A 54,847-nucleotide genomic window follows, 5' to 3' on the forward strand; every position below is an offset into this window, starting at 1 on the left:
CTCCCTTGATCACCATCCGCTGTCGAAGAACGCCAAGGACATGGGCAGTGCCGCACAGTTCACCGCGCTAACCCTGATTACCGCAGTCTGGGCGACCATCCTGCTGGGCTAAGTGCTCAGGCGATCGACGGCAGCACGATTTCGTCGCTCCGGCTGACTCCAGCAGTCAGCGCACGACACTGGTCGAGGAACTCGCGCATGGCGGCTGTCTGGAATTTCTGCCTGTGCCAGATGAAGTAGAACTGGCGACGCAGGTCGATTCCCGGCGTCTCCACCGGGACCAGGCTGCCGCGGCGAAAGGCGTCGCGCAGGGCCAGCCGCGAAATGCAGCTGATGCCCAGGCCTGACTCCACTGCACGCTTGATCGCCTCGGTGTGCTCAAGCTCCAGGCGGATGTTCAGCGGGGTAGGGTGGTGGCGCATGGCCTGGTCGAACGTCAGGCGGGTGCCCGAACCCTTTTCCCGGAGAATCCACGCCTCGCGGCTCAACTCTTCCAGACTTGCCTGGCCTTTGGCGGCCAGGGGGTGCTGGGGCGCACAGAACACCACCAGTTCATCCTCTACCCAAGGCAGGACTTCGATGTTCGGGTGCTGGCAATCGCCTTCGATTAGACCCAGGTCAAGTTCGTAGAGGGCGATCTGCTGGACGATATTCGCCGTGTTCTGCACATGCAAGCTGACCTGGCATTCCGGATGGCGTTGCATGAACGAGCCGATCAGCAGGGTCGCGAGGTAGTTGCCCACGGTGAGCGTGGCACCGACATCGAGGGAGCCAAAGCCGGTTTTGCCGTTGAGCAGATCCTCGATTTCACGCGCCTGGTCCAGCAGCGCCACGGCTTGAGGTAGCAATTGGCGGCCCAGGGCGTTGAGGCTGAGGCGCTTGCCGGCGCGGTCGAACAGTTGGCACCCGGATTGTCGCTCAAGTTCGGTCAGCGAGGTGCTGGTGGCCGATTGCGATAGAGACAGCTGTTCGGCAGCACGGGAAACGCTTTCCTGCTGGGCAACGGCGACAAATACCTGGAGCTGACGGAGGGTAAATCGCATATCTATATAACCGATAACCTATATCTTGATAATTCAGTTAACAGATATTGTGGCGGTCATTACAATGTCGCGCAATTGCGCCCCCTGACCTGAGTGGCGTTGGCGACTTCCAAATCTTCGGAGCCCCGTAAATGAGCAACATGAACTCCGAGCGCATTCTCAGCGTTCATCACTGGAACGACACGCTGTTCAGCTTCAAGTGTACTCGCGACCCGGGTCTGCGCTTCGAAAACGGCCAGTTCGTCATGATCGGCCTGCAGCAGCCCGGCGGCCGCCCGCTGATGCGCGCCTACTCCATCGCCAGCCCGAACTGGGAAGAGCACCTCGAGTTCTTCAGCATCAAGGTGCCGGACGGTCCGCTGACCTCCCAGCTGCAGCACCTGAAGGAAGGCGACGAGATCATCATCAGTAAGAAGCCCACCGGCACCCTGGTCCTTGATGACCTGAACCCCGGCAAGCACCTCTACCTGCTGAGCACCGGCACTGGTCTGGCACCGTTCATGAGCGTGATTCAGGACCCGGAAACCTATGAACGATTCGAAAAGATCATTCTGGTCCACGGCGTTCGCTACGTGAACGAAGTCGCTTACCGCGAGTTCATCACCGAGCACCTGCCGCAGAACGAGTTCTTCGGTGAAGCGGTCAAGGACAAGCTGATTTACTACCCCACCGTGACCCGCGAGCCGTTCGAGAACCAGGGCCGCCTGACCGACCTGATGCGTAGCGGTAAGCTGTTCGAAGACATCGGTCTTCCGCCAATCAATCCGCAGGACGACCGCGCGATGATCTGTGGTAGCCCGAGCATGCTCGACGAGACCAGCGAAGTGCTCGACAGCTTCGGCCTGAAGATCTCCCCGCGTATGCGTGAGCCGGGTGACTACCTGATCGAGCGCGCGTTCGTCGAGAAGTAATCGCCAGCTGCTTAGAAACAAAGCCCGCCTGAAATGGCGGGCTTTGTCGTTTTCGGGGGGGGGCGTCAGACCGGGGAGCTGAAGCGTTGCCCGGAGATTGCCGGGTGGTAGATCGGCTGGATCTTGTTTCCGGCCGGGTCCAGCACGTGGAAGCTGTGGGCGCCGTCGCCATGGGCGAAAGGGCGGTCAAGCATGGTCACACCCCGGGCCTTGAGGTACTGGTACCAGGCGTCCAGCTCTTCGAGGCTGTCGACTACGAATCCGTAGTGATCCACCGCCTGCACACCGCTACTGGGCGCAAAGGCGCGGCCAAGGGACAGGTTGTCATTACCGCAGGTGAGGTATACCAGGTCTTCGTTGGCACGGTTGAGGACCTCCATGCCCAGCACGTCCACGTAGAAGCGTTCGCACTCCTCCAGGTTGGGCACGACGATGGCGATATGGCGAAGGCCGTTGAGACGGCCTGGACGGCTGGACATTTTCGTAGTTCCGTTTTTGTATACAATTTGCGTGAAATATAAGACAAAACGGAGTTCAACGTGTACTGCCTTCTTCTCAAGACCCGCTTGCGCCCCGGTACCCTGGACGCCTTCATGGATGCCATGCGCGTCAACGCCGCCGCTTCAGTGCGTGACGAACCGGGTTGCCTGGTATTCGATGTGCTGCAGGATCGCAGCGATCCCGATCTCATCTGGCTGTATGAGGTCTACACCGACGAAGCTGCGTTCGAGGCCCATATGCAGACCCCGCACTTCCTCGCCAGCCGGCCTCAGGTGGAACCACTGATCCTCGAACAGGACGCCATCGAGGCCGACAGCCTGGCGCTCAACGCCTCCCGCTAGCGGTAGCTCTGTCCACCGTCGTCGTCAGCGCGCGCACGAATGGAGGGTCGATGAAGCGTGACCCGCCCTTGGGAAGCGCGTGGCGGTTCAGCCCCGCGCAATCTCCAGCACGCGAATCCGCCCCGGTTCGGGATAGTGCCAGCGCACATCCACGTCCCACAGGCGAGCGCCGTAGCGGCGTTCGGGTTCGGGCTTCTGGTAGGCCGGGCGCGGGTCCTGGGCCAGGCACTGTTCTACCAGCTCAGCCAGAGGTTCGCCCAGGCGCTGACCATGCTCGCAAGCCTGGAGCAGGGCCGCGGGCTCCCATTCCACCGGAATCAGCTCGGGCGCCGCGTCGGCGATGGCATTCAGCGCATTGTCCTGGCGGTCGGCGTAGGGCACGTAGGGTTTGATATCGATGACCGGGGTGCCGTCCAGCAGGTCGATGCCGGACAACCAGAGACGACCGGCTTCCACGTTCTCCAGCTTCACCACCGACTGGCCAATGCCGTTGGGACGGTGGGTGGAGCGGCTGGCGAACACGCCAATGGACTGGTTGCCGCCCAGGCGCGGCGGACGCACCTTCAGCCGTGGCTTATCTTCAAGGGCCTGGTGGAAGAGGAACAGCAGCCAGACATGGCTGACGTGTTCCAGCCCCGCCACGGCATCGCCGGTGTCGAAGGGCGGTACCAGCTCCAGCACGCCACGGGCGGCGGGCGCCAGGTGCGGCTGACGGGGGATGGCGAACTTCTCCTTGAAGCAAGAGCGCACGTAGCCGACGGGCGAAACGCTGTGCTGCATATCAGTAGGGCACGCGGCAGCCGGCGTCACGGAACGGCCCGCCAAGGCGCAGCCAGCCTTCGCCGGGAGTGGTCTGGGCACAGGTCAATGCACCGTCCAGCTTGCTTTGCCAGATGAAGAACGGAGCCGGCGCGGCATGGCCTGGGGCGGCGAGGGCGAACAGGAGCGTAAGAAGAGCGAGACGCATGGGCAAAGTCCGGTGGATAGCGCGGCTACCCTAGCGCCGGCCCATGCGCCGCGCAAGCGATGCGTTACAGGTGGAAACCACCGTCGATGGGGATGATGTTACCGGTCATGTAGGCACCCGCCGTGCTCGCCAGGCTGATGGCCAGCGCCGCCATTTCCTCGCCCCGACCCCAGCGTTTCATCGGGATCAGCGCGGTGTCGCGTGCCATGGCGTCGGGATCGTTGGCGATGAAGCGGGTCATTTTGCTGGGGAAGCGCCCGGGAGCGATCACATTGACGTTGATGTGTTCGGCCACCAGTTCCCGCGCCAGCATCCGCGAGAGTTGATGCAGCGCGGCCTTGCTCGGACCATAGGCGTAGGCGTCCTCGCCGTGGGAGGTGATGCCGGCCACTGATCCGATGTTGATCACCCGCGCTGGGCTGGCTTCGTTACCGGCTTTGCGCAGCAACGGCAGCAATTGCTGGATGCAGCTGAACACCGAGGTCACGTTGAGCTGCATGACTTTCTCCCAGCCCTTCACCGGGTAGCTCTCCAGGGGCGCGCCCCAAGTGGTGCCGGCGTTATTCACTAGGATGTCCAGTTGTTCGATGCGTTGTTCAAGCGCTGCGGCAAGGGCTTTTGCACCGTCCTCACTGGAGAGGTCGGCGACGAGCCCGTGGCATTCGCCAAAAGCGGAAAGCTCGGAGGCGGTCTCGTGGCAGGCCTCGGCATCGCGGGCGCAGATGAAAACGCGCGCGCCGGCTTCGAGGAAGCCCTGGGCGATCATCCGCCCAATTCCACGGGTACCACCAGTGACCAGGGCGGTACGGCCCTGGAGGCTGAAATAGGAATGCATAAGGATGCCTCGACGATGAACCGGAACAGGCCCATACCCTAACCCCGGCGACTCCGGGGCGGGGGCATTATCGAGACGCGGAATACAGCGGCATTTCAGGCCGGTGCAGCCTGGGCGGCGGCCAGCTCGGCGTCCTTGGCCAGGGCGCGCTGGTAGGCGGGGCGTTCGACGAAGCGGGCGATGTAGTCCTTGATCGCCGGCACCTCCGGGATCAACCCGAACTGGGTGGTCCAGTTCAGCGCGCTGCCCCAGAGCACGTCGGCAGCGGTGAACTGCTCACCTAGCAGCCAGGGCCCGTCTTTCATCTGGCTGATCAGGGTCTTCATCACGCTGTCGAAATCGCCGTAGGGCGAGCGTGCCTCTGGAATTGGCTCACGCTTCTGTACCCGGTCCACTACTGCCGGCTCGAAGCAGGACCCGTAGAACACCATCCAGCGCAGGTAGGGCCCGCGCAGCGGGTCGCCCAGGGGTGGGGCAAGCTTGGCTTCCGGGTAGAGGTCGGCGAGGTAGAGGTAGACCGAGACTTGCTCCGTGACCACCGCATCGCCGTGGGTGAGGGTAGGTACCTTGCCCATGGGGTTGATAGCGAGGAATTCCGGCTTGCGCTGCTCCCCGGTCTTCATGTTCATCACGTGGAGCGTGAAGTCGGCGCCGAGCTCTTCGAGCAGGGTCAGGGCACCGGTGGAGCGTGTGTAGGGGCAGTGGTAGAGGGTTACCTGGCGGTTCTGGCTGGTCATTGTTGTGGTTCCGCGTGGTCCGTGGATGAAGCGAGTCTAGACCTTGCCCCTAGAGCCTGCCGTCTCGGCGTAAACGGCGCAGTACCCAGCGGCGGTAGGCGAGCGACAGAAGCGGTTTGATGATGGGCAGGCCGAGCAAGCAGGCGAGCGGTGCCAACCTCGGCACGCGGGTGAGCAGGAGAATGTAGGCGTCGAGTTCGCGGTGGATGCGGCCGGTTTCATCCTGGACGTGTAGTTCGGTCAGGGCGAGGTAGGGGTCGATGCCGAGCGCGCGTAGTTCTGTGTCGCGACCGGTGATGTCGACCCACTCCACGCCTTCGGCGGCACGGGGCAAGGATTCGTACCAGCGACGGTCTGCAATGCAGCGGGGACAGGCGCCGTCGTAGAAGACCTTGAGCATGGGCGAGCTCCGGTGATGGGTATCGCTGCGCTCCCGCCGAACGCCGCTCGCTACATCCTACGGCTCGACTCGCTTCTTGTGTTCAGCCCATTGCGTTGGGGCGTCAATCACGGAATCACGCCTGACGCGAAATCAAGGTCAAAAGAAAAGCCCCGCGTCAGCGGGGCTCATTCAGCACAACCTCAAATCAGACCAACTCGGCCCACATGTCGTACTCGTCGGCATCGACGATGCGCACGCGCACCTTGTCGCCCGGCTTCACGCTGGTGGACTCGATGAATACGCTGCCGTCGATTTCCGGAGCGTCCGCCCAGGAACGGGCTACGGCGCCTTCGTCGTCGACTTCGTCGATCAGCACGTCCATTTCGCGGCCGATCTTCAGCTGCAGGCGGGCGGTGGAAATGGCTTGCTGATGCGCCATGAAACGCTCCCAGCGGTCCTGCTTGACGTCGTCTGGGACCGGCTCCAGGCCCAGGTCGTTGGCCGGGGCACCGTCCACCGGGGAGTACTGGAAGCAGCCGACGCGGTCCAGTTGGGCTTCGGTTAGCCAGTCCAGCAGGTACTGGAAGTCTTCCTCGGTTTCGCCGGGGAAGCCGACGATGAAGGTGGAGCGGATGGTCAGGTCCGGGCAGATCTCGCGCCATTTCTTGATGCGCGCCAGGGTCTTGTCCTCGAAAGCCGGGCGCTTCATGGACTTGAGCACTTTCGGGCTGGCGTGCTGGAAGGGGATGTCCAAGTAAGGCAGCAGCTTGCCTTCGGCCATGAGCGGGATCACGTCGTCCACATTGGGGTACGGATAGACGTAATGCAGGCGCACCCACACGCCCATGGCGGAGAGGGCCTCGCAGAGTTCCAGCATGCGGGTCTTGACCGGCTGGCCGTTCCAGAAGTCGAGCTTGTACTTGAGGTCGACACCGTAGGCGCTGGTGTCCTGGGAGATCACCAGCAGCTCCTTGACGCCGGCCTTGACCAGGCGTTCGGCTTCGGAGAGCACATCACCCACCGGGCGGCTGACCAGTTTGCCGCGCATGGACGGGATGATGCAGAAGCTGCAGCTGTGGTTGCAGCCTTCGGAAATCTTCAGGTAGGCGTAGTGACGGGGGGTCAGCTTGATACCTTGCGGCGGCACCAGGTCGACGAAGGGGTCGTGGTCGGCCTTCGGCGGCACCACTTCGTGCACCGCGCTGACCACTTGCTCATACTGCTGTGGGCCGGTGACGGCCAGCACGCTCGGATGCACGTCACGGATGGAGTCTTCGGATACGCCCATGCAGCCGGTGACGATCACCTTGCCGTTTTCGGCGATGGCTTCACCGATGGCATCCAGGGACTCGGCCTTGGCGCTGTCGATGAACCCGCAGGTGTTCACCACCACTACGTCGGCATCCTGGTAGGTCGGTACGATCTCGTAGCCTTCCATGCGCAGCTGGGTGAGGATGCGCTCGGAGTCGACGGTGGCCTTTGGGCAGCCCAGGCTGACGAATCCGACTTTGGGAGTAGCGGTGGACATGTGCGGCTAACCTCAATGGGCGCTCGGGAGAGCGCCTCTGATCAAAAAGTGCGCAATTCTAGCGGCAGGCGTCGGTCATTTCTACCCTCACGTGCCGTCATTTCGCAGCTAGCCTTTGGGAATCCGGCGTCGGCGGGGCGGGACGCCCATGTTCGCCGGATGAGCTGCCCCAACGATGCGTTTCAACTGTCATCAGCAGGAAGGTTTAGATGAGCGATGGCATCACGCAACCCGCCGAGCAGCAAGCCGGACATACGGCTTCAGGGTTCGGTTTGCTGGTGGCCGCCGCCGGTGTGGTCTACGGCGATATCGGCACCAGCCCGTTGTACACCCTCAAGGAAGTCTTCTCCGCCCAGTACGGCGTCCAGATCAATCACGATGGGGTTCTGGGCATTCTATCGCTGATCTTCTGGTCGCTGATTTGGGTGGTGTCGATCAAGTACGTGCTGTTCATCTTGCGCGCGGACAACGACGGGGAAGGCGGCGCCATGGCCCTGACGGCCCTGGCCCAGCGCGCCGCCAGGTCGTACCCCCGATTGAATGCAGCCGTGTTGCTGCTCGGCTTGTGCGGGACCGCGCTGTTCTATGGCGACAGCATGATTACTCCGGCGATTTCGGTGCTTTCGGCCATCGAGGGGCTGGAAATCGCGTTCGACGGCCTGAAGCAGTGGGTCGTGCCCTTGTCGCTGATCGTGCTGGTGGGCCTGTTCCTGATCCAGAAGCACGGCACCGCGCGGATCGGTACCCTCTTCGGGCCGATCATGGTGCTTTGGTTCAGTGTGCTCGGTGCCCTGGGGATCTATGGCATCGTCCAGCAGCCGGAAGTGCTTAAAGCGCTCAATCCCTGGTGGTGCGTACATTTTTTTGTTGTCCATCCGGGCATCGGCGTTGCCATCCTCGGGGCCGTGGTGCTGGCCCTGACCGGTGCCGAAGCGCTCTATGCCGACATGGGCCACTTTGGCCGCAAACCCATTGCTCGCGCCTGGTTCTTCCTGGTGTTGCCGGGGCTGGTGCTGAACTACTTCGGTCAGGGGGCGATGATCCTTGCCGACCCTGCCGCAGCCCGTAACCCTTTCTATCTGTTGGCACCGGGCTGGGCGCTGCTGCCCATGGTCGGGCTGGCCACCCTGGCCACCGTGATCGCCTCCCAGGCAGTGATTTCCGGGGCCTTCTCACTGACGCATCAGGCCATGCAACTCGGTTACATACCGCGCATGTTCGTCCAGCACACCTCGCAGCAGGAGCAGGGGCAAATCTACATCGGTGCGGTGAACTGGGCGCTCATGGTGGGCGTGGTATTGCTGGTGCTGGGCTTCGAGTCGTCGGGGGCGCTGGCCTCGGCCTACGGCGTGGCGGTGACCGGCACCATGCTGATCACCACCCTGCTGGTGTCGGTGGTGATGCTGCTGCTGTGGAGAACGTCCTGGTGGCTGGCCGTGCCCGTACTGCTGGGCTTCCTCTTCGTCGACAGCCTGTTCTTCGCTGCCAACGTGCCGAAGATCTTCCAGGGAGGGGCGTTCCCGGTGGTCGCCGGCGTCGCGCTGTTCATCCTGATGACTACCTGGAAGCGTGGCAAGCAGATCGTGGTCGAGCGCCTGGACGAAACCGCGCTGCCGTTGCCGTTGTTCATCAGCAGCATCCGTACGCAGCCTCCGCATCGGGTGCAGGGCACTGCCGTGTTCCTTACTGCGCGGACAGACGCGGTGCCCCATGCCTTGCTGCACAATCTGTTGCATAACCAGGTACTGCACGAGCAGGTCGTGCTGCTCACCGTGGTGAGCGAGGACACGCCTCGGGTGGCGGCAGACCGGCGTTTCGAGGTAGACGCCTATGGCGATGGCTTCTTCCGGGTAATCCTGCACTTCGGCTTTATCGAAGAACCGGACGTGCCAGCGGCGCTGAGGCTTTGTCACCTCAACGAGCTGGATTTCAGCCCGATGAGCACCACCTGGTTCCTCAGTCGGGAAACGGTGATCCCCACCAAACGCATCGGCATGGCGCGCTGGCGCGAGGCCTTGTTCGCGTTCTTGCTGAAGAACGCCAACAGTAACTTGAGGTACTTCAATCTGCCGCTGAACCGGGTGATCGAGTTGGGGACGCAGGTGGAGATTTGAAGGCGGGGAATGGAGAGTCGGGTGCGCCACGCGGCGCACCCTGAGGAATGTGGCGATCAGCCCTTACGCGGCAGCATCCGCACCAGGGTATTGTCCTGGCTCACATAGTGGTGGAACAGCGCCGCCACCGCGTGCAGGCCGATCAGCCAGTAGCCGGCAGTGCCCGCCAGTTCGTGGAGTTCCTTGATCTGCCCGGCCAGCTCCTTGTTCGGGCCGATCAGTGCCGGCAGTTCAAGGCCGAAGAACGGAGTGGGCTTGCCCGCTGCGCTGAGGATCAGCCAACCGGCCAGGGGCGCGCCGATCATCAGGGCGTAGAGTGCCAGGTGCATCAGTTTCGCGAGGGCGTTCTGCCAGCTCGTCGGCGCGGGTTGTATGGCTGGCGCGGGGGAAATCATCCGCCCGATCAGGCGCAGCCAGACCAGGAAGAACACCGCCATGCCGAGCATGAAGTGCCACTGCTTCAGTAGTTCGCGGGTTTCGCTGCCTTTGGGAAAGTTGCCCTTCAGTTCAATGCAGGCATAGACGGCTGCGATCAGTACCAGCATCAGCCAGTGCAGGGCGATCGATAGGTTCCCGTAGCGGGAAGGTGCGTTCTTGAGACTCATCACGGTACCTCTTTCTCGATATTCAAAACGGAGCGGAGGATAGCCCCTTTGTCTTAAGCGAATCTGAATCTGGGTCAATCCTTGGCCAGTGGTTTCTGCCGCTTCTCGACGGCAGCCAGCAGTTTCTCCGCCAATGCCGGGTAGTTCTCGTCGTAATGGTGGCCTCCGGGCAGCTCGAGGTTTTCCCCGATGGCGCCCGGTTGTGTGCAGCCACTTTCGATGGCTTCTTCCTTGCCAAACACGCAGAGCACCTTGGAGGCTGGCAGTCTGGCCAGTTCCGGCCCGGTGGCGGCTTCCTGGCCAGCTTTGCCGAGCCAACCCTGCACTTCGATCTCGAAACTGCCGCTGCGCGCCAGGGCCAGCAGCAAGATGGCGTCCACCTGGTCCTGGTCGGCCTTGGGCAGGCGGTTGTAGAAGGCCGGCAGCACGTCAGCGCCGAAGGAGTAGCCGGCCAGCACGAAGCGCTTGGCTCCCCACTTTTCACGGTATTGCTTCATCAGCCGGCTGAGATCGGCGGCGCCCTGCAAGGGACTCTTGTGCTGCCAGAAGTAGCGCAGGGAGTCGAAGCCCACCACCGGGTAGTTGCGCTTGGCCATCTCATCGGCCACCGCACGGTCCAGGTCACGCCAGCCGCCATCGCCGGAATAGAACAGGGTGACGGTTTCGGCAGGCTTGGCGGCCGGTACTTCCACCACAGGTAATGGCTCGCCCTGGCCCTGCAACAGGCTCTGCACGCGTTGCAGGAGCAACTCAACCAGGCTGGTGTCGTAGTCGCTGATCAGGGTTTCGGCGTTGGCCTGGTTGCGGGCGAAGGCGGCGCTGGGGGAGTCCGGGTTGTCGTTCCAGGCGGCCAGCCAGTGGCCGTGGGCGGCCTTCTGCGGCAGGCCGGCGGGGCAGTCGGGGGTCGCCAGGCTGAAGTCGATGGACAGGGCCTGGGCCGTGTCGTCGAACTGTCCGGCCAGCCAGCGCCAGGCGAAGGTGGCTCCCGGGCCGATGCCGGCCACCAGGGTGGGCTCGCCGCCAAGGATTTCGCGGGATTGCTGCAAGCGCTGCTGCTGCGCCGCGCAATCCTTGGTCGGCAGGTCAAGTTGTAGAAGTCGCGCGTTGTTGCTGCGGGCCAGGCTCAGCAAATCGGCATCCGCCAGACGCTGGTTGTCGCTGGTCACCAACAGCACGCGGTGCTGCACGGCCCCCGAGGGATTGGCCAGGATCATGGCACTGCCGTCAGGCAGGTTCAGATGGTCCAACCTGGCCTGGGGGGCAGGGCGGCTCCAGACCAGCAGGGCCGCGCCCACCAGGGCGAGGATCAGGATCAGCAGCAGGCGTCGCCAGTTGCGTTTGAGCATGCGTACCTCAGCGTTTGACCAGGCCGGTGAAGCCGCCGGCGATCAGGGCAGCGGTATCGGCCAGCGCCACCAGCGGGTCGAGGCCTGCGGGCACGGCCATGTAGCGCGGCTCCCAGTCGGGCTGGAACTTCTCCTTGAAGCGGCGCAGGCCCTGGAAGTTATAGAACTGCTCGCCACGCCGGAATACCAGGGCGCCAAGGCGTTGGGTCAGGGGGGCTCCACGGCGCGGCTGCAGTCCGGCCAGGGGCACCATGCCCAGGCTGAAGCGGGCATGGCCGCGCTCCTTGTAGTGCAGCAGCAGGCTGAGCATGAGGAACTCCATGGTGAGCTTCGGGGCGTGCGGATGAACACGCATCAGGTCAATGCTGGACAGGGTATTTCCCTCGGTTTCCAGCAGATTGGCAAAAGCCACCGGCTTGCCCTCGAACTCGATGGTGGCGATGCGAAAGTGGTTCAGGTAGTCGGGGTCGAAGCGACCGAGGGAAAAGCCTTTCTCCCGTGCCTGTTTGCCTTGCATCCAGGCTTGGGAGATGGCCCTCAACTGATCCAGGGGCGCAGTCCCGGCATCGTAGATCTGCAGGCCGAGGCCGTCGCGCTGGCCACGGCTGAGGGTGTAGCGCAGGTCCTTCATGGCCTTGTTCTTGGCGTCGAGGTCGAATCGGGGAAGGTCGACCCGGGCTTCCTCGCCCAGCTTCAGCGCGGACAGACCGATATCCATGTAGTAGGGCAGGTTCTCCGCGCGCACCTGGTAGAACACCGGCCGCGCATGATGGTGGTCGCAGAGGTCGCGGAACTGCCAGATCAGCTCGGCGCGTCGGCAGGACGGACCAATGGGATCGAACAGCGCCACCAGGCTGCGGCCGCGGCGGGCGTACATGAGGAAGGCGTCCCCCTCCGGATGGAAGAGCAGCGCTTTGTCCCCCGTCAGCACTAGGCCGCCATCGGGTTGGTCGGAGTTGCGGATGACCTCGACGGCGTGCAGCAGCTCCTCTTTTGTGGGTTCGTGAATGGTCGGTGGCATCGGGCGCAACAGCCAGGCCAGGGCGATGCCCGCTAGCAGCAGGCCGCTGGCCAGGGAGGCTCGCAGGGCGCGAGGGGCGTCGCCGTCCACCTCGAACTGCCACCAGAGCTCATGGCTGTAGGGTACGTTTTGGAAAGCGAAGAACATCAACCAGAGGGCGGCGAGCAATACGCAGGCACTGGCGGCGAGGTTAAGCGGCGAGAAGGGCACTTCCAGCAGGCGGCTGGGGCGGTAGAAAGCGGCGCGAAAGATGGCCAGCAGCACGGCCGTCATGGTCAGGAGACTGGCTTCCTCCCAATCGAACCCCTTGAGAAGTGACAGCCCGGCGCCAGCCAGCAGGAGCACTACCGTCAGCGCCCAGGCTGCCGACAGGCGATGGCGCAAGCCGTGGGCCAGCAGCAGGCAGAGCACGCCGATGAGGCTTGCTGCCAGGTGTGAGGCGTCGATCAGGCGATGGGGAATCAGGAAGCTCAGGTGTTCCAGGCGGGTGTCGGCCGCCGGGGTAACTCCAGAAAACAGCAGCACCACGCCGGACAGGAACACCAACAGCGACAGCACCGGCGCGGCCAGGCCGGAGGCGGCGCGCAGGGCCTGGCGGCCAGCGGGGAACAGACGCTGTGCCTCGCTGGCCAGCAGCAACAGGCAGGCCAGTACCAGCGGCAGACCGACATAGATCAGGCGGTAGAGCACCAAGGCGGCCGCCAGTGGCGCTGCGCCCAACTGGCCGGCAAAGGCGGCCAGCAGCACGGCCTCGAACACGCCGACGCCGCCCGGTACGTGGCTGAGCACTCCGGCTGCCAGGGCGAGCATGTAGACCAGCAGGAAGGCGCCGAGCGGCGGCGCTTCCGGTAGCAGGACATAGAGCACGCAGGCGGCGGCGCAGACATCCACCACCGTGATCAGCAGCTGCACCGCCGACAAGCGCAGGCCGGGTAGGCGCACGCTGCGATTGCCCAGGCGGAGATCGATGCAGCCAGGCACGGGGGGGGCCGGCGCGCGCTGGCGGGAAATCCAGAAGATCAGCCCGGCACCGGCCAGCAGCACAGCCAGGGCCAGGCTGATCACCAGGCTTTCCGGCAGGCCCAGGGCCAGGGAAGCCGCGGCCGGGGCGCTCAGCGCGGCCAGGGCAGCCAGCGGCGGGAGGGCTGAGCCCAGCGCGAGGCTGGCGAACAGGGTAATGCGGGCGATATCGCCGGCACCCAGTTTGTCGCGGCCGTAGAGACGGAAACGTACCGAGCCGCCCGTGAGCATCGACAGGCCGACCGCGTTACCAATGCCCGAGGCGCAGAAGCTGCCGAGGGCCATGCGCTGCAACGGCAGGTGCACGCCAGCGAAGCGGCAGCCGGACCACTCGTAACCGACATAGGCCATGAAGCTGACGGAAGTGGCCGCCAGCGCCAACAGCAGGCTGGTGCCGGGAACGTCGTGGACGGCGGCGCGCAGGGCATTGGGGTCCAGTTCTCGCAGCAGGTGCCAGCAGGCCAGTAAGCCGAGCACGAAGACCAGCAGGGTGAAGGCGATGACGATCCACTGTCTGTAGGCTGTGAGGCTATCGAGCCAGCGCAGCGGGGCTGGTTCTTCGTTGAGTTGACCGTTGGCCGGGCGTTCCACTGGCGGGGTGTTGGCGCGCATTGAGCACCTCTAGGCAATGTGCGCCATTGAGTGTGGGCGCCGACAGCAAGTTCCAAGTGTCTGGCAGAGCTTTTTCTTCGCCGGCATGGCTGCAGTGAAGTGCGAGAAATAGCCGGGTGTATCGCAAAGTCTAGGAGAGTGCGGGGGGGGGGATGCAAGGGTGGGGGCGTGGCGTGCGGAAGCAGCGGGCGGCAATTTGTCGCGGCCAGGGGCCCGCGCCGGTCAGTGCCAGACCGAGCGGGTCTCCCAATCGCGGAACTGATCGGCGGGTATCGGCTGACTGATCTTGTAGCCCTGGGCAATGTCGCAGCCGTACTGGCCGAGCTGGTTGAGGGTCAATTGGTCTTCCACTCCCTCGGCCACCACGGTCAGGTCGAGGTTGTGGGCCAGTTCGATGATAGAGCGAACAATCTTCGCCGAGCCGTCGTTGCTGGTCATGCGGCTGACGAAGGACTGGTCGATCTTCAGCGAGTCCACCGGCAGCTTCTGCAGGTAGGCGAGGGACGAGTAGCCGGTGCCGAAGTCATCAATGGTCAGGTGCGCATCCAGCTCCTTGAGTGCGGACAGGGTCTGCAGCGACGCCACCGGGTCTTCCATCAGTGCGCTTTCGGTCAGTTCGAACTCGATCCAGTGAGGCTTGGCGCCCCAGGTGGCGAAGGAACCCTGGATACGCTCCAGAAGCCGGGGGTCACGCAGGTCGTGGGCCGACAGGTTGACTGAGATCGGTCGTTCATCGCCCTCTTCATGCCAGGCATAGCGTTGGCCCAGGGCGGTATCCAGCACCCAGAGCGTCAGCGGAGTGATCAGCCCGGTGTTTTCCGCCAGGCGCACGAACTCGTCCGGCGGCAGCATGCCGTGCTGCGGGTGGCGCCAGCGCACCAGGGCTTCGGTGCCGCAAACGCGGTTGCTGGCGATTTCGACTTTGGGTTGGTAGTAGAGCAGCAGTTCGTTGCGATCGATGGCGCGGCGCAGGTCGCCCATCAGCGTCAGGTGCTGGGCACATTCCTGATCGAGTCCGCCCTGGAACACTGCGAAGCCGGCGTTGGAGCGCTTGGCCTGTTCCATGGCGCTGCCAGAACGGCGGATCAACGCCTCCGGCGCCGTGCCATGGCCGGGGTAGAGCGCAATGCCGATGCTGGCCCGTGCTTCCAGATAGAGGCCAGACAGTTCCACCGGGTCGTACAGCGCCGTGAGTATCTGCTTGGCCAGTTGCGACGCCTGCTCGGCGCCGCTATTGGGCATGAGTACGGCGAACTCGCACTCACCCATTCGCGCCACGATGCGTTCTGCACCCACTACCTGTTTGAGACGGGAGGCGATCTCGATCTGCAGGCGATCGCCTTCGCGGTAGCCGAGGGTTTCGTTGATTTCCTGGTTGCGCGCGATCTCCAGCTGCAGCAGGCCAAAGGGGCGACGTTCCTGGCGAGCGTTGACGATGGCGGTATCCAGCAACTCGCGCAGGCGCACGCGATTGGGCAGACCGGTCAGGGTGTCTTCATAGGCCATCCTGCGGATCGTCGCTTCGGCTTCCATGGCGCGGGCGCGGGTACGCAGGGTGGTGATGCCAAAGCCCAGGTCATTGGCCATGGCCAGCAGCAATTCCACTTCCGTCTCATCGAAGGCGTCGGCGTGGGCCGCCATGATCACCAGCATGCCGATGAGGCATTCTTCGACCCGCAGGGGCAATGCCAGCGCCGCGGCGAAACCGTACTCGCGAGCTTCCTGGTGCAGCGCGGCGGCAGGGTCGTTGAGCAGGTCACGCATCACCAGCGGGTCGCCGGCCTGCAGGGCGGTTTCCAACTGGCTGTGAAAACCGTCGTCATGGCCGCCCGCACCCCAGCCCTGGCAGATGCCATTGGCAGCGTTGCAGGCCATCACTTTATAAGGGCGTGCCGGATCGTCCTGACGGTAGTCGACCCAGGCCTGGCGATAGCCGCACTCGTCTACCAGCACCCGGCATATCTCCGCCAGCAGCGGTGTTTCATCGTTGGCGTGGATCACCGCATGGTTGACCGCCACGCGGGTGGCCAGGGCACGATTGAGGGCGTCCACCTGGAGCTCGGCCTGTCGACGCTTGGCTTTGCCGCGCAAGGCCTGGAGTCCGAAAGCGAGGTCGTCGGCGGCCTCGCTGAGCAGTTCCAGTTCCCGCTCGCCGAAGGCATCCGGCTCCTTGGCGCAGATCGCCAGAGCACCGAAAACCTGGCCGTCCACCCGCAGGGGCAGAGACAGGACCGAGGCAATGCCGTGGGTGATGGCGCTTTCCCGCCATGGGCTGAGCCTGGGGTCGGTGAGGATATTGCGCGTGATGGTCGGGGCGCCGGTGCGGATGGCCGTGCCGGTGGTGCCGTGTCCGCGCTCACGGTCGGCCCAGGTGATGTTGAGGGAATCCACATAGGCCCTATCGAGTCCGACGTGGGCCAGGGGTGTGACCGACTGCGCTTCATCATGCTCAGCGCGGCCGACCCAGGCCATGCGGTAGCCGCCTTCCTCTACTACGACCCGGCAGATTTCCTGGAACAGGAAGCACGGCTCTTCGGCGCGCAACAGAGCGCGGTTGCAGCCGCTCAAGGTGCGCAGTGCGCGGTTCAGGTATTCAACTTCCTCGCTGGAAGCGCAATAGGCAGGCATGACCAACCTCCACCGAGTGGATGGGTGCGCTTCAAGTATAGAGGTCGAGGTCTTGCCGGACGGGAGACTGACGAGCAGCCTGGACAGACGGAGCAGGGGGAGGGGAAAAGAAAAAGGCCACTCCGAAGAGTGGCCTTTCTTGAAACTGGTTGCGGGAGCTGGATTTGAACCAACGACCTTCGGGTTATGAGCCCGACGAGCTACCAGACTGCTCCATCCCGCGCCGGCAATTCTACAGTTCTGGAGAGGACTGTCAAACGATTTCTTTCATTTAAATCAAATACTTAATTCAACCCAAACGAAAAAGGCCACTCCGAAGAGTGGCCTTTCTTGAAACTGGTTGCGGGAGCTGGATTTGAACCAACGACCTTCGGGTTATGAGCCCGACGAGCTACCAGACTGCTCCATCCCGCGGTCGCCATTCTACATTTCTGCAGGGGGCTGTCAAACGGTTTCGCAGAAAAATTCTTTTTCCCTCAAATATTTAGCAATCCGGGAGGCTTTTCGGGCGGCTCACACCAGTGCGCTAGAGCACCTGGGGAGCGGGCTGGCTGCGGTATCATCGCCCGCTACCGGAATCGCGCCCGCGCCACTGACCCTCATGCCGCAACGAAAGATCATCCACATTGACTGCGACTGCTTCTATGCCGCCATCGAGATGCGCGATGACCCCGCGTTGGCGGGAAAACCCCTGGCAGTTGGCGGCTCTCCGGACAAGCGCGGGGTTGTGGCGACCTGCAATTACGACGCGCGCGCCTACGGGGTGCGCTCTGCGATGCCGATGCGTACGGCGGTCAAGCTGTGTCCGGACCTGACCATCGTCCGGCCGCGGATGGACGTCTATAAAGGTGTCTCGCGACAGATCCACCAGATTTTCCGTGACTACACGGAGATCATCGAGCCGCTGTCTCTGGACGAGGCCTACCTGGACGTCTCCGACAGCCCGCATTTCAACGGCAGCGCCACGCGCATCGCCCAGGAAATTCGCCGACGGGTGGCGGCGGAGCTGCACATCACGGTGTCGGCCGGCGTCGCGCCGAACAAGTTCATCGCCAAGATCGCCAGTGACTGGCGCAAGCCTGACGGCCTCTACGTGGTGAAGCCGGATCAGGTGGATGAGTTCGTTGCGGCGCTGCCGGTGAACATGTTGCACGGGGTAGGCAAGGTGACCGCGGAGAAGCTGGCGCGCCTTGGCGTGCGCACCTGCGCAGACCTGCGGGATTGGAACAAGCTGGCGCTGGCGCGGGAGTTTGGAAGCTTCGGCGAGCGGCTCTACAGCCTGGCGCGGGGTCAGGATGATCGTATCGTGCAGGTCGATAACCGGCGGCAGTCCATCAGTGTGGAGAACACCTACGACAAGGATCTACCCAACCTGGACGCCTGCCTGGAGCGGCTGCCGGCCTTGCTGGACGAGTTGCGTGGACGCATGGCGCGACTGGACAGCACCTACAAGCCGGACAAACCCTTCGTGAAGCTGAAGTTCCATGACTTCACCCAGACGACTCTGGAGCAGGCTGGTGCCAGGCGTGACCTGGACAGCTATCGGCAGTTGCTCAGTGCGGCGTTTGCCCGGGGTGACAAGCCGGTGCGTTTGATCGGCGTGGGCGTGAGGTTGCAGGACCTGCGCGGTGCGCACGAGCAGCTGAACCTGTTCTGATGCGCGACCTGCTGTTCTGTAGGGGCGAATTCATTCGCCAAGCAGGCCGAAGGTCTGCCCTTCGACGCTGCGAGGGGCAGCGTTGCTGCCCTTGGCGAATGAATTCACCCCGACATGGAAAGGACGGAGCGGCAGAAGGCGATCAGCCTTCTACCGGCCACAGCCGGATCGGCTTGCCTTCGGCTGGCCACAGGCGCAGTTGATCGATGGAGGAAATGTCCCAGCGCTGTACCTTGCCCAGGGCGTCGAGGAAGCGCTGTTCTTGCTCCATCAGCGCGGGGGCGCACATCTTGCGGGTGCTGCCGGCGGCGCCGAAGGTCAGTTTGCCGCCTTCCAGGGTATAAGACGCGAACCAGTGGTTACAGCCGGCATTGCCGTAGGCGCGGTTGTCTTCGCCCAGGGTGATGGTCAGGTGGCTACGGTCGATCAGCGGACGTTCGCCGATCCATTCCACCTGGTATGTCGTGCCGGTCTTCAGCTGCGGGCGATCGGTCGCGCAACCGGCGAGGGTAGCGGCCAGTGCGGCCAGCAGCAGGGCTTTCTTGGTCATTTAGCGTCCTCCTGATGACAGTTCGGGCAGTAGTGCTTGCCGGCGTGGCTGCGCCAGCCCAGCTCGGCAATGCGCGCTTCGGCGGCCGGTGCCTGGGCCTGTTTGCCAAGGCCGCCGTCGACGGCGAACTCGAAGTCCAGGCGTGCGCCGCAGGCGTCGCAGTCCACATGCCAGTTGTGAATCGAAAGTTCCTTGAAGACCGGGCCCTTGGCTACCGCCAGCCATTGGCCGGGCGGGTTGATCAGGTGGCGGACCTTGTCCACGGACAGGCGCATGCTGAGGTCACGGCTGCCCTTGAGGGTCACCAGCAGGGTGTCGCCGGCCTGGATCGAACCGCCAGTACCTGTGACCTGGTAGAGGCCCGGTGAGAGGGCGCGGCATTCGTTCAGGGTGTGGGCGGGGTTGAGCAGGTTGTATCGGAAATCGTGTTCGGCCATAGGTCCTCCGGAAGCGCCGCGCATCCTAACACGGCCTAGGCGTCCACCTGATTGCACGGTCGCCCGGCGGCCCATGCAGTGATGTTGTCCAGGGTGGTGCGGGCGATGGCGGACAGGGCTTCGCGGGTGAGGAAGGCCTGGTGGGCGGTGACAATCACGTTGGGGAACGTGAGCAGCCGCGCGAGCACGTCATCCTGCAGAGGCAGGTCGGATCGGTCTTCGAAGAACAGGTTGGCTTCTTCTTCATAGACATCCAGGCCGAGGTAGCCGAGCTGGCCGGACTTCAGCGCGTCGATCAGCGCCGGGGTATCGACCAGGGCACCGCGCCCGGTGTTGATCAGCATGGCGCCGCGTTTCATCTGCTCCAGACTCTGGGCGTTCACCAGGTGGCGGGTGGCGTCGTTGAGCGGGCAGTGCAGGCTGATGATGTCGCTGTTGGCGAGCAGTTCCTGTAGGTCGACGTAGATGGCCCCAAGGGCCTCGACGCTGGAATTGTGCTGCGGGTCGAAGGCCAGCAAGCCGCAGCCGAAGCCGGCCATGATGCGGGCAAAGGTGGCCCCTATCTGGCCGGTACCAATGACGCCGACGGTCTTGCCCACCAGGTCGAAGCCGGTCAGTCCGTGAAGGGTGAAGTCGCCTTCGCGGGTACGGTTGTAGGCGCGGTGCAGGCGTCGATTGAGGGCCAGGAGCAGCGCCACTGCATGCTCGGCGACGGCGTGGGGAGAGTAGGCAGGTACCCGCACTACCGTCAGGCCGAGGCGTTTGGCGGCCACCAGGTCCACGTGGTTGTAGCCGGCCGAACGCAGCGCGATGAGACGTGTACCGCCGTTGGCCAGGCGTTCCAGCACTGGAGCGGAGAGGTCGTCGTTGATGAAGGCGCAGACCGCGTCGAACCCGTTGGCCAGGGTTGTGGTGTCGAGCGTCAGCCGCGCCTGCTGGAAGTGCAGTTCGAAATGGGGGCAGGCGCCGAGGAAGCTTTCGCGGTCATAGGCCTGGCTGCTGAACAGAATGGTGCGCATGGGGTCTCCTTGATTGTTCAGCAGCATAGCTGGCGGGTGGCCATTGCACGTGTCCCGGGTCAAGCCTCCAGTCGTGCAACCTCGGCCAGGCGGGCGATGGCCGCATCCAGTTCTTCAAGGGCCTGCGGGGCAGCCGGGTCGTTGTGCTTGAGCAGCGTTTCGCTGCGCTGGCAGGCGGCGCGCAGTTGCGGCACGCCGCAGTAACGGGTTGCTCCGTGCAGGCGGTGGACCCGCTCCAGAAGGCTGGTACGGTCGCCACTGCGGGCGGCCAGTTGGATGGCTTCGCGATCGGCGTCGAGGGAAGCCAGCAGCATGGACAGCATGTCTGCTGCCAGATCGGCCTTGCCGGCCGCCAGGCGCAGCCCTTCCTCCGGATCCAGTACCTCCAGGCCGTTGTCGTAATGGCTTTCCCTGCCCTGGCGTTGCGTCGGCTGACTGCCGAGGCTGAGGCCACTCCACTTGAGCACCACCTGGGCCAATTGGCGTTCGCCAATGGGTTTGGTCAAGTAGTCATCCATGCCGCCCTGGAGCAGGGCACGCTTTTCATTGGTCAGGGCATGAGCGGTCAGGGCGACGATGGGCACCGGATCGATGCGTTGCTCGCTCTCCCAGCGGCGAATCGCTTCGGTGGCTTGGGTGCCGTCCATGCCGGGCATCTGCACGTCCATCAGTACCAGGTCGAAGCGCTCGCGCTGCACCGCTTCCACGGCGGCGAAACCGCTGTCGACAGCTCGGACCTCAGCACCCATGTCGGTCAGCAGGGTCTGCACCAGCAGGAGGTTGGCCGGGTTGTCGTCAACGCAAAGCAGCCTTGGCGCGCGGCTGTTGTTCGGCTGCGGCCGGTCGATGCGCGGGGGACGCGGGCTGACCAGACCGCTCAGGGCCTGTTGCAGCTTGAGGGTGCATGCCGGTTTGGCCTGCAACTGGCTATGGGCTTCGGGCAGGGCTCGGTGATAAAGCGCCTGCTCGGTGGTGGGGCAGAGCACCAGACTCTTGCAGCCGAGCTGCTCCAGTTCCCAGGCCCGTTGGCTGAGCTGCTCTGGCGAGAGCGTCTGGACATCCGCGCCGATCACGGCGAGGCCGATGGGGCGGTTGCTCAGGCGGCGCGCGGCGACATCGTCGACCAGGGTGTCGATGCTGGGGTAGTCCAGCACCTCCAGGCCGCAATCTTCCAACTGGTGGTGCAGCGATTGGCGGGTCAGCTCCTGGGGTTCGAGCACCGCCACACGGCGACCGTCGAGACTGTGCAGGGTGGCGTCGTCGATCTCGTCCGTGGATTTGGGCAGGCTGAGGGTGATCCAGAACTCCGAACCCACGCCCGGCGTACTGCTGACACCGATCTCACCGCCCATCTGCTCGATCAGCCGCTTGGAGATCACCAGGCCAAGGCCGGTACCGCCGGCCTGGCGGGACAGGGAGTTGTCGGCCTGAGTGAAGGCCTGGAACAGGGCGCGCAAGTCCGAGTCGGTGAGGCCGATACCGGTGTCCTGCACGCTGATGCGAAGTTGCGCCAGTTCGTCGTCGCTGTCGTCCTCGAGCATGGCGCGCACAGCGATGGTGCCTTCGCGGGTGAATTTGATGGCGTTGCTGACCAGGTTGGTCAGCACCTGCTTGAGGCGCATCGGGTCACCCATCAGCTGCAGCGGGGTGTCGCGGTAGACCAGGCTGACCAGCTCCAGGCGCTTCTCGTGAGCGGCCGGGGCGAGGATGGTCAGGGTGTCCTGGACCAGATCGCGGAGATTGAACGGGATGTTCTCCAGGACCAGCTTGCCGGCCTCGATCTTCGAGAAATCGAGCACCTCGTTGATGATGTCCAGCAGGCTGTCGGCGGATTTTTCGATGGTGTTCAGGTAGTCCTGCTGACGCGAGGTGAGGTCGCTTTTCTTCAGCAGGTTGGTGAATCCGAGGATGCCATTGAGAGGGGTGCGGATTTCGTGGCTCATGTTGGCGAGGAACTCGGACTTGATGCGGCTTGCCTCCAGGGCCTCCTTGCGCGCCAGGTCCAGTTCGATGTTCTGGATCTCGATGGTCTCGAGGTTCTGGCGAACGTCCTCGGTGGCCTGGTCGATGTTGTGCTGCAACTCTTCCTGTGCGGTCTGCAAGGCTTCGGCCATGCGGTTGATGCCTGAGGCCAGCTCATCCAGCTCATGGCTGCCCAGGGGCGGCAGGCGGGTTTCCAGGCGGCCTTCCTTCAGCAGTGCGACGCCCTGTTTGATGCGCCGCAGCGGGTCGTTGATGGCTCGGCTCATACGCAAGGCCAGCAGGGCGGTGACGCCCAGGCCGGTGGTGATCAGCAGGAGGCTGGCGAGCAGGCTGCGATAGCCACGCAGCAATGTGCCCTGGTGGGACATCTCCAGTTCCACCCAGCCCAGCAGGTTGTCGCTGGGCAGCGGTGCGTTGTCGCCGGACAGCACCCGGTGACGCTCGAACACGGGCTGCAGGAAGCGCGTGGCATCGGTGTTGCTCTTCAGGGCGAGGTTGTCGCCCTCGCCGTCAGGACTCTCGTTGAGCATGCGCGGCCCGGCGTGGGCGAGGCGCTTGTGGTCGACGCCGATGAAGCTCACCGAGCGCACATCGGCCTGGTCCAGTGCGTGGTCGGCAATCCGCTCCAGCAGCATGGCATCGCCTCGGATCAGGGCGGGCGCGGCGAGTGGCGCCAGGTGCTCGGCGATCATCTGGCCGCGTTGAAGTAGCTGGGCTTGCATGTCGGCCTGCTGCACCCAGGTGAAATAGCCGCCCAGTACCAGCGCCAGCAGGCTGGTTGGCAGCAGCGTCAGCATGAGCACACGGCCCTTGATGCCCAGATCCTTGTACACGCCACTCCTCCCAATGCGCTTTCCGCGCAGTGTAGCGACTCATCGGGTGGGAATCCTCCGTCAGTTTTGTCAGAATTCGCATACGCTAATATTTCGCATTTGCAGGTTATTTTCATGCAGGTCACACCCCGTGCCCCCGCTCGCATCCTTGCCATCGAGGACGACTCCCTGCTGGCAGCCCATTTGCACGACCACCTGCGTGGTCGTGGCTTCGATGTCACGCTCCGCCACGACGGCAAGGAGGGCCTGGGGCTGGCCCGCGAGGAGGACTTCGACCTGATCCTCATGGACATCCTGCTGCCAGGCTGCAACGGCCTGGATGCGCTCGCCCACTTGCGCCGCGAACGCAAGGTACCGGTGATCCTGATGTCCGCCCTGGGCGCCGAACAGGATCGCATCGCCGGTTTCAGCCAGGGCGCGGACGACTATCTGCCCAAGCCCTTCAGCATGGGCGAGATGGAGGTGCGCATTGAAGCCGTGCTGCGCCGCGTTGCCTACGAGCGGGCGGAAGCGACGGTGGAACCCAACCAGGACCCGCAACTGGATTTCGTCGATAACCGCAATGACGTTCGCCTGGGTGAGCAGTGGGCGGGACTGACCCCCACCGAGTACCGGCTGCTCGATCTGCTTTCGCGCAATGCAGAGGAGGTGTTGAGCAAACCCTTCCTCTACCAGCAGGTGCTGCACCGCGCCTTCTCCCAGCATGACCGCGTGCTGGACATGCACGTCAGCCATATTCGCCGCAAGCTGCAGGCCGTCGGGTACAGCGCCGGGCGGTTGGAAACGGTCTGGGGCAAGGGTTATCTGTTGACGCGTCAGCCATCATGAAGCTGCCGGGGCGCCACTCGCTGTTCTGGAAGCTGGCGGTTCTGCTGGTGGCTTTCTGCCTGTTGGTGCTTTGGCTCAGTCGGTCCTGGAGTGCTTATGTGGAGCTACGCAGCTACCGCCTGACGCAAGCGGCCCGCGAGCAGCTCACGGCCTATGCCCATGAGGCGGAAACGGCCTGGATGCGTGGAGGTGCCGGGGGGGTCGATGCCTGGGTCGCGGACATGGCGACCCGCGAGTCGAGTTGGGTAGCGGTGATCGGCAGCGACCTGCAGTCCCTTGGCAGTCGCCCCTTGAGCGTCGAGGAGCGTACCCACCTGACCTTCATGCGGCGGATCGACTGGCCCATGAGCAAGCGTGCGGTCGGATTGCCGACCGTGAGCTTGCCTTTTCCGGGCAATCCGCACGCCGGCCAGTTAGTGATTCAGCTGCCCGAGCGCTTCCTGCCCAGTGGTTTCGGCATGGCCTGGCAACTGGTAATCCATGGCCTGGTGCCTGGTGCGCTGGCCTTGCTGCTCTGCGTGCTGCTCTACCGCGTGCTGATTTCACCCCTGACTCATCTGCGCGAGCAGGCCAACGCCCTGCGCGGAGACCGCCTGGGCACGCGTGTCGCCCGGGCAGTCAGTGCCCGGCAGGACGAGCTGGGCGAGTTGGGACGCGCCTTCGACCATATGGCCGGACGCCTGGAAAACACGGTCGCCTTCCAGCGCCAGTTGCTACGTGACCTGTCCCATGAACTGCGTACCCCCCTCAGTCGCCTGCGTGTCGCCAGCGAAGGCGCCGACGACATCGAAGCACTTCGCCAGCGCCTGGAGCGCGAGGTGCGCAGCATGGAGAGCCTGGTCAACGACACCCTCGAATTGGTCTGGCTGGACACGGATCGTCCCGAGTTGCCGCTGGAGGAGGTGGAGGTGGCCTCCCTCTGGGAGGTGCTGCGGGAAAACGCATCTTTCGAAGCGGGTTGGGATGTAGCTCGCATGCCTTGCGAACTGGGGCCGGAGTGCCGTGTGCGCGGTCATCTCAACGGCCTGGCCCAGGCCTTGGAGAACATTCTGCGCAACGCCATCCGTCACTCGCCGGAGTCTGGCCATGTGCGCCTGGGAGGCCGTCAGGACGGGGGACGCTGGCATCTCTGGGTCGATGATGAAGGCCCCGGAGTCGCTGACAGTCAGCTGGAAACCATCTTCATGCCCTTCACCCGACTGGCGGCTGAAAGGCCAGGCGGCGATGGCTTCGGACTGGGGCTGTCCATCGCCCGAAGCATGGTGCGCCTTCAGGGCGGCGAACTCTGGGCGGAAAACACAGGCACCGGTCTGCGCATGAACCTGCGGCTGCAAACGTATACTTTGTAAATTAGATTTACTCTCAAATAGGAATAAATAGCATTTGCGCCAATTCCCGAGCCGACAGCGGGGCAGGCCGGTTAGTTCCGGCCAGGCAGGGCGCATTCGCCATCTGATCCTTTAGCTCGACGTGTCGCCATGTACAGGGCGCCGTTTCCTTCGGCCCGGGTTCACCCGCGTCAAGGAGATGGAGCATGCAACCGCGTTTCAAACTCAGCCACCTGACCCTGGCCCTGCTGGCGATGTCCGCGCCTGGCCTCGGCTTCTCCGCCACTCTGGAACTCGAGGGTGACGAAGTGCCGGTGGAGTCCACTGACCTGCCGGTTCCCGGTACCCGCCAGGCCATGGAGCTGGAAGAAACCCGCGTGATAGGCACTGCCGAAGAGGAGCTGAAGCAGGCACCGGGTGTGTCCATCATCACCGCCGAGGACATCGAGAAGCGTCCGCCGGTGAACGACCTGTCCGAGATCATCCGTCGCGAGCCGGGCGTCAACCTCACGGGAAACAGCACCAGCGGCAGCCGTGGTAACAATCGCCAGATCGACCTGCGCGGAATGGGGCCGGAGAACACCCTGATCCTCATCGACGGTAAACCCTCCACCTCGCGCAACGCAGTGCGTTACGGCTGGAACGGTGACCGCGACACACGCGGCGAAACCAACTGGGTACCGGCCGAGCAGGTCGAACGCATCGAGATTCTCCGCGGCCCGGCGGCAGCCCGTTATGGCTCGGGCGCCATGGGGGGCGTGATCAACATCATCACCAAACGTCCGACGGACAAGCTTGGCGGCTCGGTCACCGCCTTCACCTCGCTGCCCGAGGACGACGCCGAAGGCATGAGCAAACGCACTAACTTCAGCCTCAACGGTCCGCTTACCGATGCCCTGTCCTTCCGTGTGTACGGTGGCGTGAGCAAGACCGACGCCGACGATGCCGACATCAATGCCGCTCACCAGGCAAGCGATGATTCGGTCGTCGCCGGACGTGAGGGGGTTCGCAACAAGGACGTCAACGGCCTGCTCAGTTGGCAGCTGACGCCGGAGCAGACCCTTGACCTGGAAGCCAGCTACAGCCGCCAGGGCAACATCTATACCGGCGACACCATGAACAACAACGCCGGCGGCAACCCGGACTTCATCAGCAGCCTGATCGGCAAGGAAACCAACGTCCTGCAGCGCACCAGCTATGCGCTGACCCATTCCGGTGACTTCGATTGGGGCACTTCGACGGCGTCCCTCAGCTATGACTACACCCGCAACTGGCGCCTCAACGAGGGCCTGGCCGGCGGACCTGAGGGCGCGCCCAGCGAAGGCGCTGGCGATTTCACCTCGCGCCTGCGCAACACCCGCGCCAACGCCGAAGTGAACCTGCCACTGAGCTTCGGTCTGGAGCAGGTGCTGACGCTGGGCACCGAGTACCTCTACGAGACCCTCAATGACCCGGGCTCCATGCGCGCGCAGAGCTTCGACCCCGGCACCAGCGGCGTGCCGAGCCTGGCAGGCTTCGACCGCAACAGCACCAAGACCTCGGCCTACAGCTACGCCTTTTATGCCGAGGACAATATCGAGCTGGGGGCGGACACCATCGTCACGCCGGGCCTGCGCTACGACAATCACCAGGACTTCGGCCCCAACTGGAGCCCCAGCCTGAACGCGTCGCACCAACTGACCGACGAGCTGACCCTCAAAGGCGGTATCGCCCGCGCCTACAAGACGCCGAACCTCTACCAGTCCAATCCCAACTATCTGCTCTACAGCCGCGGCAACGGCTGCAACGCCAACGAAACCAACAGCGGCGGCTGCTACCTGGTTGGTAACCCGGACCTGGAACCGGAAATCAGCGTGAACAAGGAAATCGGCCTGGCGCTGGACAAAGGGGCCTGGCGGACCAGCGCGACCTACTTCCGCAACGATTACAAGAACAAGATCGTCGGCAGCAACGATTTCGCCTTCCTCCTGGCCAACGGTCGTCGTGTGCAGCAATGGGAGAACGCCGGCAAGGCGGTGGTCGAGGGGGTCGAGGGCAACCTCTTCGTCGCCCTGGCACCGAATCTCGACTGGAACACCAACGTCACTTACATGATCGAGTCGGAGAACCGCGATACCGGCGAGCCGCTGAGCATTATCCCGGAGTACACCATCAACACGTCGCTGGACTGGCGCGCGACCGAGCAGCTCTCCTTCCAGGTCAATGCCACCCATTACGGCAAGCAGGAAGCACCATCGCTCAACCCGCGCACCGACCAGCCCTACGACAGCAGTGCGCAGAAAGATGTAGACCCTTACTCCCTGGTGGGCATCAGCACCGGCTACGAGTTCAACAAGAACTTCAGCGTGCGCCTGGGGGTGAACAACCTGTTCGACAAGCGCATTTATCGTGAGGGCAACGCTGGCGACGCGGGCGCCAACACCTACAACGAGCCGGGGCGCGCTTACTTCGCCTCCTTCACCACCTCCTTCTGAGGGTTGGCAAGTCGATGATCGCCAGGTTGTTCACCTGGGTTGCGCCAGCCTGGCTGGCGGTGCTGTCACGCAGCGCCGCCGCCTTGTTTGGTGGCTACCTGTTCAGTTACGCCTTCACCGCCGCCCTGGCCCGGCTGTCGCCACTGGACGGTGCGGACGCCGTGATAGTCGCCACGCTGCCGTCCTTTGCCGTCTTCACCTTCGCGATCCTCTGGGCCTTCGCCGCGCGCAGTGCGTGGAAGGCCTGGTTGCTCGCCGCCTGGGCGTTGCCGCTGGCGGCTGTGGGCTTCTGGCCGCAACTGTTGGAGAGGGTGGCATGAGGCGGCTGCTGCTCGTCTTCTTGTGCTGCTGGCCCTGGCTTTCTGCAGTACAAGCCAGGCCCGACCTGGACAGGGCAGATGCGCCGGGTGTCGCTGAGCAGGGCTCTGCGTACTACCGGTTCCAGTCGCTGGTGATGACGTCCGCCGACGGCTTGCGCGGCTACGAGGTGCGAATAGGCATTCCTCGGCGATTGCCGTCGGCGGCCGGCTACCCGGTGATCTACTTGCTCGATGGCAACGCCGCAATCGAGGCACTACGCGAGGAGTGGCTGGCCGAACTGGACCGAGCCGATCCGCCCGTACTGGTTGCCATTGGCCATGCCGGGAACCGTCGCTTCGACGTAGCGATGCGGACCTACGACTACACGCCACCGATGGACGTCGAGCCGATCTGGGATGACCTCGAACAGACCCGCCGCGCTGGCGGGGCAGAGCAGTTCCTCGGGCTGATCGAGACCAGGCTCAAGCCGCAGGTGGCGGACCTGGCGCCCATCGATCCCGGACGTCAGTCCCTTTGGGGGCACTCCTACGGCGGACTGTTCGTGCTCTACAGCCTGTTCAGCCGGCCCGATGCCTTTCAATCCTACGCAGCGGCAAGTCCATCGCTCTGGTGGCGGGACGGCTACCTGCTGCAACTGGAGAAACGCTTCGGTGGGCTCGCCGCCGGTCAGCGAGCGCGCTTGCTGATGACCAAGGGTGATGCTGAACAGCCCTCGCGAATACCGGCCAATGCTGCCGAGCGGGAGCGGCTGCGCCAGCGTGCGTCCGTCCCAGCCGAAGCGGCGCGTCACATGGCGCGACGCCTCGGTCAATGGCCCGGCCTGGCCACTCGCTACATCGAATTCCCGGGGCTCGGGCATGGCCCTGCCCTGGCCGCCTCATTGCTGCCCACGTTGCGAATGGCCGCTGGGGTTTCCCTTGAGCATTTGGAGGTTCAGCCGTGAAGAACACCTTCACCCAATCCATGGCCTGGCTGCACACCTGGGGCGGCCTGCTGTTCGGCTGGTTGCTGTTCGTCATTTTCCTTACCGGAACCCTCGCAGTGTTCGATCAGGAGATCGACAACTGGATGCGTCCTGAAGTGCCGGTGCGAGCGGTCTCCCAGGCTGAGGCGGCCGAACGCGCGCTGACCTGGCTTGGCGAGCACAAGGCTGACGAGCGGATCTGGAGCATCAGCCTGCCCAGCGAACGGGCACCGGACCTGGTGGTTTCTACCGGTGGCCGTCGCCACGGCGGCGGCCAGCATCTCGATCCAGCCACGGGCGAGCCTCTTGCTGTGCGTGAAACCGCTGGCGGTCTGTTTTTCTTCCGTTTCCACTTCACCCTCGACCTGCCGCGAAACATTGGCATCTGGGTGGTCGGGCTGGCGGCAATGGCGATGCTCGCGGCTCTGGTTTCCGGCATCGTGATCCACAAGAAGATCTTCAAGGAGTTCTTCACTTTCAGGCCCGGCAAGGGCCAGCGTTCCTGGCTGGATGGCCACAACGCCAGCGCAGTGCTGTTGCTGCCGTTCCACCTGATGATCAGCTACACCGGCTTGGTCATCTTCTTTCTCATCTACATGCCCGCGGCGGTGGATGCCCTGTTCGAGGGTGACTTCCGTGCCTACGCCGAGGCCCAGCACGGCCATCGTCACGAGCCGAGTCCGCGTGGGCCGGTAGCGGCCGCGCAGCTGACCGACCTGGGCCCGGTGCTGGCCGAGGCGGAGCGGAGGATGGGACCCGTGGGCGGTGTGGTGATCCAGAACCCTGGACGTGCCGATGCGCGTATCGAGGTTCGGCGTGTGCTGGGCAACCGCATCGCACTGACCAAAGGGCAGAACATGGTCTTCGATGGGGTGACCGGCGACTTGCTGGAAGGGCCGCCAGAAATGCGGGCCGCCCAGCTCACCCAGCGGGTGATGGCCGGTCTGCATTTCGCTCAGTTCGGCGGTTATCCCATGCGCTGGCTCTACTTCTTCTGTGGCCTGGTGAGCAGCGCGATGATCGCAACCGGTCTGTTCCTCTTCACCGTCAAGCGCCGTCGTCGGCCCGATGCAGAGGGCGCCGTAACCGCCGCTCTTTATCGGGCTGCCGAGCCGCTGAATGTGGCGGTGGTGGCTGGCCTGACCCTGGCCTGTGTGGGCCTGCTCTGGGCCAACCGTCTGTTGCCGGTGGAGTTGACGCAGCGGGGTACCTGGGAAGTGCGGGTGTTCTTAGCCCTCTGGGTCCTCAGCCTGGGGCATGCCTGGCTGCGCCCGTACCTCGCGGTCTGGCGCGAACAATTGGGGCTGGCGGCGTTGCTTTGCCTGGCCTTGCCGCTGGCCAGTTTCCTGGGCCTGGAAGCGCCCTGGACCGAGCGAAGCCGGCTGTTGCTGGAACTCACTGCCATGGCGTGTGGCCTGCTGCTGGCCTGGGCGGCGTACAGGGTTCGTCCCGCTGTCGAACGGTCGGCTGCGCGTCGCCCATCCCGCACGCTGACGGAGGTGAACTGAAATGATTGCAGGATTTCTCTCAGGCCTGTGGCTGGCCTATGGCGGGATGCTGGCGCTGTGCATGGGGCTGGAGCGTCATTTCAAACAGGTCTGGCAGGGCTTGCCAACGCCTCTGCTGCGCCGGGGTCTGCGAGCGGTCGGTTGGTTTGGCCTGGGGCTGAGTCTGGTCGCCAGCGTTGGCGCCTGGGGCTGGGCCATGGGACCGGTGGGCGGGTTCGGCCTGATTTCCCTGGCGGGTTTTGCGCTGGTCCTGTTGCTGCCCTACCGGCCGCGCTTCGCGGTTTGGCTGCCCCTGGGGGTGGCGCCGATAGTGGCGTTGGTCTGGCTGATGGGGCTGTGAAGCCCTGGAGAACACAGCGCATTGCACGCTGTACGTGGACTAATCTGCCAGGCCAAAACCTGCCGGAAACCGCGCCGTACGGCGAAGTCGGGTTCAGGCGTGTGTATAGAGCGCCAGTGCCTGGCGATCGCTTTCGTCGCCAAGTTCGGCGGCGCGCTGGTGGTAGGCAAGGGCGAGCGCGCGCAGCTCTGCCTGCGGCGCTTGGGCGAGGCTGGCGCGACTGACCCGGAGGAAGTTCAGGTTCCCGCCCGCCAGGGCCTTGCGCAGCCAGTGCAAGGCTTCGTCCAGTTGTCCGTCATCCGCCAGTACCGCGGCGTGACTGAACTGACCGCGGAAGTCACCGCCTTCGGCTGAGCGGCGATACCATTCCCGAGCTCGCTCCATCGACGGCTCGACGCTGATGCCTTCTTCGTAATAACGGCCTGTCAGGTTCATGGACTTGGCATGACCCATCTCGGCAGCCCGCAGATAAAGGGCGAATGCCTGGCTCTGGTTCTTTTCCACCCCGCGTCCGGATGCCAGCAGGCCCGCATAGTTGTACATCGCCCAATCCAGTCCGGACTCCAGGGCACGGCAGTACTCACGGGCGGCCCCGGACAGGTCGACTGCACCGCCCCAGCCCTGCTCCAGACAGCGGCCCAGCATGTTGCGGGCCATGACGTCGCCGCCCTCGGCAGCAATACCGAACCAGGTTCGCGCCAGCGTGGCGTCCTGTTCGATGCCTTGGCCGTCGAGGAGAATCTGGCCCAGTAGCGTCTGCGCCTCGGTCACACCCTCGCGCGCTGCAGCCAGAATGGTTCGTGCGGCTTGGCGCGGATCGGCAGCGAGGCGTTCGGGCAGTTCATCGGCCCCCAGGGTTTCGGTGCGACTCAGGGTAGAGCTCATCTAGACCTCGGCCCAGCGGCGCAACAGGTTGTGGTAGTTGCCTGTGAGCTGGAGCAGGGCTGGGTGGTCAGGCACGTCGCGGGCGAGGCTCTGGATCGCCTGGTCCATCTCGAACAGCAGGGCACGCTGGCTGTCCTCGCGGACCATGCTCTGCACCCAGAAGAAGGAGGCCAGTCGTTCGCCACGGGTGACCGGCTCTACTTTATGCAAGCTACTGGCGGGGTAGATCACCAGGTCGCCAGCGGCCAATTTGACGCGATGACTGCCATAGGTGTCCTGGATCACCAGGTCGCCGCCGTCGTAGGACTCCGGTTCGCTGAAGAACAACGTGGCGGATACATCGGTGCGCACCTGTTCGGGACTGCCCTTGATGGCACGTACGGCATTGTCGATGTGGTAGCCGAAGGTGCCGCCGCCGCGGTAGCGGTTGAACAGCGGGGGGTACACCTTGTTCGGCAGTGCTGCGGACATGAACTGGGGATTGTTCCACAGGCGCTGCAGCATGGCGGTGCTGATCTCGCGCGCCAGTGGGTCGCCTTCGGGAAGTTGCTCGTTGTGCTTGGCCTTCGCCGACTGGTAGCCCGCGGTTGTCTTGCCGTCGGCCCATTCGGCCTGTTCGAGGGCCTCGCGGATACGCGCTGCTTCGTCGGTCGTGAAGATACCGGGAATGTGCAGAAGCATGGCGGGTCACCGGGGATAAATGGAGAGGAGGCGAATAGTATTTATTTTCATTAAGACTGTAAAACCGCAGCTCCGGCGGTGATTTCCGAATTCAGGCCGGGTGCGCAAGCTGGGTCTGCATGACGTGTTGCAAGTAGCTGCATTGCCCGTAGGCTCTCGGCCCGCTGGGAAATCTCTCGCAACAGCTAACGCAGAGATAGCGGGTGAGAAAGCCAAGGGAGCGCCGGCAAGTCCCGTGTCGACAGCTGCCAGCTGCCGACCGGGCTTTCTGCCAGCGATGCCTTCCGGAGCAATGACGCATTCGGCGACACTTCAGGGAAACGCTGGTTTCGGTACATATATATAGCTGCACGCCATAAGCCGAAACGCTTGCGCCATATGGCGTTGCGCGGTTTGCCGCTATCATATGCACCCCCTGCGTCTGGATTGCGAAGCTCGCCATGACCCTGCAGTACCCCACAATCGCCGATTGCATCGGCCACACCCCGCTGGTGCGTTTGCAGCGGCTGGCCGGCGACACTAGTAATACCCTCCTGGTCAAGCTCGAAGGCAATAACCCCGCCGGCTCGGTCAAGGATCGCCCGGCCCTGTCGATGATCACCCGCGCCGAACTGCGCGGTGACATCAAGCCCGGGGACACGCTGATCGAGGCCACGTCCGGCAACACCGGCATTGCCCTGGCGATGGCTGCGGCCATCAAGGGTTACAAGATGATGCTGATCATGCCGGACAACATGAGCGCCGAACGCAAGGCTGCCATGACCGCCTACGGTGCCGAGCTGATTCTGGTGAGTCGCGAAGAAGGCATGGAAGGCGCTCGTGACCTGGCCGAAAGCCTGCAGCGGGGTGGCCGTGGCAAGGTGCTGGACCAGTTCGCCAACGGTGACAATCCGGAAGCCCATTACGTGGGGACTGGCCCGGAAATCTGGCAGCAGACCCAAGGCACCATCACCCATTTCATCAGCTCCATGGGCACCACCGGCACCATCATGGGCGTGTCGCGCTACCTCAAGGAGCAGAACCCGAACATCCAGATCGTCGGCCTGCAGCCGCAGGAAGGTTCGGCCATCCCCGGCATCCGCCGCTGGCCCCAGGAATACTTGCCGAAGATCTACCAGGCCGACCGTGTCGATCGCGTGGTCGACATGGCCCAGAGCGAAGCCGAAGACACCATGCGCCGCCTGGCTCGTGAAGAGGGGATTTTCTGCGGCGTTTCCTCCGGCGGTGCGGTGGCCGCCATGCTGCGCCTGTCCCGTGAAGTGGAAAATGCCGTGATGGTGGCGATCATCTGTGACCGTGGTGATCGTTATCTCTCCACCGGCATCTACGAAGACCCCAATGTCCCGGCGTAACACCGGTCTGCGCTTCCAGCCCAGCGGCGGAACGCGGACCCAGCAAGTCCCCGTGGGCAAGAAGCAGCGGCTCGCCATCGAGCGACTGGCTCACGACGGGCGCGGCATTGCCTTCTTCGAAGGACGCACCTGGTTCGTCGCTGGCGCCCTCCCGGAGGAGGAGGTGGAAGTCCGTGTGCTCGCTGCCCGCAGCCAGGTGGTGGAAGCCCGTACCGAACGCGTGCTGAGCCCCAGTCCAATGCGTCTCGTGCCGCCGTGCGCTCATGCGGGTCAGTGTGGCGGCTGCACCTTGCAACATCTGCCCCATGGCGAGCAGGTCGCCCTGAAACAGCGCACCCTGGCTGAGCAGCTCATGCGTTTCGCCGACCTCCAGCCGCAGGAGTGGGTGGCCCCACTTGTGGGGACCGAGTTCGGTTATCGGCGCCGCGCCCGCATCGCCGTGCGTTGGGATGCCAGGACCCGCCAGCTGGAAGTCGGATTCCGTGCGGCTTCCAGCCAGGCGATAGTCGGGATCAAGGATTGCCAGGTACTGGTACAGCCCTTGCAACCTGTGATGCGCGCGTTGCCCGATCTACTCAGGGCTTTGGATAAACCCCAGGCAGTCGGTCATGTGGAGCTGTTCCATGGCACCGAGTCGGCGTTGCTGTTGCGTCACACCCAGCTCCTGGGCGAGGCCGACCTCCAGCGTCTGCGCGAGTTCTGTGCGGAGCATCAGGTGCAGCTCTGGCTGCACGGTGAGGGTGAGCCTCATCCCGTCCAGCCGGAAGCACGCCTGGGCTATCGCCTGGAGCGCTGGGACCTGGAGCTTGAATATCGCCCCGGCGATTTCGTCCAGGTGAATGCGGCAGTCAACGAGGCAATGGTGGCGCAGGCGCTAGACTGGATGAACCCACAGCCGGGCGACCGGGTGCTGGACCTGTTCTGCGGGCTTGGCAACTTCGCCCTGCCGCTGGCGCGCCAGGTGCGTGAAGTGGTGGCGGTGGAGGGTGTCGAAGCGATGGTGGCGAGGGCGCGTGGAAATGCCGCCGCCAATGGCCTGGAGAATGTGCACTTCTTCCAGGCCGACCTGTCGAACCCCCTGGCCAATGCGCCATGGGCCCGACAGGGTTTTGATGCCGTGCTGCTCGATCCGCCGCGTGACGGCGCTTTCGAAGCCGTTCGGCAGATGGCTGCAACCGGTGCGAAACGAGTGGTCTATGTATCCTGCAACCCGGCGACCCTGGCGCGTGACAGCGCCGAACTGGTCAAGCAGGGATACCAGTTGAAGAAGGCCGGGATTCTCGACATGTTTCCTCATACGGCCCATGTCGAGGCCATGGCGTTATTCGAGGTGGGCTAGGAAGCCCGCGTAATCCGACCGGCACGACAGAGGCTGGCGACAATTCGACGTGAGGGGTTCACGTCGTAGGGAAGGTAGGCAAGATGGTACAGGTGAGAGCGCAACAGCCGGTCAATACGGACGGCAGCATCAACCTCGAGGCGTGGCTGGACCATGTCATCAGCCTCGACCCGGTGCTCGACCGCGCGGTACTCAAAGAGGCGTGTGAGTTCGCCCGTGACGCCGAGCAACAGGCCATCGCTGCCCAGAACCGCTGGGCGGAAGGCAACTCCAGTTTCCAGACGGGGCTCGAGATCGCCGAGATCCTCGCTGACCTGAAGCTGGACCAGGAGTCCCTGGTGGCCGCGGTGATCTACCGTGGCGTGCGTGAAGGCAAAATCCAGCTCCAGGCCGTACAGCAGCGTTTCGGTGCGGTGGTGGCCAGGCTGATCGAAGGCGTGCTGCGCATGGCCGCCATCAGTGCCAGTCTCAATCCCCGGCAGTCCATGGTGCTCGGCACCCAGGCGCAGGTAGAGAATCTGCGCAAAATGCTGGTGGCGATGGTCGACGATGTACGCGTGGCGCTGATCAAGCTGGCCGAGCGTACCTGTGCCATTCGCGAAGTGAAGAACGCCGACGAGGAGAAGCGCCACCGCGTTGCTCGCGAGGTGTTCGACATCTACGCGCCGCTTGCCCACCGTCTCGGTATCGGCCACATCAAGTGGGAGCTGGAGGACCTGTCCTTCCGCTATCTGGAGCCGGACCAGTACAAACAGATCGCAAAGCTGCTCCACGAGCGCCGCCTGGACCGCGAACAGTACATCGCCGACGTGATGAAACAGCTGCGCGAGGAGCTGGCCGCCACCGGCATCAAGGCCGACATCAGCGGCCGCGCGAAGCACATCTATTCCATCTGGCGGAAGATGCAGCGCAAAGGGCTGCAGTTCAGCCAGATCTATGACGTGCGCGCCGTGCGGGTCCTGGTGCCCGAGTTGCGCGATTGCTATACCGCACTCGGCATCGTCCACACGCTCTGGCGACACATCCCCAAGGAGTTCGACGACTACATCGCCAACCCCAAGGAGAACGGCTACCGCTCCCTGCACACCGCTGTGATCGGTCCGGACGGCAAGGTGCTGGAGGTGCAGATCCGCACCCACGCCATGCACGAGGAGGCCGAACTGGGGGTCTGCGCCCATTGGCGCTACAAGGGCACTGACGTCAAGTCGAGTTCCGACCACTACGAAGAGAAGATCGCCTGGCTGCGCCAGGTGCTCGAATGGCACGAGGAACTGGGCGACATCGGTGGTCTGGCCGAGCAACTGCGGGTGGATATCGAGCCCGACCGTGTCTATGTCTTCACCCCCGATGGACATGCCATCGATCTGCCCAAAGGTGCCACGCCGCTGGACTTCGCCTATCGGGTCCATACCGAGATCGGCCACAACTGCCGTGGCGCCAAGATCAACGGGCGTATCGTGCCCCTGAACTACAGCCTTCAAACCGGCGAGCAGGTGGAGATCATCACCGGCAAGCAGGGCTCGCCCAGCCGCGACTGGCTCAACCCGAACCTGGGCTACATCACCACCTCCAGGGCGCGGGCGAAGATCGTCCACTGGTTCAAGTTGCAGGCTCGCGACCAGAACGTCGCGGCCGGCAAGGCCATGCTCGAGCGCGAGCTGTCGCGCCTGGCGCTGCCGCCTGTGGACTTCGAGAAGCTGGCCGAGAAGTGCAATCTGCGCACGGCCGAAGACATGCACGCGGCCCTGGGTGCCGGTGACTTGCGCCTGGCCCACGTGGTCAATGCCGCCCAGGCCCTGGTCGAACCCGAGCGTGGTGCCAGCGAGCAGTTGGAGCTGATTCCGCGCAAGATCTCCCATCACAAGCCGGGCAAACGCGGCGACGTGCAGATCCAGGGCGTTGGCAACCTGCTGACTCAGATGGCGGGCTGCTGCCAGCCTTTGCCGGGCGATCCGATCGTGGGCTACATCACCCTCGGCCGCGGTGTCAGCATCCACCGCCAAGACTGTGCCTCGGCCCTGCAACTGGCCGGCCGCGAGCCCGAGCGGATGATCCAGGTGAGCTGGGGGCCGGCGCCGGTGCAGACCTACCCGGTGGATATCGTCATTCGCGCCTATGACCGCTCCGGCCTGTTGCGCGACGTGTCCCAGGTTCTGCTCAACGAGCGCATCAACGTGCTTGCGGTCAACACCCGTTCCAACAAGGAAGACAACACCGCCGCCATGATGCTGACCATCGAGATTCCTGGTCTGGATGCGCTGGGCCGGCTGCTGGCGCGGATTGCCCAGTTGCCGAACATCATCGAAGCGCGGCGTAACAGAGCCGCCTGATCCTCTTGCCGGGTGGGGGTTATCCCACCCGGCAAGATGCCAGGATTCGCCACAGGACTCCGTCATGTATCAACTCAACGACCTGCTGCACCTGATGGCCAGGCTGCGCGACCCCCAGTACGGCTGCCCCTGGGACCTGAAGCAGGACTACGCGAGCATCGTTCCGCACACCATCGAAGAAGCCTACGAAGTGGCCGATGCCATCGAGCGCGGTGATTTCGATCACCTGCCGGGAGAGCTCGGTGACCTGCTGTTCCAAGTGGTTTATTACAGTCAGTTGGCGAAGGAAGAGGGGCGATTCGAGTTTGCCGGCGTGGTGGATGCCATTACCCGCAAGCTGGTTCGTCGCCATCCTCACGTGTTCCCCGACGGCGACCTCTACGGTGCACCCGACATGGCGCGCCTGGAAGAGGCGGCGATCAAGCAGCGCTGGGAAGAGATCAAGGCCGAGGAGCGTGCGGAAAAGGCCGTCGCACCTGAGCAGCTATCCCTGCTGGACGACGTGCCTGCCGCGTTGCCAGCCCTCAGTCGCGCCGCCAAGCTGCAGAAACGGGCTGCCCAGGTGGGCTTCGACTGGCCCGAGGCGCTACCGGTGATCGACAAGCTGCGCGAAGAGCTGGATGAAGTGCTGGAGGCCATGTCCGAGAACGATCCGCAGGCCATCGCCGATGAGTTGGGCGACCTGCTGTTCGTGGTGGTCAACCTGGCGCGTCACCTCAAGGTCGACCCGGAAACAGCACTGCGCAGCGCCAATGGCAAGTTCGAGCGACGCTTCCGTTTTATCGAACAGGCATTGCGCGATGCGGGCCGTCCCATTGAAGATTGCACCCTGGAAGAACTGGATGCCCTCTGGGGCGAAGCCAAGAAACAGGAAAAACTCAGCCTTGGCTGTTAACTCGAGAGACTGAACCCCGACATGAGCCTTTCCCTTCGCGACCAGCTGCTTAAAGCCGGGCTGGTGAATGAAAAGCAGGTCAAGCAGGCCGGCAAGCAGCAACAGAAACAACAGCGCCTGGAGAAGAAGAACCAGGTCGAAAAGGATGACAGCCTGCGTCAGGCAGCCCTTCAGGCCCAGGCCGAGAAAGCCGCACGCGACCAGGAACTGAATCGCCAGCAGCAGGAGAAAGCCGAGCAGAAGGCCAGGGCAGCGCAGATCAAGCAACTGATCGAAAGCTCCCGCCTGCCCAAGCTGACCAGCGACGACTATTACAACTTCGTCGACGAGAAGAAGGTCAAGCGCATCGCCGTCAACGCCTTGATGCGCGACAAGCTGAGCCGTGGCTCACTGGCCATCGTCCGCCATGGCGGCGGCTATGAAGTCATCCCGCGTGATGCTGCCCTGCGCATCCAGGAGCGCGACCCGCGTCGGGTGGTGCTGCTCAACACCCAGACCGAAGAGCCGGATGCTGACGATCCGTACGCCGCCTACAAGGTGCCAGACGACCTGATGTGGTGATGCGGTGAAGAAACCGGGCATTGAGCCCGGTTTTTCATTTGAACGTGGGGGCTGTTCGCGAGCAAGAGCTCGGCGGCCCCTCGATCCGACACATAGGTAGCCCGGATGAAATCCCGGGAAATCGAGGCACCGCTCCCGGATTTCATCCGGACTACGCTCTGTGTGTAGGAGCGAGCTTGCTCGCGAAGATAAAGCGAGGACTGTTTGCGAGCAAAGGCTCGGCGTCTCCCTCGATCCTGCGCGTTGGTAGCTCGGATGTAATCCAGGACAGGCGTAGCAGGACTTTCAAACCTGTCTGCGCTGGCGCCACACTTCAGCAGATCTGATTACCCAGCAGCACACGTCCGAAACTCGCTCCTTCGGTCAGGGGTGTAATCGCGGTGATCTGGTCCAGTCTTAGGCGCTCCTGGCCACCTTCGTTCTGCACGATCAGGAACTCTTCCTTGTTCGGCGTCGTCAGGGTGGTCATGGCGCGGGCATCCAGGCGGGCGCCGCCGGCCAGTTCGATGTGCAGCTGGTAGCGGTGCAGGCAGGCGATCTCGATGTAGTCGTAGAGTTCGCAGGAGAGCGGCAGGTATTCGTCGGTCATGGCGGTTTCCTCTGCAGCGTGCCGGTAAATCAGCATAGGCGCTGTCGGCGCGCCCTGGCTTTCCTTCGAGTATCGGCCTGTTTCGTCCATCCAGGGCCCGACCAAGGTACGGCGTGCATTCCTGCGGGCACAAAAAACCGGGCACTGAGCCCGGTTCTTCGTGGGGGAGGGGTTACTCCGGCAGGCCTTGTACCGAGTTGCCGTTCACCGTGCCCTCCTTGAGCATGATTTGGTATTCCTTGCCGTCCTTCTCGACCTGGTGCAGGCGCACCAGCAGGTAGTCCCAGTCCTTGGCAAACCAGAGCACGGTCTTGCGGCTGCTCTGGGTAGGGTCACGTACACGCTCGACCTTGATGGCGTCCACCAGGCCGGCTTTGGTGCGCACCCGCTCCTCGCCCAGTACGCGGAAATCGTAGGTCTCGATCTCGTCGCCGTCGATCACCTGGTAGCTCATGCTCTTTTTGCCGTCGGCGACGTCATGCTGCAGCACCAGCTGGTAGGTGGATTTGTCTTGCAGGCCACGGTTCAGGGGCAGGCGCACCTGATTGCCGCGGTCGTTGCCGATGATCTGCTTCTGGGCCCAGTCGAAATCGAATTCCACCTGCTTGCTCTTGCCCAGGCCGCTGCGGTTGAAGCGGTAGGTCAGAGGCAGAAAGGCATTGTTTTCGACGCGGAAGGTGCTCACTTCGCTCAGGCTGGCGACCAGCATGGCGGCTTCGAAGTCCAGCTCCCAGCGACCGTTGTCGAGCTGCTTCAGGCTGCGGCCGGCCGTGCCGCTGATGGGAAGCTGTTTCCAGTCGGCGGTGTAGCTGGCCTCGAAGGGTTTCAACTCGGCCGCCATGACGGGCAGGGTGAAGAGGGCGAGGAGCAACAGCAAGGCACGACGCATTGGCGAATCTCCTAGTTACGCAGTTGTTGCCCTGAAGCGGGCAACGCTTGTCCATCCAGTTCGGCGCCGTTCTGGCCCAGGCGCAGTCTGCCTTCAGCAAACCAGCGCATGGCCAGCGGATAGATGCGGTGTTCCTGTACATGAACCCGCTGGGCCAGGCTTTCCGGCGTGTCGTTCGACTCTACCGGGATCAGGGCCTGCACGACCAGAGGGCCGCCATCAAGTTCTTCGGTCACGAAGTGCACGCTGCAGCCATGCTCGGCGTCACCGGCTTCCAGCGCGCGCTGATGGGTGTGCAATCCCTTGTACTTGGGCAACAGCGAGGGATGAATGTTCAGCAGACGCCCCTGATAGTGACGCACGAAACCGGGCGTGAGGATGCGCATGAAACCGGCCAGCACCACCAGTTGCGGTGAGAAGGCATCGATGGCCTCGATCAGCGCACCATCGAAGGCTTCGCGGTCGGCGTAGGCCTTGTGGTCGAGAACCAGGGTGTCGATACCGGCATTTCGGGCGCGTTCCAGGCCATAGGCATCGGCGCGGTTGGATATCACCGCGCGAATGCGGGCTGGATGGTCGTCGCCGGTGATGCTGTCGATCAGCGCCTGCAGGTTGCTGCCGGAGCCGGAGATCAGTACCACCACATCACAGCGTGCAACCATCAGTGGCTCTTCAGGTTGTTCAGTACGACGCGTTGGGCACCTTCGTCGGCCGCGGCGATTTCACCGATGACCCAAGGCTGTTCGCCAGCGTCACGCAGGACCTTGAGCGCGGCTTCAGCCTGATCCGGCGCAACGCAAATGACCATGCCCACACCACAGTTCAGCACGCGGTGCATCTCAGTCTCGTCGACGTTGCCTTTTTCCTGCAGCCAGTCGAAGACCGCCGGACGCTGCCAGCTGGCGACGTCTATCACGGCTTGAGCGTTGTCCGGCAGAACGCGCGGAATGTTGTCCAGCAGGCCGCCGCCGGTGATGTGAGCCATGGCCTTGACCGCGCCGGTTTCCTTGATCAGCTGCAGAAGCGGCTTGACGTAGATGCGGGTCGGGGCCATCAGTAGGTCGGTCAGGGGCTTGCCGTCGAGTTGGATCTGCTCGATGTCGGCGCCGCTGACTTCGATGATCTTGCGGATCAGCGAATAGCCGTTGGAGTGCGGGCCGGAGGAGGGCAGGGCGATCAGGGTGTCACCGGTACGGACCTTGGAGCCGTCGATGATTTCGGCTTTTTCCACCACACCGACACAGAAACCTGCCAGGTCGTAGTCTTCGCCTTCGTACATGCCAGGCATTTCGGCGGTCTCGCCGCCTACCAGGGAGCAGCCGGCCAGTTCGCAACCGGCACCGATACCGGTGACCACGGTGGCGGCGACATCAACGTTGAGCTTGCCGGTTGCGTAGTAGTCGAGGAAGAACAGCGGCTCGGCGCCGCAGACCACCAGGTCGTTCACGCACATGGCGACCAGGTCCTGGCCAATGCTGTCGTGCTTGTTCAGGTTCAGTGCTAGGCGCAGCTTGGTGCCGACGCCGTCGGTGCCGGATACCAGCACCGGCTGCTTGTAGCCGGCCGGGATCTCGCAAAGGGCGCCGAAGCCACCCAGGCCGCCCATCACTTCCGGGCGTGCGGTGCGCTTGGCCACGCCTTTGATGCGTTCGACCAGGGCTTCACCAGCGTCGATGTCTACACCGGCGTCCTTGTAGCTCAGGGAGGGTTGCTTGCTCATAAATCCAGGCCTATAGGGGAAATTCGAGGATCGACCGGCAAGTCTGGCTGCCGGTTTGCGAAGGCGCGCGATTTTATCAGGCTTGCCCGGTAGCGGCCATCGGCAGCGGTCGGCCCCGGGAGAAAAGAACGGAAAAACGCCCGCATTGCCGCGCGCCAGAGGGCTGATTAAGGTATAGCCCTTCGATTGCGGCCTATGCTGCATCTGTCCGCCTACAGAGAGTCCACCATGCGCCTGATCGCTTCCGTTTTCCTGCTCTGTCTCACGCTTTTCGGCCCGTCGGCCCATGCTGAAACGGTCAACAACCTCTACCAGGTTCGTGAACCCGTTACGTCGCAGCAGCCGGAGGAGCGCAATCAGGCCTTGGTACGCGCCCTGGACACGCTGGTTCTACGCCTGTCCGGTGACCCCAAGGCAGCCCAGAGCCCGGCCCTGGAAGCCGTACGCAAGGACCCGCAGCAACTCATCAGTCAGTACGGCTATGAGGGCCAGACCCTGGTGGTGGATTTCGACCCGATCACCGCCGAGCGAACGCTGCGCCAGGCCGGCATCCCGCTGTGGAGCGCCAACCGCCCGGCCATTCTCGCCTGGTGGTTGAACCGTTCCGGTGAGGGTAGCAACAGCCTGGTCGGTGACGGCCAGGAAACGGCAGCACCACTGCACCAGGCAGCGCAGAACCGTGGTTTGCCGCTGCACCTTCCGCTCGCCGACCTCAACGAGCAGTTGTTGGCGACTCCCGAACAACTCACCTCCGCCACGCCCGGCGCACTGACCCAGGCGTCTGAGCGTTATGGTGCGGATGCCCTGTTGGCAGTGGATGCCAGCGAGACCGACGGCAAGTGGCAGGCCCAATGGCGCTTGTGGCTGGGGGACAGCCGCGAGCAGGGTACTGCTGAAGGGGCCGACAGCACGGCGGTGGCCGATGCCGTGATGTCGGCGGTGAGCCAGCGTCTGGCGCCGCGCTTTGTGGTGGCACGTGGTGCCGGGCAAACCCTGGAGCTGGAGGTGCAAGGTGCCAACCTGGAGCGTTATGCCGAGCTGTCGCGCCTGCTGGAGCCGTTCGGCGCACGCCTGCTCAAGGTCGAGGGGGACCGCCTGGAATTCCAGGTGACCGCCACTCCCGAACAGCTGCGTGCCCAACTGGCCCTGGCTGGACTCCAGGAGTCGCCGCCCGAGGTGCCCGCTGTACCCGCCCCGTCCGCTGATCCTCAGGCCGCGCCAGCACCTCAGGTGGTGCCGCGCAACAACCTGCTGCGCTTCCACTGGTAGCGGGCGTACACTGCTGGCCTGCCCGTGACGGGGATGCCATGCACCAGTTGCCCAATCTGCTGACCCTGCTGCGCCTGGCACTGGTTCTGCCCATTGCCGGGTTGCTGCTGTCCGATCGACATGACCAGGCCCTGGTGCTGTTCGTCCTGGCGGCCAGCTCCGATGCCCTGGACGGTTTTCTCGCCCGGCGTTACCACTGGACGAGCCGTTTCGGCTCGCTGTTCGACCCTCTGGCCGACAAGCTCCTGCTGGTGACCTGCTTCATTTGCCTGACCATTACACAGGTGCTGCCGCTCTGGCTGGCGCTGGTGGTGTTCCTGCGGGACCTGCTGATAGTGCTGGGGGCCGGGTTGTTCCGCGTATTGGCGGGGCCGGCGGAGTTTTCGCCGAGCTGGTTGGGCAAACTCAGCACGTTGCTGCAGATGCTCCTGGTGCTGTACGTACTGCTGGAACTCAGCCTGGCGCCGGCACTGGCTTCGTTGCGCTGGCCGCTGAGCTGGATAGTGCTGGTGGTGACATTGGGAAGCGGAGCCCACTACGTCTGGGATTGGGGACGGAAATTTCGTTACGCAAGGATGAGGGCCTGACATGACCGATTCGCGCCGCTGGCTATGGCTGGGTGGCTTTTTGTTTCTGGGCTGGTTGCTCTACCAACTGCACCCCGTTCTCTCGCCCTTCCTGGTGGGCATGCTGCTGGCCTATCTCGGCGATCCGCTGGTGGATCGCCTGGAGCGGCTGGGCCTGTCCCGCACCTGGGGAGTGGCGTTGGTATTCGGCCTGTTTGGACTGATCCTGCTGGCGCTGCTGCTGGTGCTCTTGCCCATGCTCGGCCGTCAGCTCCTCCGCCTCTACGAGGTGGCGCCGCAGATGCTCGACTGGTTGCAGCAGAGTGCGCTGCCCTGGGTTCAGGCCCAGCTCGGACTGCCTGGGGACTTCTGGCGCTTCGATAGACTCAAGGCGGTGATCAGTGGCCACCTCGGCCAGACCACCGACATTGCCGGTACCTTGCTGACGAGCGTCACGGCCTCGGGCCTGGCGCTGTTGGGGTGGCTGGGCAACCTGCTGTTGATTCCGGTCGTCGGATTTTACCTGCTGCGGGACTGGGACCTGATGGTGGCCAAGCTCCGTGGCTTATTGCCCCGCAGCCGCGAGTCCTATGTCGTCGTGCTGGTAGGCGAGTGCCATGAAGTGCTGGGTGCTTTCGTGCGGGGCCAGTTGTTGGTGATGCTGGCGCTGGGACTGATCTACGCCGCCGGGCTGATGCTGGTGGGGCTGGACCTGGGGTTGCTGATCGGCCTGGTGGCCGGGCTGGCCAGCATCGTGCCCTACATGGGATTCGTGGTGGGTTTCGGCGCTGCGGTGCTGGCGGCACTGTTCCAGTACGGGGGCTTCGAGCTCTATCCATTGATAGGTGTGGTGGCGGTTTTCACCATAGGGCAGTTACTTGAAGGTATGCTGCTGACCCCGCTGCTGGTGGGCGATCGCATTGGTCTGCACCCGGTGGCGGTAATCTTTGCGATACTTGCTGGCGGCCAGCTGTTTGGCTTCACCGGCGTGCTGCTGGCACTACCCGTGGCGGCAATCATTATGGTTTTGCTGCGCCATGCGCATGATTTCTATAAACTTTCCGATCTTTACGGACAGTCGAGTAGCGGTCCCGACGACCCTCCCAGTACGGCATGACACCGATCCAGCTTCCCCTGAGTGTGCGTCTGCGTGACGACGCCACCTTCGCCAACTTCTATCCCGGCGCCAACGCTGCGGCACTCGGCTACGTCGAACGCCTGTGCGAACCCGATGCCGGCTGGACCGAGAGCCTGATCTATCTGTGGGGAGGTGAAGGCGCCGGGCGCAGTCATCTGCTGCAGGCCGCCTGTCTGCGCTTCGAACAGCGCGACGAGCAGGCAATCTACCTGCCCATGGACGAACTGGTGCACTACGGCCCGGAAGTCTTCGACAACCTGGAACAGTGCGAGCTGGTCTGCCTGGACGACTTGCATGCACTGGCTGGGCGGTCGGAATGGGAGGAGGGTTTGTTCCACCTGTTCAACCGTCTTCGCGACGCCGGCCGCAAGCTGCTCCTGTCGGCCAGCAAGTCACCTCGCGAATTGGGTATCAAGCTGCCGGACCTGAAGTCGCGCCTGACCCTGGCGCTCGTGTTCCAGCTGCATGCACTGTCCGACGAAGACAAGCTGCGGGCATTACAATTACGTGCCTCCCGCCGTGGCCTGCACCTGACCGACGAAGTCGGACGCTTCATCCTGACCCGTGGCCCGCGCAGCATGAACTTGCTGTTCGACCTGCTGGATATCCTTGATCAGGCATCGCTTCAGGCCCAGCGCAAGCTGACCATTCCGTTCCTCAAGGAAATCTTTGGCTGGTAGTCACGAGCGCTTCCTGATGGTCGCCCAGGAAAAAGCCCGGATCGGAATCCGGGCTTTTTCATTTCCGGGCGGGAACTACTCCCCGGCGAGCTTGCGGTTGTACTGGAAACGCCACCGGGTATAGAGCAGCGCCGCGCAGAACAACAGCAGGCTGAGGCCGGCTTCCAACCAGCCGAACAGGCTGCGTGCCGGGTCGATGGCGGCGAGTACGCCCTGGATGAAATAGAGGTTAACCACGAAGCAGGCCCAGGCATGGGCGCGAGCGTTGCCGAGGATCATGCCGGGGGCAAGCAGGGCCAGCGGGACCAACTGGATGGCCAGGACCACCCAGGTCCTGGCGCCGTGCAGGTCAGCGAAGAATAGAGTGTTCACAGTCAACAGCAGGGCCAGGGCGATGAAGCTCACCAGGCTGACTACTCGGCTGGCAGACATGCGCGGAGCCAGCCAGGTGAGTTCCGGCAGTTTCTTGGGTTTTCTAGCCACGCGGGGTCTCCAGGCGTTGTGCTGTTTGCGCCAGACGTTGGCCCAGGGCGCGGCAGAGGGCGATTTCGTGTTCGTCCAGCGGCCGCTTGCCGTCGGCCCCGGCATGGTGGCTGGCCCCGTAGGGGGTGCCGCCGCCACGGGTTTCCAGCAGCGCTGGCTCACTGTAGGGCAGGCCGGTGACCAGCATGCCGTGGTGCATCAGTGGCAGCAGCATCGACAGCAGGGTCGTTTCCTGGCCACCGTGCAGGCTGGCGGTTGAGGTGAACACCGCTGCCGGTTTGCCCACCAGTTCGCCGGTCAGCCAGAGGCTACTGGTGCCGTCGATAAAGTACTTCAGCGGCGCTGCCATGTTGCCGAAGCGGGTGGGGCTGCCTAGCGCCAGACCAGCGCAGTGGCGCAAGTCGTCGAGGGTGGCGTAGAGGGCGCCGTCGGCGGGGATGTCCGGAGCCACGGCTTCGCACTCCGAGGACACCGCGGGTACGGTGCGCAGGCGCGCCTCCAGGCCGGTCAACTCGATGCCACGGGCGATCTGCCGGGCCATCTCGGCGGTGGCGCCGTGGCGGCTGTAGTAGAGAACCAGGATGTAGGGCGCGCTCAAGGAAGGATCTCCAGTACCTTCTCTGGCGGACGGCCGATCACGGCCTTGTCACCGGCGACCAGGATGGGGCGTTCGATCAGCTTCGGATGGGCGGCCATGGCGGCGATCAGTTCCTCTTCGGAAAGGCTGGTGTCGTCCAGACTGAGGGCTTTGTACTCATCTTCACCGGTGCGCAATAGCTGGCGGGCGGTCAGCCCCAGCTTGGCCAGCAGGTCTCGCAATTCGGGGGCACTAGGCGGCGTTTCCAGGTAGCGCACGATGGTAGGAGCCAGGCCCCGGGCTTCCAGCAGCTCCAGGGCGCCGCGGGATTTGGAGCAGCGCGGGTTGTGGTAGAGGGTCAGTTCCGTCATGTCGGGGGTCGCATGGGCATGGTCGAGACGGCTATTCTAACCGTGTCACGGTGTCGGCCTGAACCGTGCACCGTGGTTGCGGTCTGCTGAGTCGGGCCGGGCCGATATGAATCAAGGAGATGGAATGCGCCAACGCCTCACCGACGTCGTCGAATTCTGGCGCTTTCTGCTGCAACGCTTCATTGCCGATCGTGGTACCAACAGCGCCGCAGCCCTCACCTATACCAGCCTGTTCGCCGTGGTACCGATGATGACGGTGACGTTCACCATGCTCTCGGCCATTCCGGCGTTCCAGGGCACCGGCGAGCAGATCCAGAGCTTCATCTTCCGTAACTTCGTGCCCTCCACGGGGGAAACCCTGCAGGAATACCTGCGCGGCTTCACGGTGCAGGCGCGGCACCTGACCTGGGTCGGCGTCGGCCTGCTGGTCGTGACCGCGTTCATGATGCTGGTGACCATCGAGAAGGCCTTCAACACCATATGGCGCGTGCGCCAACCGCGGCGGGGCGTTTCCAGCTTTTTGCTTTACTGGGCGATTCTCAGTCTTGGTCCCTTGCTGCTGGGCGCGGGATTCGCCGTCAGTACCTACATCACCTCGTTGTCGCTGCTTTCCGGTCCGGATGCGCTGATCGGCGCCAAGACCCTGCTCGGGTTCATGCCGTTGCTATCCAGCATTGCCGCTTTCACGCTGATCTATGCCGCGGTACCCAACGCCCGAGTGCCAGTGCGCCACGCTTTGGCGGGCGGCGTTTTCACCGCGCTGCTGTTCGAGGCCGCCAAAGCACTGTTCGGCCTCTACGTCAGCTTCTTTCCTGGCTACCAACTGATCTATGGTGCGTTCGCCACGGTGCCGTTGTTCCTGCTGTGGATCTACTTGTCCTGGGTCATCGTGCTGTTTGGTGCCGAGCTGGTGTGCAACCTTTCCACGCCATGGCACTGGCGTCGCCGTGCGTTGCCGCGCTTGCTGGTGCTACTCGGGATCCTGCGGGTGTTCCATGATCGGCAGTTACGCGGCATGCCGGTGCGTCACCTGGATGTACAGCGGGCCGGCTGGCACCTGCCGGAGGATGAGTGGCTCGAGATGCTGGAGCTGCTGGAAAGTCAGCACCTGGTCTGCCGTGCCAGTGGCGGTTCGTGGGTGCTCTGTCGTGATTTGAGCGGCTACGGTTTTTATCAGCTACTCGTCCACACGCCCTGGCCGCTGCCACGGCTTGGCCAGTTGCCCGAACATCTGGATGAGGCGTGGTATCCGCCACTGCGCAAGGCTCTGGAGCTGCTTGAGGAAGAGCAGCAGGCCTTGTTTGGTGGCAGCCTGGCGCAATGGCTCAAGCCGGGGCACGACTGACGAAATTTGTCAGTGGACAGTAGACGGCATCGGCTCGATCCAACAGCAGGCCGTGTGGTTGCGGGCTGATGCGGTTGGCATGTTTATGGCACTGACAGGGAAGGGGCCATCGAACCGATGGCCAGGGGATGAAGGCAATGGGTACCGCGAAAGACAAACTGATCCACCTGCACGAGCGCGCACCGCAACGGGCGCTGGAGGGGCTGAACCGGGTGACCGGGCTGAAGTTCCGTCACTGGCCGGAATCCCTGGCGCCAGTGGTCGTGCAAGTGGAGCAGAACGGGGTTGAGTTACCGTCCCAGGAAAGCAATCGGGCGCTGCCCGGCTGAAGCCCGTCAGGCACGTACCTGGCGGTTGGCTGGCTCGGCCAGTTCCACGGGCTGCACGAAGAGTTCTTCAACCAGTAGTCCCTTGATCGGGACGGCGGAGCGAAGGCGCACCTGCATCTGGTCGATCTTCTGCTTGAAAGGCAAGCGAGCGATACCGGCCAGCAGGATCTTGCCCTTGGTATTCAGCCTGCCGTGATCCACCGCGACTTCGCGTCGTTGTTCGCCGTCCATGTAGGTCACCTGCAGCGAGACCGGCAGATCCGTCATGCCCGGCAGGTGCAGCCAGGCCGCCACATTGAAATCTGCCACCCGGCCTTCGAACGGCGTGAGGATGGAGCGGGCGACTTCGACGACGCGGGCAGGGACTGGGCCTATCAGGCTGTCTTGCTGTTGCATGGGGCATCCAGGCTGGAAAAGGTACGATCGTACCGATGAGCCGGGATTATAAGCAGCCATTCCCACGCGAACTGTGCGCCTTGGCCACCGGATGACGTGACCCGCCTCGCAGTTTGACCACTCAGGCAAGTTGCAGGCGATAGCGAGCCACCAGCGAGGTGCAGAGATTAGGTTCTGGTAGTTGCACGATGGCCTGGTTGTTCACGCTGGCCAGCTGCAGCCAGAGGTTCTCTTCTTCACCGAACTGTTTGCACGGCAGCCACAGACCGTGGTGCCAGCCATTGCCGGGTTCTGGCGTGCTCTGCAGTACACCGGGATGTGTCTGAGCGTTAGGCGCACGGCGCAACCAGACCGGACGTGGCAGGCCCTTCAGGTAGCGCAGGCCGAGGTGAAGCCCCTCGGTGTTCTGGTAACGCCAGCGCACCAGGGCGAGCACCGGTGAGCCCAGGGCCTGGACCAACACTAGCTGCCCCACCGGCAACGGGTTGCCAAGATCGCCATGGCAAAGCAGGCGAGCACCGCCAGGGCTGGCATCAAGCAACTGCGCGTCGCATCGGCCAGGATGCTGGGCCAGCAATTCGGCATGGATGGCGGCCAGGCCCACCACCAACTGGCACTGCCCCGATTGTTCGGTGCGCGGATGGCGGCGCTGCTGGCGTCCCAGCCAGTGCTTGCGAACCTTCTCAAGGAGCTGGTTTTCACTTTCGCTGCGCAGGGGAGCGGGTTCATGCACGGCAATCAACAGCGCACCCAATTCGAAACGGCGCAGATAAGTCTTGGCACCGTCCGGGCACTGATCCAGTGGCAAGCAAGGCTGGGATTCGGTCAGGTCGACGGTCGGGCTGCCATTCTCGTCTTCCTCATCCCAGGGGAGAAGCCGCGCAAGGCTGGCGAGCGGCGCCAGGGCGCCGAACAGCAGCGGGCATTCGCCGTCGCTCAGATGGAATGGGTTGCTCAGGGCCAGCAGCAGCATCTGCTGGTAGAGGCCGCGCAGGGTGTTCGCTGGCGTGGGGCGGAAGGCGGCTGCAACCGGCTCGTCCAGGCAATTCTGGTGCTCGCCGATCCAGTACAGCAGGTGGCTGTCGCGCCACAGACGCGGGCTGGGTTCCTGATAGAGCTGGTAGTGGCGCAGCTGGGTCTGGGCGAGGAAGTGCTGGGTCATGTACAAACACCACGCCAGGTGCGGGCGCGAAGGCTGGTGCCCCTGGAGAATCTGCAGCAGCAGGCGCTTGAATCCGCAGGCCAGTTCGTCACAGAACTTGACGAAGAGGGTGGGCGGCACCGTCCGGTCTTGGTAGGACTGGGCGTAGTGGCGAAACTCCTCGCTGAAGCTTTGCAGCACGCGCTGCCTTTCGAGTAAGGTCAGGGCGCTGCGGTTGAGCCTGAACAAAAGCCCCAGGACCTGCTGCAGGGCACTATCCTGAGGGAGTTGACGCGCTTGCGCGAGGAGCGCCGGAACGCTTGCCAGTGGAGTGCTGTTTTCTTCCAGGATGTCCGGCACTTCCAGGCGCAGGGCATCGAGCGTCATACCAACCCCGCGTACACGAGGACCGAATGCATGGGATCGCGACTCCAGGCTGTAATAGGGGTGTTCGCACTGATGGGCGCCGGCCTGCTCCTGGCCAGCTGCTCGGACGACGTTGGCGTCGATCAGCATGGACAGAAAGTAGCGGTTGAACGCCTCGAAGGCCAGTGGCTGGTCATCAATTACTGGGCCGAATGGTGTGCGCCCTGTCGGACGGAGATCCCCGAACTCAACGCTTTCGCCAAGCAGCAGCGTGACAAGGGCGTAAAGGTGCTGGGGGTCAACTTCGATGGGCTGAAGGGCGATGAGCTCGGCCAGGCCACGCAGAAAATGGGCATCCAGTTCACGGTGCTGGCAGAGGACCCGTCCACGCGTTACGACCTGCCGCGCAGTGAAGCGTTGCCTGTCACCTACATCATCGATGCTCAGGGCAAGTTGCGGGAGCGCTTGCTGGGCGAGCAGACTGCGGCGGGCCTGACCGCGCGCCTCGAAGACCTGCGCAAAGGGGGGTAGGGCGATGGCGCGAATCTGTCTGCATGGCTACGTGAGCGGCAAGGTGCAGGGTGTCTATTATCGCCAGTCGACGCAGGAGCAGGCCGACCGCCTGGAGCTGGATGGTTGGGTACGTAACCTGGCTGACGGCCGGGTCGAGTTGCTGGTGGAGGGGGAGGACGGCGCGGTGCGAGAGTTGGCCGCATGGCTGGAGCATGGACCGGCCGAGGCGAAGGTGACGGGCGTGGAGCTTCAGGAGCAGCCGCTGCAGGGTATAACCGGCTTTATCGTGCGGCGCTGAGTCCGCAATGCAGGAGCGAGCCAGGCTCGCTCCTGGAAGGACTCAATCCGAATCGCCGGGGTCGGCAGCCAGTCGCCCGGCATCTTTCATCAGCGATTGGAGAAACTCCTGCTGCAGCTCCGGATCGTTGCGCGTCAGCTCGATCAGGCTCTGCTCCAGTTCACTGGCTTCTTCTTCCAGACCCAGCTCCGACAGGCGCTTCACCCGATGTACCCACTGCGGGACTTCGTCGTCTTCGAGGTCTTCGAAGATCAGCGCATGGGCTTCCACCAGCTTGCCACGCAAGGCGTGGCTGATGCCCAGGGTGGCATCGGCTCGGGCGCTGTCCATAGGGTCTTCGACACTCAGCAGGAGCTGGCCGATGCGACTGATGTCCTGGTCGGCGAAAGGGCCGTCCAGCAGGTTCAGGCGCAGGATGCCATTGCGATCGGTCAGCAGCTCATGGGTGTGGCCGCCCAACTTCACCAGTACCGGACGTTCGGCCCAGGGCAGGCTGGAATACTCCATGCGCTTGTCCTGCTGCTTCTCGTCGATGCTGGCCAGGTTCTGCTCGGAACGGCCGTTGGATTCGACGTTCATTGCCGGGTTGAGGCCGGCAAAGCCGTAGCTGATCCAGTCCTTGGTTGCCGTGTCCGGCAGACTGCCAAGCAACACCACGTTGAGCACGTTGGCGCCAATACCGGCTACTACCGCTACCGCGCCCAACGGAACCTCGTAGAGCTCCCGCCAGGGTTGGTAGGGCGTGTAGCGATCGTAGTGACGGCTAACTTCGAACTCAGTGACTTCGAAGGTTTTCTGCTCGTTGATGCGGATGCGTCGTTGTGGCAGTTCCAGTACCTGTGGATCACCTACGTCGATCTGCAGGCTATGGTTCAGCAGTTTGCGCTCGACACGCTCCTCGTGCTCACTGCGCTGTGGCAAATGGTTGGCACAGCCGCTGACGAAGAGGGTGCCGCACAAGGCGGCGCCGACGAGGTAATGGGAACTACGCATGGACATTCTTTCGATCAGCGATTCACGCGGGCGGTGATGAAGGACAGAACCTCAGCCACCGGCACAGCCTGGCTGTCGGTTTCGCGGCGGTTCTTGTATTCCAGGTTGCCTTCGGCCAGGCCGCGCTCGCTTACCACGATGCGGTGCGGAATGCCGATCAGCTCCATGTCGGCGAATTTGACGCCGGGGCTGGTTTTCTTGTCACGGTCATCCAGCAGCACATCGACGCCTGCTGCGCGCAGCTCGGCGTAGAGCTTGTCAGTGGCTTCCTTGACGGCTGGGGTCTCGTACTTGAGCGGTACCAGGGCGACCTGGAACGGGGCCAGGGCTTCAGGCCACAGGATGCCGCGATCGTCGTAGTTCTGCTCGATGGCAGCCGCGACCACGCGAGAGACGCCAATCCCGTAGCAACCCATGATCAGCGTGACCGGCTTGCCTTGCTCGCTGAGCACGTTCAGCTTCATGGCTTCGCTGTACTTGGTGCCCAGCTGGAAGATGTGGCCGACTTCGATGCCGCGCTTGATCACCAGGGTGCCCTTGCCGTCCGGACTCGGGTCGCCAGCGACCACGTTACGCAGGTCGGCGACTTCCGGCAGGGGCAGGTCGCGCTCCCAGTTCACGCCGAAGTAATGCTTGTCGTCGATGTTTGCACCGATGGCGAAGTCACTCATCAGGGCCACGGAGCGGTCCACCACGCAGGGCAACGGCAGGTTCAGCGGGCCAAGGGAGCCCGCGCCGGCACCAATGGCCTGGCGCAGTTCGGCTTCGCTGGCGAAAACCAGCGGGCTGGCGACCTGAGGCAGGTTGGCAGCCTTGATCTCGTTCAACTCGTGGTCGCCGCGGACGATCAAGGCGACCAGTTTGCCTTCCTCGGCGGCATGCACCACCAGGGTCTTGATGGTCTTTTCGATCGGCAGGTCGAAGTTTTCCACCAGGTCGGCGATGGTCTTGGTATTCGGAGTGTCGACCAGCTTGAGTTCCTGGCTCGCGGCGGGACGCTCGGTCTCGCGGGGCAGGGCTTCGGCCTTTTCAACGTTGGCGGCGTAGTCGGAGCTGTCGCTGAAGGCGATATCGTCTTCACCGGAGTCTGCCAGCACATGGAACTCGTGGGAGCCCGTGCCGCCGATGGAGCCGGTGTCGGCCAGTACGGGACGGAAGTCCAGGCCCAGGCGGCTGAACACGTTGCAGTAGGCCTGGTGCATGCGGTCGTAGGTTTCTTGCAGCGATTCCTGGCTCATGTGGAAGGAGTAGGCGTCCTTCATCACGAACTCGCGGCCACGCATCAAGCCAAAGCGCGGGCGGATCTCGTCACGGAACTTGGTCTGGATCTGATAGAAATTAAGCGGCAGCTGCTTGTAGCTGTTCAGCTCGTTGCGCGCCAGGTCGGTGATGACCTCTTCGTGGGTCGGGCCGACGCAGAAGTCACGGTCATGGCGATCTTTCAGGCGCAGCAGTTCCGGGCCGTACTGCTGCCAGCGACCGGACTCCTGCCACAGCTCTGCAGGCTGAATGGCGGGCATCAATACTTCCAGCGCACCGGCGGCGTTCATCTCTTCACGGACCACCGTCTCGACCTTGCGCAGTACTCGCAGGCCCATTGGCAGCCAGGTGTAGAGGCCGGAGGCAAGCTTGCGGATCATGCCGGCGCGCAGCAGCAGCTGATGGCTGATTACCACGGCATCGGTGGGGGTTTCCTTGAGGGTAGACAGCAGGTACTGACTGGTACGCATGTTTGGCCGTTCTGTCGGTTGCGATGGGTTTGAATGGCTCGGCATTGTACGGCCCTGATCAAGTGGCGTACAGGATTGCAGTCCCGTAGAGGGAGGAGGGCGACGTAGTGAGTCTGACAGCAGAGCAGGTTGAAGCATTGATTCGCGCTGGAGTGCCCATGGCAGAGGATATCGACCTCCGTATCGAGCGGATCGACGATCAGGGCGCGCTGGCGAGGGTGCCTTTCCAGTCCAGATTGGTGCGTCCAGGAGGAACCTTGTCCGGTCCGACCATCATGGCGCTGGCCGATGCAGCCATGTATGCAGTCGTGCTAGGACGGCTCGGTAAAGTCGAGATGGCTGTGACGTCCAACTTGAATATCAACTTCCTCGCGAAACCCAAACCAGTGGATCTAGTTGCTGAAGCGCGGATACTTAAACTTGGACGCCGTCAAGCAGTTTGTGAAGTGTCCCTTTATTCGCAAGGTGAGGAAGAGAATCTCGTCGCACATGTAACGGGTACTTATGCGTTGCCCTTGGGTGATTAAAGTTTGAGCAAAAAGAAACCCGGCCTAGGCCGGGTTTCTTTTATCACTTAC

Annotated in this window: 55 protein-coding genes and 2 tRNA genes (1 of these 57 cut by a window edge); 26 read left to right on the forward strand and 31 right to left on the reverse strand. The window is 63.6% G+C overall.

Annotated features, from left to right (window positions below):
- Nucleotides 1–112, forward strand: the final stretch of a protein-coding gene (locus AAHM40_RS01765; protein ID WP_137823628.1) for a diacylglycerol kinase. Its footprint begins 254 nt before the window's first position; only the last 112 of its 366 coding nucleotides appear in the window; its start codon lies beyond the left edge, outside the window; its stop codon occupies nt 110–112.
- Nucleotides 113–116: 4 nt separating this feature from the next.
- Here AAHM40_RS01765 and AAHM40_RS01770 read toward each other — a convergent pair whose 3' ends face one another.
- A complete protein-coding gene (locus AAHM40_RS01770; protein ID WP_342243161.1) occupies nt 117–1,043 on the reverse strand; it encodes a LysR family transcriptional regulator in 927 nt (308 codons plus the stop codon).
- A gap of 131 nt (nt 1,044–1,174) precedes the next feature.
- On the opposite strand from AAHM40_RS01770, the gene fpr reads away from it, so the two are divergent.
- Complete coding sequence (fpr, locus tag AAHM40_RS01775) at nt 1,175–1,954, forward strand: ferredoxin-NADP reductase (RefSeq protein ID WP_028627533.1); 780 nt, start codon at nt 1,175–1,177, stop codon at nt 1,952–1,954.
- 65 nt (nt 1,955–2,019) lie between these two features.
- Here the strand turns inward: fpr and AAHM40_RS01780 are convergent, their stop codons facing one another.
- Complete coding sequence (locus tag AAHM40_RS01780; protein ID WP_342243162.1) at nt 2,020–2,433, reverse strand: VOC family protein; 414 nt, start codon at nt 2,431–2,433, stop codon at nt 2,020–2,022.
- 60 nt (nt 2,434–2,493) lie between these two features.
- On the opposite strand from AAHM40_RS01780, the gene AAHM40_RS01785 reads away from it, so the two are divergent.
- Nucleotides 2,494–2,796: a putative quinol monooxygenase gene (locus AAHM40_RS01785; protein ID WP_342243163.1), complete on the forward strand. Its 303-nt coding sequence runs from the start codon at nt 2,494–2,496 to the stop codon at nt 2,794–2,796.
- Nucleotides 2,797–2,883: 87 nt separating this feature from the next.
- On the opposite strand, the gene tsaA is transcribed toward AAHM40_RS01785, so the two are convergent.
- From tsaA to rimO, 6 genes are all read right to left on the reverse strand, one after another.
- Complete coding sequence (gene tsaA, locus AAHM40_RS01790; RefSeq protein ID WP_342243164.1) at nt 2,884–3,576, reverse strand: tRNA (N6-threonylcarbamoyladenosine(37)-N6)-methyltransferase TrmO; 693 nt, start codon at nt 3,574–3,576, stop codon at nt 2,884–2,886.
- Between the two features lies 1 nt (nt 3,577).
- Nucleotides 3,578–3,763: a hypothetical protein gene (locus tag AAHM40_RS01795; protein ID WP_342243165.1), complete on the reverse strand. Its 186-nt coding sequence runs from the start codon at nt 3,761–3,763 to the stop codon at nt 3,578–3,580.
- A gap of 64 nt (nt 3,764–3,827) precedes the next feature.
- A complete protein-coding gene (locus tag AAHM40_RS01800; RefSeq protein WP_342243166.1) occupies nt 3,828–4,598 on the reverse strand; it encodes an SDR family oxidoreductase in 771 nt (256 codons plus the stop codon).
- 95 nt (nt 4,599–4,693) lie between these two features.
- Nucleotides 4,694–5,335, reverse strand: a complete 642-nt coding sequence (locus AAHM40_RS01805) for a glutathione S-transferase family protein (RefSeq protein WP_028627539.1) — start codon at nt 5,333–5,335, stop codon at nt 4,694–4,696.
- Nucleotides 5,336–5,384: 49 nt separating this feature from the next.
- Complete coding sequence (locus tag AAHM40_RS01810) at nt 5,385–5,735, reverse strand: thiol-disulfide oxidoreductase DCC family protein (protein ID WP_342243167.1); 351 nt, start codon at nt 5,733–5,735, stop codon at nt 5,385–5,387.
- Nucleotides 5,736–5,922: 187 nt separating this feature from the next.
- Complete coding sequence (rimO, locus tag AAHM40_RS01815; protein WP_280286094.1) at nt 5,923–7,245, reverse strand: 30S ribosomal protein S12 methylthiotransferase RimO; 1,323 nt, start codon at nt 7,243–7,245, stop codon at nt 5,923–5,925.
- Between the two features lie 209 nt (nt 7,246–7,454).
- Between rimO and AAHM40_RS01820 the strand changes: the two genes are divergently transcribed.
- Nucleotides 7,455–9,359: a potassium transporter Kup gene (locus AAHM40_RS01820; protein WP_342243168.1), complete on the forward strand. Its 1,905-nt coding sequence runs from the start codon at nt 7,455–7,457 to the stop codon at nt 9,357–9,359.
- Nucleotides 9,360–9,415: 56 nt separating this feature from the next.
- On the opposite strand, the gene AAHM40_RS01825 is transcribed toward AAHM40_RS01820, so the two are convergent.
- The 6 genes from AAHM40_RS01825 to AAHM40_RS01850 form a co-directional block, all read right to left on the reverse strand.
- Nucleotides 9,416–9,964, reverse strand: a complete 549-nt coding sequence (locus tag AAHM40_RS01825) for a cytochrome b (RefSeq protein WP_342243169.1) — start codon at nt 9,962–9,964, stop codon at nt 9,416–9,418.
- 74 nt (nt 9,965–10,038) lie between these two features.
- Nucleotides 10,039–11,310: a virulence factor family protein gene (locus AAHM40_RS01830; RefSeq protein ID WP_342243170.1), complete on the reverse strand. Its 1,272-nt coding sequence runs from the start codon at nt 11,308–11,310 to the stop codon at nt 10,039–10,041.
- A gap of 7 nt (nt 11,311–11,317) precedes the next feature.
- Nucleotides 11,318–13,963 carry a bifunctional lysylphosphatidylglycerol flippase/synthetase MprF gene (gene mprF, locus AAHM40_RS01835; protein ID WP_446731524.1) on the reverse strand — a complete coding sequence of 882 codons (2,646 nt, stop codon included), beginning with the start codon at nt 13,961–13,963 and terminating at the stop codon, nt 11,318–11,320.
- Between the two features lie 222 nt (nt 13,964–14,185).
- On the reverse strand, nt 14,186–16,591 hold the full coding sequence (locus tag AAHM40_RS01840; protein ID WP_342243171.1) for a bifunctional diguanylate cyclase/phosphodiesterase: 2,406 nt from the start codon (nt 16,589–16,591) through the stop codon (nt 14,186–14,188).
- Between the two features lie 146 nt (nt 16,592–16,737).
- Nucleotides 16,738–16,814 (reverse strand) — tRNA-Met (locus tag AAHM40_RS01845).
- A 114-nt stretch (nt 16,815–16,928) separates the two neighbouring features.
- Nucleotides 16,929–17,005 (reverse strand) — tRNA-Met (locus AAHM40_RS01850).
- A gap of 187 nt (nt 17,006–17,192) precedes the next feature.
- Between AAHM40_RS01850 and dinB the strand changes: the two genes are divergently transcribed.
- Complete coding sequence (gene dinB, locus AAHM40_RS01855; RefSeq protein ID WP_342243172.1) at nt 17,193–18,248, forward strand: DNA polymerase IV; 1,056 nt, start codon at nt 17,193–17,195, stop codon at nt 18,246–18,248.
- A gap of 142 nt (nt 18,249–18,390) precedes the next feature.
- On the opposite strand, the gene AAHM40_RS01860 is transcribed toward dinB, so the two are convergent.
- From AAHM40_RS01860 to AAHM40_RS01875, 4 genes are read right to left on the reverse strand one after another with little or no spacing between them, the layout of a single operon-like run.
- The gene (locus AAHM40_RS01860) at nt 18,391–18,798 is read right to left on the reverse strand and encodes an META domain-containing protein (RefSeq protein ID WP_342243173.1); all 408 of its coding nucleotides are present in this window, start codon (nt 18,796–18,798) and stop codon (nt 18,391–18,393) included.
- Entirely contained in the window at nt 18,795–19,235 is a 441-nt protein-coding gene (locus AAHM40_RS01865) for a hypothetical protein (RefSeq protein WP_342243174.1), read from the reverse strand. Before AAHM40_RS01865 ends, AAHM40_RS01860 begins: the two co-directional genes overlap by 4 nt.
- 35 nt (nt 19,236–19,270) lie before the next feature.
- Complete coding sequence (locus AAHM40_RS01870; protein ID WP_342243175.1) at nt 19,271–20,254, reverse strand: 2-hydroxyacid dehydrogenase; 984 nt, start codon at nt 20,252–20,254, stop codon at nt 19,271–19,273.
- Between the two features lie 59 nt (nt 20,255–20,313).
- A complete protein-coding gene (locus tag AAHM40_RS01875) occupies nt 20,314–23,070 on the reverse strand; it encodes an ATP-binding protein (protein WP_342243176.1) in 2,757 nt (918 codons plus the stop codon).
- 114 nt (nt 23,071–23,184) lie between these two features.
- Between AAHM40_RS01875 and AAHM40_RS01880 the strand changes: the two genes are divergently transcribed.
- The 7 genes from AAHM40_RS01880 (at nt 23,185) to AAHM40_RS01910 (ending at nt 30,833) form a co-directional block, all read left to right on the forward strand.
- On the forward strand, nt 23,185–23,898 hold the full coding sequence (locus tag AAHM40_RS01880) for a response regulator transcription factor (RefSeq protein ID WP_342243177.1): 714 nt from the start codon (nt 23,185–23,187) through the stop codon (nt 23,896–23,898).
- Nucleotides 23,895–25,247 (forward strand): sensor histidine kinase, encoded by a 1,353-nt coding sequence (locus AAHM40_RS01885; protein WP_342243178.1) that lies wholly within the window; start codon nt 23,895–23,897, stop codon nt 25,245–25,247. The genes AAHM40_RS01880 and AAHM40_RS01885 overlap by 4 nt, the downstream gene beginning before the upstream one ends.
- 185 nt (nt 25,248–25,432) lie before the next feature.
- Nucleotides 25,433–27,700 (forward strand): TonB-dependent siderophore receptor, encoded by a 2,268-nt coding sequence (locus AAHM40_RS01890; protein ID WP_342243179.1) that lies wholly within the window; start codon nt 25,433–25,435, stop codon nt 27,698–27,700.
- A 14-nt stretch (nt 27,701–27,714) separates the two neighbouring features.
- Entirely contained in the window at nt 27,715–28,020 is a 306-nt protein-coding gene (locus AAHM40_RS01895) for an iron transporter (protein ID WP_342243180.1), read from the forward strand.
- The gene (locus AAHM40_RS01900; RefSeq protein WP_342243181.1) at nt 28,017–28,964 is read left to right on the forward strand and encodes an alpha/beta hydrolase; all 948 of its coding nucleotides are present in this window, start codon (nt 28,017–28,019) and stop codon (nt 28,962–28,964) included. The genes AAHM40_RS01895 and AAHM40_RS01900 overlap by 4 nt, the downstream gene beginning before the upstream one ends.
- A complete protein-coding gene (locus AAHM40_RS01905; RefSeq protein ID WP_342243182.1) occupies nt 28,961–30,493 on the forward strand; it encodes a PepSY-associated TM helix domain-containing protein in 1,533 nt (510 codons plus the stop codon). The genes AAHM40_RS01900 and AAHM40_RS01905 overlap by 4 nt, the downstream gene beginning before the upstream one ends.
- A gap of 1 nt (nt 30,494) precedes the next feature.
- Nucleotides 30,495–30,833 carry a DUF3325 domain-containing protein gene (locus AAHM40_RS01910; RefSeq protein ID WP_342243183.1) on the forward strand — a complete coding sequence of 113 codons (339 nt, stop codon included), beginning with the start codon at nt 30,495–30,497 and terminating at the stop codon, nt 30,831–30,833.
- Nucleotides 30,834–30,926: 93 nt separating this feature from the next.
- Here AAHM40_RS01910 and AAHM40_RS01915 read toward each other — a convergent pair whose 3' ends face one another.
- Complete coding sequence (locus AAHM40_RS01915; RefSeq protein WP_342243184.1) at nt 30,927–31,718, reverse strand: tetratricopeptide repeat protein; 792 nt, start codon at nt 31,716–31,718, stop codon at nt 30,927–30,929.
- Complete coding sequence (locus AAHM40_RS01920; RefSeq protein WP_342243185.1) at nt 31,719–32,399, reverse strand: Fe2+-dependent dioxygenase; 681 nt, start codon at nt 32,397–32,399, stop codon at nt 31,719–31,721.
- 440 nt (nt 32,400–32,839) lie between these two features.
- On the opposite strand from AAHM40_RS01920, the gene cysM reads away from it, so the two are divergent.
- From cysM to AAHM40_RS01945, 5 genes are all read left to right on the forward strand, one after another.
- Nucleotides 32,840–33,751, forward strand: coding sequence for a cysteine synthase CysM (gene cysM / locus AAHM40_RS01925; protein WP_342243186.1), 912 nt, complete (start codon nt 32,840–32,842; stop codon nt 33,749–33,751).
- Nucleotides 33,738–35,090: a 23S rRNA (uracil(1939)-C(5))-methyltransferase RlmD gene (gene rlmD, locus AAHM40_RS01930; RefSeq protein ID WP_342243187.1), complete on the forward strand. Its 1,353-nt coding sequence runs from the start codon at nt 33,738–33,740 to the stop codon at nt 35,088–35,090. Before cysM ends, rlmD begins: the two co-directional genes overlap by 14 nt.
- Before the next feature lie 83 nt (nt 35,091–35,173).
- The gene (relA, locus tag AAHM40_RS01935) at nt 35,174–37,420 is read left to right on the forward strand and encodes a GTP diphosphokinase (protein ID WP_342243188.1); all 2,247 of its coding nucleotides are present in this window, start codon (nt 35,174–35,176) and stop codon (nt 37,418–37,420) included.
- Between the two features lie 64 nt (nt 37,421–37,484).
- The gene (gene mazG / locus AAHM40_RS01940) at nt 37,485–38,315 is read left to right on the forward strand and encodes a nucleoside triphosphate pyrophosphohydrolase (RefSeq protein ID WP_342243189.1); all 831 of its coding nucleotides are present in this window, start codon (nt 37,485–37,487) and stop codon (nt 38,313–38,315) included.
- A 21-nt stretch (nt 38,316–38,336) separates the two neighbouring features.
- Nucleotides 38,337–38,876 carry a DUF2058 domain-containing protein gene (locus AAHM40_RS01945; protein ID WP_342243190.1) on the forward strand — a complete coding sequence of 180 codons (540 nt, stop codon included), beginning with the start codon at nt 38,337–38,339 and terminating at the stop codon, nt 38,874–38,876.
- A 313-nt stretch (nt 38,877–39,189) separates the two neighbouring features.
- Here the strand turns inward: AAHM40_RS01945 and AAHM40_RS01950 are convergent, their stop codons facing one another.
- From AAHM40_RS01950 to purM, 4 genes are all read right to left on the reverse strand, one after another.
- The gene (locus tag AAHM40_RS01950; RefSeq protein WP_280286117.1) at nt 39,190–39,465 is read right to left on the reverse strand and encodes a Rho-binding antiterminator; all 276 of its coding nucleotides are present in this window, start codon (nt 39,463–39,465) and stop codon (nt 39,190–39,192) included.
- A gap of 172 nt (nt 39,466–39,637) precedes the next feature.
- Nucleotides 39,638–40,354 carry a DUF3108 domain-containing protein gene (locus AAHM40_RS01955; protein WP_342243191.1) on the reverse strand — a complete coding sequence of 239 codons (717 nt, stop codon included), beginning with the start codon at nt 40,352–40,354 and terminating at the stop codon, nt 39,638–39,640.
- 11 nt (nt 40,355–40,365) lie between these two features.
- Nucleotides 40,366–41,016 (reverse strand): phosphoribosylglycinamide formyltransferase, encoded by a 651-nt coding sequence (gene purN / locus AAHM40_RS01960; protein WP_342243192.1) that lies wholly within the window; start codon nt 41,014–41,016, stop codon nt 40,366–40,368.
- The gene (purM, locus tag AAHM40_RS01965; protein ID WP_342243193.1) at nt 41,016–42,074 is read right to left on the reverse strand and encodes a phosphoribosylformylglycinamidine cyclo-ligase; all 1,059 of its coding nucleotides are present in this window, start codon (nt 42,072–42,074) and stop codon (nt 41,016–41,018) included. The genes purN and purM overlap by 1 nt, the downstream gene beginning before the upstream one ends.
- Nucleotides 42,075–42,302: 228 nt before the next feature.
- Here purM and AAHM40_RS01970 point away from each other — a divergent pair, with 228 nt between their 5' ends.
- Genes AAHM40_RS01970 through hda form a run of 4 tightly spaced genes read left to right on the forward strand, consistent with a single transcriptional unit; the run spans nt 42,303 to nt 45,727 of the window.
- On the forward strand, nt 42,303–43,343 hold the full coding sequence (locus tag AAHM40_RS01970) for a DUF2066 domain-containing protein (protein WP_342243194.1): 1,041 nt from the start codon (nt 42,303–42,305) through the stop codon (nt 43,341–43,343).
- A 38-nt stretch (nt 43,344–43,381) separates the two neighbouring features.
- Nucleotides 43,382–43,930, forward strand: a complete 549-nt coding sequence (locus tag AAHM40_RS01975; RefSeq protein ID WP_342243195.1) for a CDP-alcohol phosphatidyltransferase family protein — start codon at nt 43,382–43,384, stop codon at nt 43,928–43,930.
- A gap of 1 nt (nt 43,931) precedes the next feature.
- On the forward strand, nt 43,932–45,026 hold the full coding sequence (locus AAHM40_RS01980; RefSeq protein ID WP_342243196.1) for an AI-2E family transporter: 1,095 nt from the start codon (nt 43,932–43,934) through the stop codon (nt 45,024–45,026).
- Complete coding sequence (gene hda, locus AAHM40_RS01985) at nt 45,023–45,727, forward strand: DnaA regulatory inactivator Hda (RefSeq protein ID WP_342243197.1); 705 nt, start codon at nt 45,023–45,025, stop codon at nt 45,725–45,727. The genes AAHM40_RS01980 and hda overlap by 4 nt, the downstream gene beginning before the upstream one ends.
- A gap of 75 nt (nt 45,728–45,802) precedes the next feature.
- On the opposite strand, the gene AAHM40_RS01990 is transcribed toward hda, so the two are convergent.
- From AAHM40_RS01990 to arsC, 3 genes are read right to left on the reverse strand one after another with little or no spacing between them, the layout of a single operon-like run.
- Nucleotides 45,803–46,210 (reverse strand): DUF2069 domain-containing protein, encoded by a 408-nt coding sequence (locus AAHM40_RS01990; RefSeq protein WP_342243198.1) that lies wholly within the window; start codon nt 46,208–46,210, stop codon nt 45,803–45,805.
- Entirely contained in the window at nt 46,203–46,808 is a 606-nt protein-coding gene (wrbA, locus tag AAHM40_RS01995; protein WP_342243199.1) for an NAD(P)H:quinone oxidoreductase, read from the reverse strand. Before wrbA ends, AAHM40_RS01990 begins: the two co-directional genes overlap by 8 nt.
- A complete protein-coding gene (gene arsC, locus AAHM40_RS02000) occupies nt 46,805–47,158 on the reverse strand; it encodes an arsenate reductase (glutaredoxin) (protein WP_342243200.1) in 354 nt (117 codons plus the stop codon). The genes wrbA and arsC overlap by 4 nt, the downstream gene beginning before the upstream one ends.
- Nucleotides 47,159–47,282: 124 nt before the next feature.
- Between arsC and AAHM40_RS02005 the strand changes: the two genes are divergently transcribed.
- Together AAHM40_RS02005 and AAHM40_RS02010 are read left to right on the forward strand one after the other, a co-directional pair.
- Nucleotides 47,283–48,503, forward strand: a complete 1,221-nt coding sequence (locus AAHM40_RS02005) for a virulence factor BrkB family protein (RefSeq protein ID WP_342243201.1) — start codon at nt 47,283–47,285, stop codon at nt 48,501–48,503.
- 137 nt (nt 48,504–48,640) lie between these two features.
- Complete coding sequence (locus AAHM40_RS02010) at nt 48,641–48,832, forward strand: hypothetical protein (RefSeq protein ID WP_342243202.1); 192 nt, start codon at nt 48,641–48,643, stop codon at nt 48,830–48,832.
- A 6-nt stretch (nt 48,833–48,838) separates the two neighbouring features.
- On the opposite strand, the gene AAHM40_RS02015 is transcribed toward AAHM40_RS02010, so the two are convergent.
- Together AAHM40_RS02015 and AAHM40_RS02020 are read right to left on the reverse strand one after the other, a co-directional pair.
- Nucleotides 48,839–49,228: a hypothetical protein gene (locus AAHM40_RS02015; RefSeq protein ID WP_342243203.1), complete on the reverse strand. Its 390-nt coding sequence runs from the start codon at nt 49,226–49,228 to the stop codon at nt 48,839–48,841.
- A 121-nt stretch (nt 49,229–49,349) separates the two neighbouring features.
- The gene (locus AAHM40_RS02020; protein WP_342243204.1) at nt 49,350–50,756 is read right to left on the reverse strand and encodes a PilZ domain-containing protein; all 1,407 of its coding nucleotides are present in this window, start codon (nt 50,754–50,756) and stop codon (nt 49,350–49,352) included.
- A 30-nt stretch (nt 50,757–50,786) separates the two neighbouring features.
- Here AAHM40_RS02020 and AAHM40_RS02025 point away from each other — a divergent pair, with 30 nt between their 5' ends.
- Nucleotides 50,787–51,266 carry a TlpA disulfide reductase family protein gene (locus AAHM40_RS02025; RefSeq protein ID WP_342243205.1) on the forward strand — a complete coding sequence of 160 codons (480 nt, stop codon included), beginning with the start codon at nt 50,787–50,789 and terminating at the stop codon, nt 51,264–51,266.
- Between the two features lie 4 nt (nt 51,267–51,270).
- Nucleotides 51,271–51,546, forward strand: coding sequence for an acylphosphatase (locus AAHM40_RS02030; protein ID WP_342243206.1), 276 nt, complete (start codon nt 51,271–51,273; stop codon nt 51,544–51,546).
- Nucleotides 51,547–51,588: 42 nt separating this feature from the next.
- Here the strand turns inward: AAHM40_RS02030 and AAHM40_RS02035 are convergent, their stop codons facing one another.
- Together AAHM40_RS02035 and AAHM40_RS02040 are read right to left on the reverse strand one after the other, a co-directional pair.
- The gene (locus AAHM40_RS02035) at nt 51,589–52,545 is read right to left on the reverse strand and encodes a hypothetical protein (protein WP_342243207.1); all 957 of its coding nucleotides are present in this window, start codon (nt 52,543–52,545) and stop codon (nt 51,589–51,591) included.
- An 8-nt stretch (nt 52,546–52,553) separates the two neighbouring features.
- Nucleotides 52,554–54,269 carry a proline--tRNA ligase gene (locus tag AAHM40_RS02040; protein WP_342243208.1) on the reverse strand — a complete coding sequence of 572 codons (1,716 nt, stop codon included), beginning with the start codon at nt 54,267–54,269 and terminating at the stop codon, nt 52,554–52,556.
- A gap of 113 nt (nt 54,270–54,382) precedes the next feature.
- Between AAHM40_RS02040 and AAHM40_RS02045 the strand changes: the two genes are divergently transcribed.
- Complete coding sequence (locus AAHM40_RS02045) at nt 54,383–54,796, forward strand: PaaI family thioesterase (protein WP_342243266.1); 414 nt, start codon at nt 54,383–54,385, stop codon at nt 54,794–54,796.
- The last annotated feature ends 51 nt before the right edge of the window (nt 54,797–54,847 follow it).

This window comes from Pseudomonas sp. OTU5201, assembly GCF_038440135.1.
Classification (GTDB): domain Bacteria; phylum Pseudomonadota; class Gammaproteobacteria; order Pseudomonadales; family Pseudomonadaceae; genus Metapseudomonas; species Metapseudomonas resinovorans.

Bases quoted from the DNA above. Each gene is read 5' to 3' on its own strand.
- AAHM40_RS02040 (WP_342243208.1), bottom strand. From the start codon at position 54,269: ATGCGTACCAGTCAGTACCTGCTGTCTACCCTCAAGGAAACCCCCACC.
- AAHM40_RS01970 (WP_342243194.1), top strand. From the start codon at position 42,303: ATGCGCCTGATCGCTTCCGTTTTCCTGCTCTGTCTCACGCTTTTCGGC.
- AAHM40_RS02015 (WP_342243203.1), bottom strand. From the start codon at position 49,228: ATGCAACAGCAAGACAGCCTGATAGGCCCAGTCCCTGCCCGCGTCGTC.
- dinB (WP_342243172.1), top strand. From the start codon at position 17,193: ATGCCGCAACGAAAGATCATCCACATTGACTGCGACTGCTTCTATGCC.
- hda (WP_342243197.1), top strand. From the start codon at position 45,023: ATGACACCGATCCAGCTTCCCCTGAGTGTGCGTCTGCGTGACGACGCC.
- AAHM40_RS01980 (WP_342243196.1), top strand. From the start codon at position 43,932: ATGACCGATTCGCGCCGCTGGCTATGGCTGGGTGGCTTTTTGTTTCTG.
- AAHM40_RS01825 (WP_342243169.1), bottom strand. From the start codon at position 9,964: ATGAGTCTCAAGAACGCACCTTCCCGCTACGGGAACCTATCGATCGCC.
- AAHM40_RS02030 (WP_342243206.1), top strand. From the start codon at position 51,271: ATGGCGCGAATCTGTCTGCATGGCTACGTGAGCGGCAAGGTGCAGGGT.
- purM (WP_342243193.1), bottom strand. From the start codon at position 42,074: ATGAGCAAGCAACCCTCCCTGAGCTACAAGGACGCCGGTGTAGACATC.
- AAHM40_RS01880 (WP_342243177.1), top strand. From the start codon at position 23,185: ATGCAGGTCACACCCCGTGCCCCCGCTCGCATCCTTGCCATCGAGGAC.
- purN (WP_342243192.1), bottom strand. From the start codon at position 41,016: ATGGTTGCACGCTGTGATGTGGTGGTACTGATCTCCGGCTCCGGCAGC.
- AAHM40_RS01795 (WP_342243165.1), bottom strand. From the start codon at position 3,763: ATGCGTCTCGCTCTTCTTACGCTCCTGTTCGCCCTCGCCGCCCCAGGC.
- AAHM40_RS01840 (WP_342243171.1), bottom strand. From the start codon at position 16,591: ATGCCTGCCTATTGCGCTTCCAGCGAGGAAGTTGAATACCTGAACCGC.
- AAHM40_RS01920 (WP_342243185.1), bottom strand. From the start codon at position 32,399: ATGCTTCTGCACATTCCCGGTATCTTCACGACCGACGAAGCAGCGCGT.
- AAHM40_RS01860 (WP_342243173.1), bottom strand. From the start codon at position 18,798: ATGACCAAGAAAGCCCTGCTGCTGGCCGCACTGGCCGCTACCCTCGCC.
- AAHM40_RS02010 (WP_342243202.1), top strand. From the start codon at position 48,641: ATGGGTACCGCGAAAGACAAACTGATCCACCTGCACGAGCGCGCACCG.
- AAHM40_RS01870 (WP_342243175.1), bottom strand. From the start codon at position 20,254: ATGCGCACCATTCTGTTCAGCAGCCAGGCCTATGACCGCGAAAGCTTC.
- AAHM40_RS01865 (WP_342243174.1), bottom strand. From the start codon at position 19,235: ATGGCCGAACACGATTTCCGATACAACCTGCTCAACCCCGCCCACACC.
- cysM (WP_342243186.1), top strand. From the start codon at position 32,840: ATGACCCTGCAGTACCCCACAATCGCCGATTGCATCGGCCACACCCCG.
- rlmD (WP_342243187.1), top strand. From the start codon at position 33,738: ATGTCCCGGCGTAACACCGGTCTGCGCTTCCAGCCCAGCGGCGGAACG.
- AAHM40_RS01800 (WP_342243166.1), bottom strand. From the start codon at position 4,598: ATGCATTCCTATTTCAGCCTCCAGGGCCGTACCGCCCTGGTCACTGGT.
- AAHM40_RS01805 (WP_028627539.1), bottom strand. From the start codon at position 5,335: ATGACCAGCCAGAACCGCCAGGTAACCCTCTACCACTGCCCCTACACA.
- fpr (WP_028627533.1), top strand. From the start codon at position 1,175: ATGAGCAACATGAACTCCGAGCGCATTCTCAGCGTTCATCACTGGAAC.
- AAHM40_RS01975 (WP_342243195.1), top strand. From the start codon at position 43,382: ATGCACCAGTTGCCCAATCTGCTGACCCTGCTGCGCCTGGCACTGGTT.
- arsC (WP_342243200.1), bottom strand. From the start codon at position 47,158: ATGACGGAACTGACCCTCTACCACAACCCGCGCTGCTCCAAATCCCGC.
- relA (WP_342243188.1), top strand. From the start codon at position 35,174: ATGGTACAGGTGAGAGCGCAACAGCCGGTCAATACGGACGGCAGCATC.
- AAHM40_RS01830 (WP_342243170.1), bottom strand. From the start codon at position 11,310: ATGCTCAAACGCAACTGGCGACGCCTGCTGCTGATCCTGATCCTCGCC.
- AAHM40_RS01900 (WP_342243181.1), top strand. From the start codon at position 28,017: ATGAGGCGGCTGCTGCTCGTCTTCTTGTGCTGCTGGCCCTGGCTTTCT.
- AAHM40_RS01950 (WP_280286117.1), bottom strand. From the start codon at position 39,465: ATGACCGACGAATACCTGCCGCTCTCCTGCGAACTCTACGACTACATC.
- AAHM40_RS01820 (WP_342243168.1), top strand. From the start codon at position 7,455: ATGAGCGATGGCATCACGCAACCCGCCGAGCAGCAAGCCGGACATACG.
- AAHM40_RS01915 (WP_342243184.1), bottom strand. From the start codon at position 31,718: ATGAGCTCTACCCTGAGTCGCACCGAAACCCTGGGGGCCGATGAACTG.
- mprF (WP_446731524.1), bottom strand. From the start codon at position 13,963: ATGCGCGCCAACACCCCGCCAGTGGAACGCCCGGCCAACGGTCAACTC.
- AAHM40_RS01810 (WP_342243167.1), bottom strand. From the start codon at position 5,735: ATGCTCAAGGTCTTCTACGACGGCGCCTGTCCCCGCTGCATTGCAGAC.
- AAHM40_RS02020 (WP_342243204.1), bottom strand. From the start codon at position 50,756: ATGACGCTCGATGCCCTGCGCCTGGAAGTGCCGGACATCCTGGAAGAA.
- AAHM40_RS01770 (WP_342243161.1), bottom strand. From the start codon at position 1,043: ATGCGATTTACCCTCCGTCAGCTCCAGGTATTTGTCGCCGTTGCCCAG.
- tsaA (WP_342243164.1), bottom strand. From the start codon at position 3,576: ATGCAGCACAGCGTTTCGCCCGTCGGCTACGTGCGCTCTTGCTTCAAG.
- AAHM40_RS01885 (WP_342243178.1), top strand. From the start codon at position 23,895: ATGAAGCTGCCGGGGCGCCACTCGCTGTTCTGGAAGCTGGCGGTTCTG.
- AAHM40_RS01910 (WP_342243183.1), top strand. From the start codon at position 30,495: ATGATTGCAGGATTTCTCTCAGGCCTGTGGCTGGCCTATGGCGGGATG.
- rimO (WP_280286094.1), bottom strand. From the start codon at position 7,245: ATGTCCACCGCTACTCCCAAAGTCGGATTCGTCAGCCTGGGCTGCCCA.
- AAHM40_RS02005 (WP_342243201.1), top strand. From the start codon at position 47,283: ATGCGCCAACGCCTCACCGACGTCGTCGAATTCTGGCGCTTTCTGCTG.
- AAHM40_RS01890 (WP_342243179.1), top strand. From the start codon at position 25,433: ATGCAACCGCGTTTCAAACTCAGCCACCTGACCCTGGCCCTGCTGGCG.
- AAHM40_RS01895 (WP_342243180.1), top strand. From the start codon at position 27,715: ATGATCGCCAGGTTGTTCACCTGGGTTGCGCCAGCCTGGCTGGCGGTG.
- AAHM40_RS02025 (WP_342243205.1), top strand. From the start codon at position 50,787: ATGGGATCGCGACTCCAGGCTGTAATAGGGGTGTTCGCACTGATGGGC.
- AAHM40_RS01780 (WP_342243162.1), bottom strand. From the start codon at position 2,433: ATGTCCAGCCGTCCAGGCCGTCTCAACGGCCTTCGCCATATCGCCATC.
- AAHM40_RS01955 (WP_342243191.1), bottom strand. From the start codon at position 40,354: ATGCGTCGTGCCTTGCTGTTGCTCCTCGCCCTCTTCACCCTGCCCGTC.
- AAHM40_RS02035 (WP_342243207.1), bottom strand. From the start codon at position 52,545: ATGTCCATGCGTAGTTCCCATTACCTCGTCGGCGCCGCCTTGTGCGGC.
- mazG (WP_342243189.1), top strand. From the start codon at position 37,485: ATGTATCAACTCAACGACCTGCTGCACCTGATGGCCAGGCTGCGCGAC.
- AAHM40_RS01945 (WP_342243190.1), top strand. From the start codon at position 38,337: ATGAGCCTTTCCCTTCGCGACCAGCTGCTTAAAGCCGGGCTGGTGAAT.